55 protein-coding genes and 3 tRNA genes (1 of these 58 running past the window's edge) are annotated in these 56739 nt (G+C 57.7%); 20 read left to right on the top strand and 38 right to left on the bottom strand.

Going from position 1 to position 56739, the window contains the following annotated elements; all coding sequences use genetic code 11:
- The 13 genes from lpxC to AC2FJF_RS07780 form a co-directional block, all read right to left on the bottom strand.
- On the bottom strand, positions 1-398 hold the beginning of the coding sequence (gene lpxC / locus AC2FJF_RS07840; RefSeq protein ID WP_496724412.1) for a UDP-3-O-acyl-N-acetylglucosamine deacetylase. 523 nt of this gene lie to the left of the window's left edge; the window shows 398 of its 921 coding nt (coding positions 1-398); the start codon lies at positions 396-398; its stop codon lies off the left edge, out of view.
- Between the two features lie 213 nt (positions 399-611).
- Positions 612-2231: a cell division protein FtsZ gene (ftsZ, locus tag AC2FJF_RS07835; protein ID WP_496724410.1), complete on the bottom strand. Its 1620-nt coding sequence runs from the start codon at positions 2229-2231 to the stop codon at positions 612-614.
- Between the two features lie 349 nt (positions 2232-2580).
- Positions 2581-2994, bottom strand: coding sequence for a hypothetical protein (locus AC2FJF_RS07830; RefSeq protein ID WP_496724408.1), 414 nt, complete (start codon positions 2992-2994; stop codon positions 2581-2583).
- Positions 2981-4315 (bottom strand): cell division protein FtsA, encoded by a 1335-nt coding sequence (gene ftsA / locus AC2FJF_RS07825; RefSeq protein WP_496724406.1) that lies wholly within the window; start codon positions 4313-4315, stop codon positions 2981-2983. Before ftsA ends, AC2FJF_RS07830 begins: the two co-directional genes overlap by 14 nt.
- Positions 4316-4323: 8 nt before the next feature.
- A complete protein-coding gene (locus tag AC2FJF_RS07820) occupies positions 4324-5319 on the bottom strand; it encodes a cell division protein FtsQ/DivIB (protein WP_496724404.1) in 996 nt (331 codons plus the stop codon).
- A complete protein-coding gene (locus AC2FJF_RS07815) occupies positions 5307-6230 on the bottom strand; it encodes a D-alanine--D-alanine ligase (protein ID WP_496724402.1) in 924 nt (307 codons plus the stop codon). Before AC2FJF_RS07815 ends, AC2FJF_RS07820 begins: the two co-directional genes overlap by 13 nt.
- A 102-nt stretch (positions 6231-6332) precedes the next feature.
- The gene (gene murB, locus AC2FJF_RS07810; RefSeq protein WP_496724589.1) at positions 6333-7262 is read right to left on the bottom strand and encodes a UDP-N-acetylmuramate dehydrogenase; all 930 of its coding nucleotides are present in this window, start codon (positions 7260-7262) and stop codon (positions 6333-6335) included.
- Positions 7263-7630: 368 nt separating this feature from the next.
- Positions 7631-7879, bottom strand: a complete 249-nt coding sequence (locus tag AC2FJF_RS07805; protein WP_496724400.1) for a DUF2484 family protein — start codon at positions 7877-7879, stop codon at positions 7631-7633.
- Positions 7876-8124, bottom strand: a complete 249-nt coding sequence (locus AC2FJF_RS07800; protein WP_496724398.1) for a DUF2484 family protein — start codon at positions 8122-8124, stop codon at positions 7876-7878. The genes AC2FJF_RS07805 and AC2FJF_RS07800 overlap by 4 nt, the downstream gene beginning before the upstream one ends.
- A 76-nt stretch (positions 8125-8200) precedes the next feature.
- Positions 8201-9610 (bottom strand): UDP-N-acetylmuramate--L-alanine ligase, encoded by a 1410-nt coding sequence (murC, locus tag AC2FJF_RS07795; RefSeq protein ID WP_496724396.1) that lies wholly within the window; start codon positions 9608-9610, stop codon positions 8201-8203.
- A complete protein-coding gene (locus AC2FJF_RS07790) occupies positions 9607-10704 on the bottom strand; it encodes a UDP-N-acetylglucosamine--N-acetylmuramyl-(pentapeptide) pyrophosphoryl-undecaprenol N-acetylglucosamine transferase (RefSeq protein ID WP_496724394.1) in 1098 nt (365 codons plus the stop codon). The genes murC and AC2FJF_RS07790 overlap by 4 nt, the downstream gene beginning before the upstream one ends.
- Positions 10704-11867, bottom strand: a complete 1164-nt coding sequence (ftsW, locus tag AC2FJF_RS07785; protein WP_058279575.1) for a putative lipid II flippase FtsW — start codon at positions 11865-11867, stop codon at positions 10704-10706. The genes AC2FJF_RS07790 and ftsW overlap by 1 nt, the downstream gene beginning before the upstream one ends.
- A 169-nt stretch (positions 11868-12036) precedes the next feature.
- On the bottom strand, positions 12037-12330 hold the full coding sequence (locus AC2FJF_RS07780; RefSeq protein WP_496724392.1) for an antibiotic biosynthesis monooxygenase family protein: 294 nt from the start codon (positions 12328-12330) through the stop codon (positions 12037-12039).
- A gap of 218 nt (positions 12331-12548) precedes the next feature.
- On the opposite strand from AC2FJF_RS07780, the gene AC2FJF_RS07775 reads away from it, so the two are divergent.
- Positions 12549-13730: a BaiN/RdsA family NAD(P)/FAD-dependent oxidoreductase gene (locus AC2FJF_RS07775; protein WP_496724390.1), complete on the top strand. Its 1182-nt coding sequence runs from the start codon at positions 12549-12551 to the stop codon at positions 13728-13730.
- Here the strand turns inward: AC2FJF_RS07775 and AC2FJF_RS07770 are convergent.
- From AC2FJF_RS07770 to mraZ, 9 genes are all read right to left on the bottom strand, one after another.
- Positions 13727-14107: a glycine zipper family protein gene (locus AC2FJF_RS07770; RefSeq protein ID WP_058274332.1), complete on the bottom strand. Its 381-nt coding sequence runs from the start codon at positions 14105-14107 to the stop codon at positions 13727-13729. The genes AC2FJF_RS07775 and AC2FJF_RS07770 overlap by 4 nt on opposite strands.
- A 99-nt stretch (positions 14108-14206) precedes the next feature.
- Complete coding sequence (gene murD, locus AC2FJF_RS07765; protein ID WP_496724387.1) at positions 14207-15607, bottom strand: UDP-N-acetylmuramoyl-L-alanine--D-glutamate ligase; 1401 nt, start codon at positions 15605-15607, stop codon at positions 14207-14209.
- 149 nt (positions 15608-15756) lie between these two features.
- Positions 15757-16839, bottom strand: coding sequence for a phospho-N-acetylmuramoyl-pentapeptide-transferase (gene mraY / locus AC2FJF_RS07760; protein WP_108859445.1), 1083 nt, complete (start codon positions 16837-16839; stop codon positions 15757-15759).
- A gap of 39 nt (positions 16840-16878) precedes the next feature.
- Positions 16879-18270, bottom strand: coding sequence for a UDP-N-acetylmuramoyl-tripeptide--D-alanyl-D-alanine ligase (locus AC2FJF_RS07755; protein WP_496724385.1), 1392 nt, complete (start codon positions 18268-18270; stop codon positions 16879-16881).
- Positions 18267-19748, bottom strand: a complete 1482-nt coding sequence (locus AC2FJF_RS07750) for a UDP-N-acetylmuramoyl-L-alanyl-D-glutamate--2,6-diaminopimelate ligase (protein WP_496724383.1) — start codon at positions 19746-19748, stop codon at positions 18267-18269. The genes AC2FJF_RS07755 and AC2FJF_RS07750 overlap by 4 nt, the downstream gene beginning before the upstream one ends.
- A gap of 21 nt (positions 19749-19769) precedes the next feature.
- Complete coding sequence (locus tag AC2FJF_RS07745) at positions 19770-21557, bottom strand: peptidoglycan D,D-transpeptidase FtsI family protein (RefSeq protein WP_496724381.1); 1788 nt, start codon at positions 21555-21557, stop codon at positions 19770-19772.
- Entirely contained in the window at positions 21554-21922 is a 369-nt protein-coding gene (gene ftsL, locus AC2FJF_RS07740; RefSeq protein ID WP_496724379.1) for a cell division protein FtsL, read from the bottom strand. Before ftsL ends, AC2FJF_RS07745 begins: the two co-directional genes overlap by 4 nt.
- Positions 21919-22911: a 16S rRNA (cytosine(1402)-N(4))-methyltransferase RsmH gene (gene rsmH, locus AC2FJF_RS07735; RefSeq protein ID WP_496724587.1), complete on the bottom strand. Its 993-nt coding sequence runs from the start codon at positions 22909-22911 to the stop codon at positions 21919-21921. Before rsmH ends, ftsL begins: the two co-directional genes overlap by 4 nt.
- Before the next feature lie 4 nt (positions 22912-22915).
- Positions 22916-23419 (bottom strand): division/cell wall cluster transcriptional repressor MraZ, encoded by a 504-nt coding sequence (gene mraZ, locus AC2FJF_RS07730; protein ID WP_496724377.1) that lies wholly within the window; start codon positions 23417-23419, stop codon positions 22916-22918.
- Between the two features lie 908 nt (positions 23420-24327).
- On the opposite strand from mraZ, the gene AC2FJF_RS07725 reads away from it, so the two are divergent.
- Together AC2FJF_RS07725 and AC2FJF_RS07720 are read left to right on the top strand one after the other, a co-directional pair.
- Positions 24328-24552 carry a DUF1127 domain-containing protein gene (locus AC2FJF_RS07725; protein WP_108859440.1) on the top strand — a complete coding sequence of 75 codons (225 nt, stop codon included), beginning with the start codon at positions 24328-24330 and terminating at the stop codon, positions 24550-24552.
- 374 nt (positions 24553-24926) lie between these two features.
- Positions 24927-25217 carry a DUF1330 domain-containing protein gene (locus tag AC2FJF_RS07720; RefSeq protein WP_496724375.1) on the top strand — a complete coding sequence of 97 codons (291 nt, stop codon included), beginning with the start codon at positions 24927-24929 and terminating at the stop codon, positions 25215-25217.
- A 3-nt stretch (positions 25218-25220) separates the two neighbouring features.
- On the opposite strand, the gene AC2FJF_RS07715 is transcribed toward AC2FJF_RS07720, so the two are convergent.
- Entirely contained in the window at positions 25221-27653 is a 2433-nt protein-coding gene (locus AC2FJF_RS07715; RefSeq protein ID WP_496724373.1) for an ATP-dependent helicase, read from the bottom strand.
- Positions 27654-27834: 181 nt separating this feature from the next.
- Between AC2FJF_RS07715 and AC2FJF_RS07710 the strand changes: the two genes are divergently transcribed.
- The 4 genes from AC2FJF_RS07710 (at position 27835) to AC2FJF_RS07695 (ending at position 34838) form a co-directional block, all read left to right on the top strand.
- A complete protein-coding gene (locus AC2FJF_RS07710) occupies positions 27835-29619 on the top strand; it encodes a sensor domain-containing diguanylate cyclase (RefSeq protein WP_496724585.1) in 1785 nt (594 codons plus the stop codon).
- A gap of 39 nt (positions 29620-29658) precedes the next feature.
- Entirely contained in the window at positions 29659-30816 is a 1158-nt protein-coding gene (locus AC2FJF_RS07705) for an alpha-hydroxy acid oxidase (RefSeq protein WP_496724371.1), read from the top strand.
- A 124-nt stretch (positions 30817-30940) separates the two neighbouring features.
- Positions 30941-34378 (top strand): pyruvate carboxylase, encoded by a 3438-nt coding sequence (locus AC2FJF_RS07700; RefSeq protein ID WP_496724369.1) that lies wholly within the window; start codon positions 30941-30943, stop codon positions 34376-34378.
- A gap of 76 nt (positions 34379-34454) precedes the next feature.
- A complete protein-coding gene (locus AC2FJF_RS07695; RefSeq protein ID WP_496724367.1) occupies positions 34455-34838 on the top strand; it encodes an MAPEG family protein in 384 nt (127 codons plus the stop codon).
- A 15-nt stretch (positions 34839-34853) separates the two neighbouring features.
- Here AC2FJF_RS07695 and AC2FJF_RS07690 read toward each other — a convergent pair whose 3' ends face one another.
- Entirely contained in the window at positions 34854-35006 is a 153-nt protein-coding gene (locus tag AC2FJF_RS07690) for a hypothetical protein (RefSeq protein ID WP_282168837.1), read from the bottom strand.
- A gap of 149 nt (positions 35007-35155) precedes the next feature.
- Between AC2FJF_RS07690 and AC2FJF_RS07685 the strand changes: the two genes are divergently transcribed.
- The 4 genes from AC2FJF_RS07685 to AC2FJF_RS07670 all read left to right on the top strand — a co-directional run bounded on the left by AC2FJF_RS07685 (position 35156) and on the right by AC2FJF_RS07670 (position 36950).
- Positions 35156-35230: transfer RNA gene (locus AC2FJF_RS07685), tRNA-Gly, on the top strand.
- 35 nt (positions 35231-35265) lie between these two features.
- Positions 35266-35340 (top strand) — tRNA-Gly (locus AC2FJF_RS07680).
- An 85-nt stretch (positions 35341-35425) separates the two neighbouring features.
- On the top strand, positions 35426-36292 hold the full coding sequence (locus AC2FJF_RS07675; protein WP_496724365.1) for a GNAT family N-acetyltransferase: 867 nt from the start codon (positions 35426-35428) through the stop codon (positions 36290-36292).
- Between the two features lie 55 nt (positions 36293-36347).
- On the top strand, positions 36348-36950 hold the full coding sequence (locus tag AC2FJF_RS07670; protein WP_496724363.1) for a hypothetical protein: 603 nt from the start codon (positions 36348-36350) through the stop codon (positions 36948-36950).
- A gap of 1 nt (position 36951) precedes the next feature.
- On the opposite strand, the gene AC2FJF_RS07665 is transcribed toward AC2FJF_RS07670, so the two are convergent.
- Entirely contained in the window at positions 36952-37191 is a 240-nt protein-coding gene (locus AC2FJF_RS07665; protein ID WP_496724361.1) for an Lrp/AsnC family transcriptional regulator, read from the bottom strand.
- 153 nt (positions 37192-37344) lie between these two features.
- Here AC2FJF_RS07665 and hisB point away from each other — a divergent pair, with 153 nt between their 5' ends.
- The gene (hisB, locus tag AC2FJF_RS07660; protein ID WP_496724359.1) at positions 37345-37932 is read left to right on the top strand and encodes an imidazoleglycerol-phosphate dehydratase HisB; all 588 of its coding nucleotides are present in this window, start codon (positions 37345-37347) and stop codon (positions 37930-37932) included.
- Positions 37933-38571 carry an imidazole glycerol phosphate synthase subunit HisH gene (gene hisH, locus AC2FJF_RS07655; protein WP_496724357.1) on the top strand — a complete coding sequence of 213 codons (639 nt, stop codon included), beginning with the start codon at positions 37933-37935 and terminating at the stop codon, positions 38569-38571. It abuts the gene before it with no gap.
- A gap of 4 nt (positions 38572-38575) precedes the next feature.
- On the opposite strand, the gene AC2FJF_RS07650 is transcribed toward hisH, so the two are convergent.
- Positions 38576-38977 carry a DUF2147 domain-containing protein gene (locus AC2FJF_RS07650; RefSeq protein WP_058274317.1) on the bottom strand — a complete coding sequence of 134 codons (402 nt, stop codon included), beginning with the start codon at positions 38975-38977 and terminating at the stop codon, positions 38576-38578.
- A 134-nt stretch (positions 38978-39111) separates the two neighbouring features.
- On the opposite strand from AC2FJF_RS07650, the gene hisA reads away from it, so the two are divergent.
- A complete protein-coding gene (gene hisA, locus AC2FJF_RS07645) occupies positions 39112-39831 on the top strand; it encodes a 1-(5-phosphoribosyl)-5-[(5-phosphoribosylamino)methylideneamino]imidazole-4-carboxamide isomerase (RefSeq protein WP_496724355.1) in 720 nt (239 codons plus the stop codon).
- On the opposite strand, the gene AC2FJF_RS07640 is transcribed toward hisA, so the two are convergent.
- The gene (locus tag AC2FJF_RS07640; protein WP_496724353.1) at positions 39832-40278 is read right to left on the bottom strand and encodes a DUF302 domain-containing protein; all 447 of its coding nucleotides are present in this window, start codon (positions 40276-40278) and stop codon (positions 39832-39834) included.
- Positions 40279-40695: 417 nt separating this feature from the next.
- On the opposite strand from AC2FJF_RS07640, the gene AC2FJF_RS07635 reads away from it, so the two are divergent.
- The 4 genes from AC2FJF_RS07635 (at position 40696) to AC2FJF_RS07620 (ending at position 44615) form a co-directional block, all read left to right on the top strand.
- Positions 40696-42741 (top strand): spermidine synthase, encoded by a 2046-nt coding sequence (locus tag AC2FJF_RS07635; RefSeq protein WP_496724351.1) that lies wholly within the window; start codon positions 40696-40698, stop codon positions 42739-42741.
- Positions 42742-42891: 150 nt separating this feature from the next.
- On the top strand, positions 42892-43653 hold the full coding sequence (gene hisF / locus AC2FJF_RS07630; protein ID WP_170383233.1) for an imidazole glycerol phosphate synthase subunit HisF: 762 nt from the start codon (positions 42892-42894) through the stop codon (positions 43651-43653).
- On the top strand, positions 43650-43967 hold the full coding sequence (locus AC2FJF_RS07625; RefSeq protein ID WP_496724348.1) for a phosphoribosyl-ATP diphosphatase: 318 nt from the start codon (positions 43650-43652) through the stop codon (positions 43965-43967). Before hisF ends, AC2FJF_RS07625 begins: the two co-directional genes overlap by 4 nt.
- A 72-nt stretch (positions 43968-44039) precedes the next feature.
- Positions 44040-44615 (top strand): hypothetical protein, encoded by a 576-nt coding sequence (locus AC2FJF_RS07620; protein WP_496724347.1) that lies wholly within the window; start codon positions 44040-44042, stop codon positions 44613-44615.
- A 3-nt stretch (positions 44616-44618) separates the two neighbouring features.
- On the opposite strand, the gene AC2FJF_RS07615 is transcribed toward AC2FJF_RS07620, so the two are convergent.
- From AC2FJF_RS07615 to rlmB, 4 genes are all read right to left on the bottom strand, one after another.
- Positions 44619-45089, bottom strand: a complete 471-nt coding sequence (locus AC2FJF_RS07615) for a CoA-binding protein (protein ID WP_496724345.1) — start codon at positions 45087-45089, stop codon at positions 44619-44621.
- Between the two features lie 198 nt (positions 45090-45287).
- The gene (locus AC2FJF_RS07610) at positions 45288-45740 is read right to left on the bottom strand and encodes a YHS domain-containing (seleno)protein (RefSeq protein WP_496724343.1); all 453 of its coding nucleotides are present in this window, start codon (positions 45738-45740) and stop codon (positions 45288-45290) included.
- A 104-nt stretch (positions 45741-45844) separates the two neighbouring features.
- Complete coding sequence (locus AC2FJF_RS07605) at positions 45845-46159, bottom strand: hypothetical protein (RefSeq protein WP_200833257.1); 315 nt, start codon at positions 46157-46159, stop codon at positions 45845-45847.
- A complete protein-coding gene (gene rlmB, locus AC2FJF_RS07600) occupies positions 46143-46913 on the bottom strand; it encodes a 23S rRNA (guanosine(2251)-2'-O)-methyltransferase RlmB (RefSeq protein ID WP_109313128.1) in 771 nt (256 codons plus the stop codon). The genes AC2FJF_RS07605 and rlmB overlap by 17 nt, the downstream gene beginning before the upstream one ends.
- A gap of 116 nt (positions 46914-47029) precedes the next feature.
- Between rlmB and AC2FJF_RS07595 the strand changes: the two genes are divergently transcribed.
- Both AC2FJF_RS07595 and AC2FJF_RS07590 read left to right on the top strand, forming a co-directional pair.
- A tRNA-Tyr gene (locus AC2FJF_RS07595) sits at positions 47030-47113 on the top strand.
- Positions 47114-47340: 227 nt separating this feature from the next.
- A complete protein-coding gene (locus tag AC2FJF_RS07590; RefSeq protein ID WP_496724341.1) occupies positions 47341-48822 on the top strand; it encodes a hypothetical protein in 1482 nt (493 codons plus the stop codon).
- Between the two features lie 7 nt (positions 48823-48829).
- Here the strand turns inward: AC2FJF_RS07590 and AC2FJF_RS07585 are convergent, their stop codons facing one another.
- The 7 genes from AC2FJF_RS07585 to AC2FJF_RS07555 all read right to left on the bottom strand — a co-directional run bounded on the left by AC2FJF_RS07585 (position 48830) and on the right by AC2FJF_RS07555 (position 56723).
- Entirely contained in the window at positions 48830-49951 is a 1122-nt protein-coding gene (locus AC2FJF_RS07585) for an alanine racemase (RefSeq protein WP_496724339.1), read from the bottom strand.
- The gene (locus AC2FJF_RS07580; protein WP_496724337.1) at positions 49948-51195 is read right to left on the bottom strand and encodes a D-arabinono-1,4-lactone oxidase; all 1248 of its coding nucleotides are present in this window, start codon (positions 51193-51195) and stop codon (positions 49948-49950) included. Before AC2FJF_RS07580 ends, AC2FJF_RS07585 begins: the two co-directional genes overlap by 4 nt.
- An 86-nt stretch (positions 51196-51281) precedes the next feature.
- Entirely contained in the window at positions 51282-51803 is a 522-nt protein-coding gene (locus AC2FJF_RS07575; RefSeq protein WP_496724336.1) for a DUF2478 domain-containing protein, read from the bottom strand.
- 72 nt (positions 51804-51875) lie between these two features.
- Positions 51876-52541, bottom strand: a complete 666-nt coding sequence (locus tag AC2FJF_RS07570; protein ID WP_496724334.1) for an NnrU family protein — start codon at positions 52539-52541, stop codon at positions 51876-51878.
- 108 nt (positions 52542-52649) lie between these two features.
- Positions 52650-54710 carry an ABC transporter permease gene (locus tag AC2FJF_RS07565; protein WP_496724583.1) on the bottom strand — a complete coding sequence of 687 codons (2061 nt, stop codon included), beginning with the start codon at positions 54708-54710 and terminating at the stop codon, positions 52650-52652.
- Positions 54711-54712: 2 nt separating this feature from the next.
- On the bottom strand, positions 54713-55762 hold the full coding sequence (locus AC2FJF_RS07560; protein ID WP_496724332.1) for a quaternary amine ABC transporter ATP-binding protein: 1050 nt from the start codon (positions 55760-55762) through the stop codon (positions 54713-54715).
- 10 nt (positions 55763-55772) lie between these two features.
- A complete protein-coding gene (locus AC2FJF_RS07555) occupies positions 55773-56723 on the bottom strand; it encodes an ABC transporter substrate-binding protein (RefSeq protein ID WP_058275748.1) in 951 nt (316 codons plus the stop codon).
- Between the last annotated feature and the right edge of the window lie 16 nt (positions 56724-56739).

Below are 56739 nucleotides of genomic sequence, written 5' to 3'. Positions count from 1 at the left end.
TTAAGAACCTCATAGGCCAGAACCGGGCTGGCTTGGCGACGCACGCCCTTCGCCATGATACCGCGAACGAAATCAATCGAAGACCCATCCATGATCGGAACTTCGGGACCATCAATCTCGATCAGCGCGTTATGTATTCCGCAACCGGCCAACGCGGCCATGATGTGCTCGACCGTGGACACAGACACACCCGCGTCGTTGATCAGGCGGGTGCACAGCGGGGTGCGCTCGACCACATCATAGATCGCAGGGACAAGGGCATTGCCCAGCTCAATATCCGTCCGTTTGAACCAGATGCCGTGACCGGCGGCTGCCGGTTTCAGGACCATCGTCGCAGGCTTACCGCTATGCAGTCCGACGCCTGTAAACGTGACCGGAGATTTGAGCGTATGTTGCAAGGTGAACCTCGAAGAGTGGTGTCCGGCCTCGTTTGGCCGTGTTGGACACTCAGTTAAGGAAGGCGGCGTCAAGGCTCAACTCACTCTTTGCAACCGAATGAAACATGTATGTGACAGATCGGCAAATCCCTGCTTACACTTCCTTAAATATTTGTAAAACAAAAGAAAAGGGCCGCCCTTTGGCGACCCTCTGCATTCACTTTGTTACCGCGATCAGTTGGCCTGACGCCGCAAAAAGGCGGGAATTTCGATCCGGTCCTGTTCGGGGTCGACCTCATCCCTTGCAGGTGCCGTAGCGTCAGATTGGCGCATAACGGGCTGCTGGCGGGGTGGTTGCGCCGGAGTATCTGCTGCGTGGCCGGTCATCCGGTCGATCAGGCGGTTAAAGCCAAACCGGGGACGATCATGCGCTTCTTCCTGCGGCACAGCGGTCGGCTGCGGGGTCGCGGGGCGGACCATCGAAGGGCTCCGCTCGGACGGCGGAACGTTCTGGACCGCGGCCTGCAAGCGCTGCAATGCTTCGGGCGACGGTGTTCCCGCTGCCGGTTGAGGCTGCGGTGCGACATAGTTTTCGGACGCAGGCTCAACCGGTTCGGGGGTCGGCTCGAATTCGGCAACGCGCGGCTGATAGGCCGGCGGTGGCAAACCATCATCATCCTGTTCGACACGAGACTGGAATTGTGGCTGTGCAGGCTCTGTCGGTGCTTCAAACAGCGAGGGTTCGCGGTTCATCTCTTGCTGAGGTGCTTGCTCAGCGACTTCTGCAGCAACCGGGGCCTCTTCCTGCGCCGACTCTTCTGCTGAAACGGTGCGGGTCAGCGGTGCTGACATTGAACGGCGCGCGACAGGGGTATCTTCCTGCTTTTCACTGGCATCGATACCGGTTGCGACAACCGATACACGCATGCCGCCTTCCATAACTGTATCCAGGGTCGAACCGACGATGATGTTGGCCTCGGGATCTACTTCTTCGCGGATGCGGTTGGCGGCTTCGTCCAGTTCGAACAGGGTCAGGTCGTGCGAGCCGGTGATGTTGATCAGAACGCCCTTGGCACCCTTGAGGCTGATTTCGTCCAGCAGCGGGTTGGCGATCGCCTTCTCGGCGGCCTGAACCGCGCGATCTTCGCCGGTGGCCTCGCCGGTTCCCATCATCGCTTTGCCCATCTCGTCCATCACGGCGCGAACGTCAGCAAAGTCGAGGTTGATCAAGCCCGGACGGACCATCAGATCGGTCACGCCTTTAACGCCCTGATACAGAACATCGTCGGCCATCGAGAACGCCTCGGTGAACGTGGTCTTTTCGTTGGCCAGACGGAACAGGTTCTGGTTGGGAATGATGATCAGTGTGTCGACGACCTTTTGCAGCATCTCAACGCCGTCTTCGGCCTGACGCATCCGCTTGGCGCCTTCAAACTGGAAGGGCTTGGTCACAACACCAACGGTCAGAACGCCCAATTCCCGCGCGGCCTGCGCGATGATGGGAGCGGCGCCGGTGCCAGTACCGCCACCCATGCCGGCGGTGATAAAGCACATATGCGCGCCGGCCAGGTGATCAACGATCTGTTCAATGCTTTCTTCGGCTGCTGCCGCACCCACGGTCGGACGGGCCCCTGCCCCCAGACCTTCGGTGACTTTCACGCCCAGTTGAACCCGTGCCGAGGACTGGCTTTGTTGCAGTGCCTGCGCATCGGTGTTGGCGACCACAAAATCGACGCCATCCAGCTGTTTCTCAATCATGTTGTTGACAGCGTTGCCGCCTGCACCACCAACGCCAAATACTGTGATCCGAGGCTTCAGTTCGTCGTGCCCGGGCATCGAAAGATTCAATGTCATGCTCTGTCCGCCTGTTTTTTTGTTCCCGCCAAAGCGGTGTTTTTCTTACCTATCCACTAACAATCCTACCGTTTGAAACAGCAAACGTCACGCCAAAAATCGCGTAATTCCACAAAATATGGAGGAAATAAGGCGCTGACCGGCAGTATTTCGCAAATACCGCCAGATGTTGCGTAAAGATCTCAATGTAGCACAAAACAGGCGATTTGCACGCGGCACTCAACCGACGCATCACCAAAGGGACTCATAAACTGTCAAACTGCGGAAAACTGCTCAGGTCCTGCCGCGGGCCTCTGTCGGGCCTTATGGATATCTTGCGGGATAAACGAGTCAGCTGCAACCCATTTCTTTAGCTGATCGGGGTACTTGGACAATTCAAACCGTCCTCGGTGATGCTGCGCACCTCCTGGATTTCGCTGTCCGCAAAAGTGGCCAGTCTAACCACCAACTTGCCCTTATATTCGAAAGGCCACCAACACACCGGGATACCATCCTGGTCATCATCGTAGAGAAAGCAGATTTGACCATCAGGCGTGGTGATCTGACCATAAACGCAACCGCGCCCCACCATGCGCCAGACCGACAGCACGGGGCTGAGGAACTCTTCAGTTCCTACAAGCTCGCCCGTTGAAAAGTCGTGAAACGTGACTGTCTTGCCCTTTACTGCATCCAAAAACGCCTCAGGTGTGATCCGGGTTTGCGCCTGAGTGGTCAGCGGTGCCAGGGCCAGCAGCGCTGCGACCCCCAGCTTACCAATTGTCACGGAACCAACGCACGGCCCGCTTGAACGGGCGCGCGGCATAGGTGTCGACCGGGATTTCAAAGTCCCACCATTCGTCCTGCGGGTGCGCTGCAAACAGGCTGAGCCCCACTGCGGAGGAGAACCCCGGCCCGGTCGCCGATTGCGGTAGACCATGCACACGCAGCGGCCGGCCAAGGCGAACACGCTGCCCGAGGATGCGGGTGGCCAAACCATCCAGCCCCATGATTTGGCTGCCGCCGCCGGTCAGGACGATCTGCTGGCTCGGCATATGCTCGAACCCGGCGGCATCCAGACGAACACGCACCTCTTCCAGGATCTCTTCAACACGCGGACGCATTATCCCGATCAGTTCAGCTCGGCTAACAGTTCGGCGATCATGCTCCCAGTCGCCGGTATCGCCGCCGATATCAATCAGGTCGCGATCATCCGCTCCAGTGGCATGGACGCCGCCATTGAAGGTTTTTATCCGCTCGGCGACCGATGCGGGAATGCCCAACCCCATCGAAATGTCCGAGGTCACATGATCCCCACCCATGCGAACGCAGTCGGCGTAAATCATGTGCTTTTTCATAAAGATCGACACGCTGGTCGTACCGCCACCCATGTCGATACAGGCCGCGCCCAGTTCCTGCTCATCCTCGACCAAGGCGGAAACACCAGACACATAGGCCGAGTTTGCAATTCCGGCCAATTCCAGATCACAGCGTTTGATACAGCGCACAATGTTCTGGATCGCGGTCGCGTCGACCGTCAACATGTGCATGTCGACGGCTAGGCTCTGCCCCATTTGGCCGCGCGGGTCGATCAGTCCCGAGCGGTTGTCCAAAGCGAAGTTTACCGGTTGGGCATGCAGTACTTCGCGCCCGGCTCCGTAATCCGGCACATCACAGGCGTTCAGAACACGGCCAACCTCGGCCTCGGTCACGACCTGACCCTCAAGATCGACCTGTGCATCCAACCCGTAAGAGCGTGGATTCGCACCCGAGAAGCTGGCAATCACATGATCGACCCGGATATCGGCCATCTTTTGCGCCGCCTGCAGGGCGGTTCGGATGGCCCGTTCGGTTTCCTGCATGGCGGCGACTTCGCCAAATTGAACGCCCCGCGACCGTGTGGTCGCAGCACCGATCACCCGGAACCCGGTCTGCCCGGCCATCGACCCGATGGTGTTATCCTCGCTCAGGCGGCCGGTCCCGTCAAAGCGCAAAACAAGACAGGCAATCTTGGAACTGCCAACATCGAGAATGGCGACAACACCGCGTTGCATGGCTTGTCTGCGCATCTGCCGCATGGCGCGCTGGGACTGATAAAGATCGGTCATCATGGTCGTTACTGCTCGCTACCCACTGTCACTTTTGTATTCCACCAGTCTTCGCTGGCAGCTTTGGTCATTCTTATTGTCGGACGTTGCCCAAGGCGCATGTCGACCACCGCGACGTCGCGTTCCAAAAGGTCCTGCACCTCATTCACGGCCAGAACGCGTTCCAACGCGCGCACGGGACGTTCGGTCGGCAACATGATGCGCTGCCCGCGGTCCATAACCAAGTCCCAGCGACGCTCGCCAATCCGGACCAGCCCGCGCACACGGCCGCCGAGACTGCGGGCGGTTGTCAGTAATTCAAGGGCCTCACCTACGTGACCGTCTGCACCTTTGCCCGCGATCAGAGGTAAATTAGAGTGATCCTTGCGCGACGCGATGCGTTCCACATGCGCGCCGGTCTCGTCCAGCAATTCGATCCCATGGCGCGTACGCCAGACGATGACGGGCTGACGCTCGACCACATCCACCTGCAGAATACCGCCGGGGCGTACCCGCACGGTGGCGGACTTGACTGGATTCAATCCTGTGATCGTGTCGCGAATTTGCTCAACGTCCAGGTCCCATGAACTGACGGGGAAATCCAGCGGTACAACCTCACGGATATCCTCGGACAGGTTGGTCCCTGCCCCGTCAATCGCCATAAGGTTGACCATGAACTCTGGCCGTTGCTGGATCGAGGTCTTGATGTCGATGACATAGGCCATCACCGCATCGCGACGCTCCTGTGAGCCGAAATAGATGCCAACTGCGGCGCAAACGGCAAACACCGGCAGGCCAATCTTTAGGCTGCGCCGAACGCCCCGCGTCAGCATCCAGCGCTGCAGGCGGTAGCTGAGACGAGACGGGGCTGGGTCGAGGCGATCGCCCTTGCGGCCAAACATTCCGCGCAACCGCAATTTGGGTTCGGCTCCGGTATGTGCGCCGGATTCGAATTCGGCATCGGGACCGGTCAGTTGTTTGGGCCGGTGAACCACAGGCGCTCGGGTGGCTCTTAGCGGTCGCATGATGCGTCCTCCACCATCCAGGCGCAAAGCTGCCCGAAACTCATCCCCAGATGTGCGGCCTGTTCAGGCACCAGTGACGTCGGCGTCATGCCGGGCTGAGTGTTGGTCTCGAGCAGGAAAAGCCCATCGGCACCCATACTGTCATCCCAGCGGAAATCCGTACGGCTTACGCCTTTGCATCCCAGCGCGGAATGAGCGCGCAATGCGTAGTCCATGCACAGGTCAAAAATCTCGGTCGGTACGTCAGCGGGCAAAACATGCCACGATCCGCCGGGCTTATACTTGGCGTCATAATCATACCAACCGCCATCGGTCATGATCTCGGTAACCGTTACGGCCTTGTCGCTCATCACCGTTACAGTCAACTCGCGTCCGGCGATGTATTTCTCGACCATCACCTGATCGGGCATTTCATGCGACAGTTGCGGAGGGCCATTAGACCCTTCATGCACGATGTAGATTCCAACGCTGGAGCCTTCGTTGTTGGGCTTGGCCACGTAAGGAGGCTCCATCACATGAACCTTAACTACCTCAATCTTTGGTACGATCACGCTGGCAACAACGGGTAGGCCTTCGGCCTCAAACACTTCTTTGCTGCGCTGCTTGTCCATCGCCAGCGCCGAGGCCAGAACACCAGAGTGCGTGTACGGAATGCGCATCCATTCCAGCAGACCCTGAACGCAGCCATCCTCGCCCCAGCGGCCATGCAGGGCGTTAAACACAACGTCTGGTTTGATTTCCAAAAGGCGCGCATAGAGGTCAGGACCTGCGTCCAGCTCAACTACCTCAAAGCCTTCTCCCACAAGGGCGGCCGCGCATTCGCGCCCAGAGCTGAGAGACACCTCGCGTTCCTTCGAGGGTCCACCCATCAATACCGCCACTTTGGGGTTTGTCCTGCTCGACATACCCAACGTGCGCCTCAATGTCCCCGGACCTTATGTGGTGGTCCGTACTGCGTTTATCTCCTTGATCCGTCGCCTTAATTTGCCTGTTATGGTCTGACGGTCAGGGCTTTATTCTGTCAACGGATCACCGACCCGCATGATTTCCCACTCTAGCGTGATGCCGCTTGTTTCGTAAACCTTTTTTCGCACCTCTTCGCCCAGACCTTCGAGGTCCGCGGCAGAGGCATCACCGGTATTGATCAGGAAATTCGAGTGCTTTTCGCTCATCTGTGCGCCGCCGCGCGTCGCGCCGCGCATGCCCGCATCGTCAATGACCTTCCATGCCTTGAGGTCGTGCACATCATCCGCCCGCCCGGTCGAAGAAAACCCTGCCGGGTTGCGGAAGGTTGACCCGGCGCTGCGGTCTTTGGTCGGCTGTGTTTCGTCGCGTTTTTGCAACTGCGCGGACATCCGGGCGTGCAGCTCTTCCGGATCGCCGGATGGACCTTCGAAAGTGCTCGAGATCAGCACCGCGCCTTCGGGCAGATCGGACTGGCGGTAACGGAAATTCAGGTCTTCCGGAGTCAGTTCCACAAGCTCACCCTGCCGGGTAACAATGGTCGCCTTGCGCAGCACGTTCGCCGTGTAGCTGCCATAGCACCCTGCGTTCATCCGCACCGCGCCGCCAATCGAGCCGGGAATAGTGCGCAAAAAGGTCAGGTCCACGCCCGCATCCGCTGCCTTGCGCGCCACATGCGCATCCAACGCGGCAGCTCCGGCGGTGACGATGTTTCCCTCAACCGAGATAGCATTGAACCCGCGCCCCAATCGGATCACAACTGCGCGCAAGCCGCCATCGCGAACGATCAGGTTTGACCCGACGCCCATGGGAAAGACCGAGACGTCGCCGGACAGATCACGGAGAAAATCCTGCAAATCCTCGGTGTCAGCAGGTTGAAACAAATAGTCAGCCGGGCCGCCAACACGCAGCCAAGTCAAGTCATTAAGAGCCCGTTTTTTCGAGAGTTTGCCGCGTGGCTTGGGAAGCAATTGATCCATGGTGCTCTGGTAATCTGCTTGAACGGTTTTGTCACCCAATTGCTTAGAATTGTTCTTCCACCGCGCCAGAACGCGGTGCAGTCCCCCGGTGACAAACCCAACGCATAAGGCGGCAATCAACGGAATGGAGACCGCAAGCACGTAGATCACAATCCAAGCGTCTATCGTTGCGGTTTGTTTATCGATAGATACTGGCTCGAAATGTATACGGGTAACAAAGCCGTAAAGTCCCGACGCAATCAAAAACAAAATCAAAATGAGTGGGCCGCGAAGTTTGCCTGCTTTCGTACGTAGATGCGAATACATCGCGACCATAACAGAAACTAAGGTAAGCCCGCAGAGAAACGCGAATATTCTGGGGTCCAATTCTATTCTCCGACCATACGCCGCACCCACCGCCCCAGATAGATCACAGGCCAACGCAGTACCGACATACCCGCCGCCAGAACGATCAGCCCGATCCACGGGCCGTTCTGCAAAGTGACGTAACCCAGTATTGGAATCCCCACAGCGATCAGGACATAAGCACGGGTCCAATGGTTGTCCTTGCTGGGGATCATCGCCAGCACATTTGCGGCGATCCCCCACAGAGCGGCAAGGGCGATCGACCAGTTCACTCCTCGACCTCCTGCCCGGTCCAGCGGCGCCAGTAATAGCGAATGGGATTGCGGAACATGGATGCAAAGGCAGCAAAGGCCAGCAACGAGAAAAACCAGCCAAAGTCATGACCCAGCCAGACGATCAGCGCAGGAGCGGAAACGAACAGCACAATGCCCGGCGGAAATTGCAGGCGCATTGGCAGCATGGCGACGATCGTTGAGGCCAAAACCCACAAGCCAGCAAAAAGCACCGAATATACCAACTGCCCCTCCGAGGACGATCATTGCTGCAACTGCAAAACCACATTTTTAAGTTGCAGTGCTAGAGAGTCCATTCCATCAAACGGCTTGTTTTTGTCGCAGCCTTTCAGGCAACCCATTGGCCCAGGCGCTAATTGTACCGGCGCCAAGGCAAACAACCATGTCACCGGGACGGGCCTGTTCACGAACAAGGCGCTCCAGATCGTTTTCGTTCAGCAATGCACGCGCGTGGCGGTGACCGTGACGGATCAGGCCTTGCACCAGATCATCTCGGCTGGCTCCTTCGATCGGGTCCTCTCCGGCAGAGAAAACATCAGCGATGGCGACAACGTCCGCGTCATTGAAGCAAGTGCAGAAATCGTCAAACAGATTGGACAGGCGCGAGTACCGGTGCGGTTGGTGCACGGCGATCACGCGCCCATCGGTGGCCTGGCGCGCAGCTTTAAGAACGGCTGCAATCTCTACCGGATGGTGGCCGTAATCGTCGATAATGGTGACGCCATCGACCTCGCCGACCTTAGTGAAGCGGCGGTTGACGCCGCCAAAATTAGCCAGCGCATCACGGATTTCCGAGGCCTTCATACCCAGATGGCGGGCGACGGCCACTGCAGACAGCGCGTTTGAGACATTGTGGTCGCCGGGCATCGGCAATGTGCAGCCCTCGATCATCTTATCTTCGTACTGAAGGTGGATGTCGAAATGCGCCACGCCGCCCCTGTAGGTCAGGTTCAACGCACGAACATCAGCCTGCGCATTGAACCCATAGGTCCGGACCCGGCGGTCGGTGATACGTCCAACCAACGTCTGCACCTCTGCATGGTCCGTGCAGCACACAGCCAGACCGTAGAATGGCAGGTTCGAGACGAACTCGTAGAACCCGTCGCGCAGTTGGTCGAAGTCACCCCAATGCTCCATATGCTCGGGGTCGATATTCGTAACAATGGCAATGGTCGCGGGCAGTCGGTTGAACGAACCGTCGGATTCGTCGGCCTCGACCACCATCCATTCACCCTGCCCCATCCGTGCGTTCGAACCGTAGGCATGGATGATGCCGCCATTGATGACGGTCGGATCGAAATCGCCGGCCACCATCAGCTCGGCCATCATGGTGGTCGTGGTGGTCTTGCCGTGGGTTCCGGCAATGGCGATGTTGGATTTCAGGCGCATCAGCTCGGCCAGCATGTCGGCGCGACGAACAACCGGCAGGCCTTGCGCCCGGGCGCCGTCCAGCTCGGGGTTGCCAGGCTTGATCGCGGTCGACACCACAACAACGGCCGCGTTTTCAAGGTTTTCGGCACGCTGGCCGACAAATATCTCAGCCCCAAGGCTCGCCAGACGATCAGTGATCTTGGACGCCTTCAGGTCGGACCCCTGCACGCGGTAACCGAGGTTCAGCAAAACCTCGGCAATGCCCGACATCCCAATTCCGCCGATCCCCACAAAGTGAATCGACCCTACGTCTTGCGGCAGTTTGGTTGCAGGATTCATGTGGTCTCCTTCTGCGCCAGTTGTTCGACAAGGGCCGTCAGACGTTCAGTTGCGTCGGGGGCACCGGTCGAGAGGGCGGCATGGGCCATCTTTTGGGCGGCTTCGGGGTTGGTAAGAACGGCGGTGATTTGCTCTGTCAGCGCGGGAACGTCAAGCGCGTTTTCCGGGATCATAATCGCGCCGCCTGCCTGAACCAATCCTCGCGCGTTCGCAGTTTGATGGTCGCCTGCGGCTGCGGCGAACGGGATCAGGATCGATGGACGTCCGATGACCGAGATATCCGCCACGCTGGATGCGCCGGACCGGCTGATGACAAGTTGTGCATCCGACATGCGACGCGGAACGTCGTCAAAGAAAGGTTTGACCTCGGCCCGGATACCATGTTCGGCATAGAACGCCGTAACACGTTCCCCATCCTCGTCGCGGGCCTGATGTGCAACACGGATATGGCTGCGCAAGTCGTCAGGCAAGGCAGCAATCGCGCCAGGGACAATATCGCTGAGAATGCGCGCACCCTGACTGCCGCCCATAACCAGAATAGACATAGGATAGTCGCCCGGTGGGATGTAACCTGCGGCCTCGCGCTCAAGCACGGCGGCGCGGACCGGGTTTCCGGTGTGGATTCCATTGGCCCCTTCGGGCAGATCGGTCGGCCAGACACCACAGGCGACGTTGGCAACACGCGTGGCAAACAATTGGTTCACGCGCCCCAGAACCCCATTCTGTTCGTGGATCATGCGCGGAACTTTCAGCATCGTCGCGGCCCCCAAAGCCGGGATCGACGGGTATCCGCCAAAGCCCACGACAACGTCCGGTTTGTCCCGCATCATCTGGAACGCCATGCTGCTGACGCCGCCCGCAATCCTGGGGCCGACCAATGCCTTAGCGGCCAGTCCGCCGCGCGCGAAGGTGGCAGAGGCAACCTCGACAATCTCGACCGTTTGCGGAAAGGCGCCTGTGTAGCGCGCGCCACGCTCATCCGTGGACAGGCGCACGCGCCAGCCTTTATTCAGCATCGCTTCGGCCAACGCCTGCGCCGGGAACATATGGCCCCCGGTGCCGCCAGCCGCAATCAACAGGTAAGGTTTCCCCATTATCCTCTTCCGCGTAGAATATCGCCAAGTTCGCCCTGTGGGCGGCTTCTGGTGAAGGCCAGCAGCATTCCTACAGCGATGCCGCCCGCAATCAGCGACGACCCACCATAGCTGACAAAGGGCAGCGTCATGCCCTTGGCAGGCAGCAGACGCACGGCCACACCCATGTTGATCATGGCCTGAACGCCAAACATGCAGGCCAGACCGGTCCCGGCCAGACGGATGAACATATCGCGCTCGCGCATCAGCCGCAGAAGCGAGCGTACAACGATCAGTGAATAAAGCGCGATGATGATCAGCACCAGGATCAGCCCGTATTCTTCGGCCGCAACGGCGATGATGAAATCCGTATGGGCATCGGGCAAGGACCACTTCACCTGTCCCTCACCCACGCCGACACCGAACAGACCGCCTTCGCGGATGGCGTTGGTGGCATAGCCAAGCTGAGTGGTTGGGTCGACCTCCTGGTTCAGGAAGCCATCAATACGGCGGGCAAAGTGTTCCGAATTCGAATAGGCGAACATACCCCCCAGGACAACGACGCCCGCCATGCCAACCAGCAGCAGCATCGGCGCACCGGCCACAAAGTACATCACACCCCATCCAAACAGGATCAGGCAGGCCTGACCGAAGTCAGGTTGCAAAACCAGCATCGCCACAATTGCAATGCACAACGCAAATGACCACAACCGACCCGGAGGGCCGTTGATCTGTTGCGACGCTGCCAGCAGCCACGCGGCCACGACGACAAATCCGGGTTTCAGAAATTCCGACGGCTGCAAAGACGCAAAACCAAGTGAATACCAGCGCACCGCCCCTTTGCCGAAGTCTGTTCCAAAGACCGGTAGGAAAGCCAGCGCCACAAACGAGGCAAGGAATCCCAGCACCGCCAAACGGCGCACCAGCGTCGGCGACATCATCGACGTCAGCAGCATCGCAATCAGCGCCAGTCCGCCGAACAGCGCCTGCCGTTCGACATAGTGGAACGGATCAAATCCGTTGCGCCCTGCCAGTGGTGGTGATGAGGCCAGCCCCAGCAACAATCCGATGACAAACAGGATCAGAACGCAGGACATCGTCCAGCGATCAATCGTCCGCCACCATTTCGGAAGAATCGGTTCTCCGCGCTGGTCCTGGACCGCGCCATACACCATCTCAGTCATGAGATACCGCCACTATCTGCCTCGTTAACGTCCCGTTTTTCAGGATCTGAATGAGAGTCTACAGGCATTTTTGCGTTTGGGCTAGCGGAATGACACGACAACAGGGGAAATTGACACCTCCAAGCCGGAGATCCGACCCGGGCTTTCCTTTCCAGGATGTACGGATCACCTAGGTGACAAGATCGTAGTGCTTTATCGTTCTGGACTCGACCAACTCGGCCTCTGCCGGATCGATATGTGGACTTTGGTAATCGTCACCAACAAAAGCTACTAATGCGTCCAGGCTGCTCCAAATCATGACAAAACTGAACTCACGCGGTGTATCCGAACGCGGAGCACCCGGCAGGACCTGAACGACGCCTTCGGTGCTTTGCATCAATGGGATCGCAGTCTCGTGGAAGAACTTTGAAAATTCCGCCTCCTTGCCCGGACGAACTGTGACTTGGAAAATGCGCATGATCATTGAACCGCCCTCCTGTGCTGTACATCAAGATGAGTTTTCGTTTCGCGAGCATTCTAACACATGATATCGCGACCAATTTCGTAAGGGCACCAGCTGTCAATTTTTTCCCCTTTCCCAGAACCGTTAGAAGGACAAGGGTTCACCACCAGTCAGGCCTAGACGGCGCGTGTTTTCGTCTTCCTCTTGCCTTCCCTATTAATTCAAGCCATCCCGCGCGCATGACCTACGACACGATCATCCTTGGCGCCGGCGCAGCCGGCATGATGTGCGCCGCCCATTGCGGCGGGCGCGTTCTGGTGATCGACCACGCGAAGGCTCCGGGTGAGAAAATCCGCATCTCGGGCGGTGGGCGCTGCAACTTCACCAATATGTACGCAGGACCGGGAAACTTCCTGTCGCAGAATCCGCATTTCTGCAAATCCGCGTTGGCGCGGTACACGCAGTGGGATTTCGTTGATCTGGTCGGCCGACATGACATCGCATGGCATGAAAAAACACTGGGGCAGTTGTTCTGCGATGGATCATCAAAACAAATCATCCAGATGCTGCTGGACGAAATGGGGCGTGCTGGTGCCGAGCTGTGGGTTCGAACCGAAGTGAAAGATCTGCGCAAGACCGACAGCGGTTTTATTCTGGACGTAGAACGAGAAGGCCAGCGGCACGGTCTGAGCTGCACCAATCTGGTCCTCGCCACTGGCGGCAAGTCGATCCCCAAGATGGGCGCGACTGGGATGGCCTATGACATCGCGCGGCAATTCGGGCTGGGGATAACAGAAACGCGGGCGGCACTCGTTCCGTTCACGTTCTCGGACGGTCGGTTCAAAGACCTGTCTGGCGTATCCTTGCCTGCGCGGCTGTCGAATGACCGGGCCAGCTTTGACGAGGCCCTGTTGTTCACCCATCGCGGGCTTAGCGGACCATCGGTTCTGCAATTGTCTTCCTATTGGCGCGAAGGCGAGGCGATCCGCGTAAACCTGATCCCGGATCTGCCGCTGTTTGATTTGCTACGGGATCAGCGGCAAAGCGGTGGACGCAAGGCGCTGACCACGGAACTGGCGCGCCACCTGCCCGGGCGTCTAGTCGAGTACCTGAGCCATCATATCCCCATGCCAGGCAATCTGGCCGATCAGTCGGACACCGCGCTGTCCGAACTGATCGCAGCACTGTCCGACTGGCAGCTTACCCCCTCGGGCACCGAAGGGTATCGTACAGCCGAGGTGACGCTGGGCGGGATCGACACTGATAGCCTGTCGTCAAAAACGATGGAGGCCAGGGATGTCCCCGGCCTCTATGCGATTGGCGAAGCGGTGGATGTCACCGGATGGCTGGGCGGTTACAACTTCCAATGGGCGTGGTCCTCGGGCCACGCCGCAGGAATTGCAATCGCCGGGCAGAGTTAGCCGACGACGTTATAGCCACGTCCGCGCATGCAGTTGCGCACGATTACTTCTTTGTTCTGGTTTTTGTTGATCACGTCAGCGCCGGCGCCAACAAGCGCACCGGCAACTGCCGCACGGCCCAGATTGTCGCTGCTGTCCTGAACAATCCCGGTTACAGCCGCCGCACCTGCCGCGCCTATCGCTGCGTTTCCTGCGGTAGAGCCATCAACACTGGCTTGTGATGCCGCCAGTTGTTGGCACTGCTGAAGGTCTACGTTGTAGTTCGGGCCGATCGGGCCGTCGACGATTGGTTGATAATTGGCACCTGTGTTGGTGCAGGCACCGGCAACGAGAATGGCAGGCAGGATCAGAGAAAACTTACGAAATGGCATAGTCATAACCTCGTGTTGAATTTGCAGGCAAGCAAAACCAATAATGATGGCGCGTCAAGCTGATAGCATCGCAGCTTGGCCCAACCGGCGGTCTATTGCAAATGGCTATTCCGGAAGCCGTTGCCTGACTTCCGCTACAAAGTCCTCTCCGCGCTGCTCGAAATTGTCGTATTGGTCGAAACTGGCCGCGGCTGGCGCAAGCAGGACTGTCTCGCCGGGTTGGGCATCCTTCATGGCTTGCTCAACAGCCTCGGACATGGTGGTGCAAACCAGCGCATCGGCCTTAAGTTGCATGGCGAAATTCGCGGCCTCGCGACCAATGACATATGCTTTGACCACCTGGTCAGCGGCTGCGTTCAGAGCGGCGACACCGCCTTCCTTCTCAAGCCCCCCACAGACCCAGCGGACCTTCCTGAAGGCGCTCAACGCCTTGAGAGCGCTGTCCACATTGGTGGCTTTTGAGTCATTCACATAAGTAATACTGCCTACCTCGGCGATGATCTGACTGCGATGCGGCAGGCCCGGATAGCTGTGCAGCGCGTCTTCGATCACGCGCGGTGCCAGCCCAAGCGCGCGACAGGCGGCATAAGCCGAACAGGCGTTTTGGTGGTTATGTGCGCCGGGAAGGCCCGTGATTCCGCGCAGGTCAATCGAGCCCGCTTGCCGTCCCTTGCGGTATTCCGACAAGAACCCTCTACGGGCAAACACCTGCCACCCGGGTCCCGTCAGTTTGCGCGCAACCGACACGCGGATGACGCGATCATCCGCACGGCCTTCGGCCAGTTGACCGGCTAGAAACGCGCCCTCTTTCTCGTCAATGCCAATCACGGCGCGATCCGGGCCGCCTTCGGCAAACAACCGACGCTTGGCGGCAAAATAGCCCCCCATCCCACCGTGGCGGTCAAGATGGTCGGGCGACAGGTTGGTGAAAACGGCCACGTCCGGGGTCAGGGCGCGGGCCAGTTCTGTTTGATAGCTGGACAGTTCCAGCACAACGACCGAACCGTCGCCGCCCGGATCAATATCCAGCACCCCACGTCCAATATTACCCGCCAGCTGCGCCTCGCGCCCGGCTTCGGTCAGGATATGGTGGATCAAAGCCGCGGTGGTCGATTTTCCGTTCGACCCGGTCACTGCGATCACACGCGGCGGAGTGTCATAGTTGTTCCATTCAGGTCCTGCAAAGGATCGGAAAAACAAACCGATGTCGTTGTCGACCGGGACACCGGCCTCAAGCGCCGCAGCAACAACCGGGTTCGGTTCTGGGTAAAGATGAGGAATACCGGGAGAGACAATAAGCGCCGCGATGTCTTCAAAAGCGCCATGACGGCGCAGATCGACGCAGACGAACCCCTCGGCCTCGGCCTTTTCCTGGGCGGCAGGATTGTCATCCCAACACACAGGCTCAGCTTTGCCTGCCTGCAGGGCACGCGCCGTGGCCAGCCCCGACCGGCCTAGCCCCAGAACCGCAACTTTCTGCCCTGAAAACCCTTTGACCGGGATCATACTGCCCACCTTTTTTGACGTAAATTTAGCCGCCACACTGCACCGAAGAAATCACTGATGGCAAGGGTGGCAAAAGGCTCGCGCGTCAGCGCGAGCCGGGCCCAACAGGTGGCAGGCGGACCGCAGGTCCGCTGAACCTGGCGGGAGCTTTACCGGATCTTCAGCGTTGCCAGACCGATCATCGCCAGGATCAGCGAGATGATCCAGAACCGGATCACGATCGTCGGCTCAGCCCATCCCTTTTTCTCATAGTGATGATGGATCGGCGCCATCAGGAACACGCGCCGCCCGGTGCGTTTGAAGTACAGCACCTGGATGATCACGCTCAACGCTTCGACCACGAACAAACCGCCGACGACTGCCAGCACCAGCTCATGTTTGGTGGCCACCGCAATGGCACCCAAAGCACCGCCTAACGCAAGCGACCCGGTGTCGCCCATGAACACCGCAGCCGGAGGTGCGTTGTACCAAAGGAACCCAAGGCCTGCGCCAAACAAAGCCGAGGTAAAAATGAAAATCTCACCGGTTCCCGGCACGTAATGAACGTCCAGATATTCGGTAAAGTCGACCCGTCCCACGGCGTAGGCAATCACGCCTAGCGTCGAGGCCGCGATCATCGCCGGCATGATGGCCAGACCATCCAGACCATCGGTCAGGTTCACCGCATTGGCCGCGCCAACGATCACGATGATCGAGAAGGGAATGTAGAATATGCCTAGATTGATCAGTGTATCCTTGAAAATCGGCAAAGCCAGCTGGTTTTGCAGCGCCTCGGGATGATGCAGCGTAGCCCAGGCCGAGGCCAAAACTGCGATTATCACCCCTAGCGCCATACGCATTTTGCCCGAAACGCCCTTAGTGTTCTGCTTCGATACCTTTGCATAGTCATCTGCAAACCCGATCGCCGCATAGGCCAGCGTTACAAATAAGACCATCCAGACGTAAGGGTTGTCCCACCGAGCCCAGACCAGGGTCGATGTCACCAGCGCGCCTACGATCAAAAGCCCGCCCATTGTCGGTGTGCCCGCCTTCGAAAAATGCCCCTCTGGGCCGTCATCCCGAATAGGTTGGCCTTTGCCCTGTTTTTTGCGCAGCACATTGATCAGCGGCTTCCCGAAAAGAAAACCAAAGATCAACGCAGTCAAAAAGGCGCCGCCAGCGCGGAACGTGATGTATCGGAAGAGGTTAAAAAAATCCCCTCCGTCCGACAGGGCGGTCAACCAATAGAGCATTACAAAACCTTTCTCACACTGAGGTCGCGGGCGCGGTCATCAATCAAGCGCGCCCCCTTGCCCCATTTTACGCAAACCGTCAACAATCTGTGCCAATGCCATGCTCAGCGATCCCTTGGCCAACACAGTGTCACCGGTCTGAACAAGCTCTGACATATGCACGGCCATCTCGGTGCTGGTCTCGAACCAAAGCCCGCGTTTGTCCGCCGAAAGTGCATCGTGCAGCGCCTTCATCAGCGGACCAACGCAATGCACTTTGTCCACGCGTTGCATGGCCGAAACATCCGCCATCGCCGCATGCATGGCAATTTCCTCCGGCCCCAACTCCTTCATATCCCCAAGAAAAGCGATACGACGCTGACCTTGCGCGGCGGCCAGAACGTCCAGTGCGGCCTCCATCGACGTCGGGTTAGCGTTATAGCTGTCATCCAGCAATTCGATCCGACCGCCATCGGTCAAAGCGATCTGTTCGCGCACCCCGCGCCCCTTGACCGGCGACCATCCGCCGAGACCTGCAATGGCTTGATCCAGATCGACGCCCATTTCGACACATGCAGCCAATGCCCCCAGTGCGTTCATGGCGAAATGCGTGCCGGCTGACTGCACGTCAAACGCAATCGGGCGCCCTGCGACTGTTGCCTTTGCATGAACCGAGTCAGCCTCTTGGATTACATCGGTCAATGTGTAGTCGGAGCCATTGCGGCCGAAATCCACTGTTTTCGCGCCTAAATCTCGCGCACAGTCGCGCAGGATGTCCACATGCTCGATATCTGCGTTCAGGATGGCCGCACCGTCCTCCGTCACACCGTCAAAAATTGCGGCCTTCTCATGTGCAATACCGGCCACCGATTCAAACGCTTCGAGGTGTACTGCCGCCACAGTCGTGACCAGCGCCACATGCGGGCGGGCCTGACGCGCGAGCGGAGAAATCTCTCCGGGGTGATTCATTCCGATCTCGATCACAGCAAATTCTGTGTCGCGCGGCATCCGCGCCAATGTCAGGGGAACCCCCCAATGATTGTTGTAGCTGGCAACGCTGGCATGGGTTTTCCCCTGCGTTTCCAATATGGTGGCCAGCATTTCCTTGGTTGACGTCTTGCCAACGCTGCCTGTGACGCCCAGCACACGCGCTTCGGTTCGGGCACGACCCGCCCGACCCAGCGTTTCCAGCCCGGTCTGGACATCTTCGACGACCAACAAGGGCGCGTCTTCAGCCACGCCTTCGGGAATGCGGGATACCAAAGCCGCACCTGCGCCTTTCTCCAAAGCTTGCGCTACAAAATCATGCCCGTCCCGCGCAGCCTTTAGCGCAACGAAAAGATCGCCGGGCTGGATGGTGCGCGTGTCGATCGACACACCATTGACCGCCCAATCCGAAGTGACGCGTCCACCGGTTGCCTCGGCGGCCTCGGCTGCAGTCCACAATGTCATGCCACCCTCCCGTCCAGTGCGGCCACGCTGATGCTGGCCTGTTCGACATCATCAAATGGCAGAACCTGATCGCCAACGATCTGGCCGGTTTCATGCCCTTTGCCCGCAATCAAAAGCGCATCCCCGGGTTGCAGCGCGTCTATCCCGCGCAAGATGGCCTCGGCCCGATCGCCGACCTCGGTGGCCTCTGGTGCCCCGTCCATCACGGCGGCGCGTATGGTGGCCGGATCTTCGCTGCGCGGGTTGTCGTCGGTGACGAAAACAACATCAGCGTGGTTGGCGGCGGCTTGCCCCATCAGCGGGCGCTTGGTCGCGTCGCGATCACCACCCGCGCCGACAATAGCTATCAGGCGGCCCATCACATGCGGGCGCAGTGCCCTGAGTGCGGTCGCCACTGCGTCAGGTGTATGAGCGTAATCCACAAACACCGCTGCCCCATTCTCTCGCGTCGCGGCCAGCTGCATGCGTCCACGAACCGTCGTGAGATGCGGCAGGGTTTCGAAAACGTGTTCAGGCTCTTCCCCTCCAGCAATAACCAAACCGCAGGCCAACAAGATATTTTCGGCCTGAAACCCGCCGATCAGATTCAAACGGGTTTGGAAGATCTTGCCCTGCCAAGAAAACCGCAGGTCCTGACCTGTTGCGTCAAACCGCTGATTCATCAGGCACAGGTCTGCTTCCCCAAGCCCAACGGTCAGCACGTTCTGCCCCCGGTCTTCGGCAATCTGAAGGACCTGAGCCCCTTTGGGATCGCTCATGTTGACGACAACAGTGCCGTCTTGCGGCAGAACCCGGTCAAACAGGCCTGCTTTGGCTTGGAAATACGCCTCGAACGTTTCGTGGTAGTCCAGATGGTCTTGAGTGAAGTTAGAAAACCCGGCAGCAGCCAACTGTACCCCGTCCAAGCGGCGCTGTTCCAACCCGTGCGAGGATGCCTCCATCGCCGCATGAGTCACACCGTTCTCCGCAGCCTCGGACAGGCACCGATGTAAAGTGATTGGTTCGGGCGTTGTATGGGCTAGTGGTGCGGTCCACGCCCCCTCGACCCCTGTGGTCCCGAGGTTCACCGCGGCGTGACCAAGTTCAGTCCAGATCTGGCGAACAAATGTCGCGACCGAGGTTTTGCCATTGGTGCCAGTAACCGCAACGATGGTCTTAGGCTGCGCTCCGAACCACAGCGCAGCGCACCCGGCCAGCGCCTGACGCGGGTCCTCGAGCACGATCAGCGCCGCATCTGATGCGGCCAATTCCTCGGCTGCGATCTCTGCCCCTTCAGCATCCGTCAGGATGGCCGCGGCCCCCATACGCAAAGCGTATTGAACGAACTCACCGCCATGAACACGTGTACCGGGAAGTGCCGCAAAGAGGAAACCGTCTTTGACTTCGCGGCTGTCGACCGCCAGCCCTGTGACATCAGGATTGGTGCCACCTCGGGCGGTCAGGGCCAGTTGGCTCAGTTTCTTTGTCCTTGCGCCCATGACCCACCTCGTTTGGACAGCCTAATTTGAGGTCAGCGTTATAGCAGCGCCGGCCTCAGGCTCAACCCGAGGACGCAGGCCCAGCAACGGTGCGATGCGCCCGATCAATTCTGCGGCCACAGGAACCGCTGTCCAGCCTGCCGTACGGCGCTTTTCGCCATAAGCAAGGATGGATGGTTCGTCCAACGTTACGATCAGGACGTATTTTGGGTCATAGGCGGGAAAGAACGTCGCAAAGGTCGCAATCACCTTGTCGTCGTAATAACCACCACGCGGCTTGGGCTTATCCGCGGTGCCGGTCTTACCGGCCACATCATAGCCTGCCACATCGCCAAAACTGGCGGTGCCATCTGTTACCACCCGGCGCAACATGTTCTGCGCCTGTTTCGCGGCGTTGTCGGACATTACCCGAGGACCGTATTGCGGCCCATTTTTGCGCAGGATGGTCGGGCTGACGTAATGCCCGCCATTGGCAATCGCCGCGTAGCCCGCAGCCAGATGCATCGGGCTGGTCGACAGGCCATGACCATACGAGATTGTAACCGTGCTCAGTTCGCCCCATTTCTTGGGCTTCAGCGGCTCACCACCCTTGGCTTCGACGATTTCGAACGGGGTCGGATCGAACATACCAAGCGATTCCAGGAAATTCTGCTGGCGCTGCGCGCCGATCTGCAACGCCAGCCGCCCGGTGCCTCGGTTCGAGCTGTGGACGATCACATCCGCGACGCTGATCTTGCCATAGTTCTTGCCGTTGAATTCACCAATCGGGAAACGGCCGATCTTCATTGGCCCAGAGGTATCGATTATCGTGTTCGAATTCACCAAACCCAACTGAACCGCCTGCGCGGCGGTGAAAATCTTAAACACGGACCCCAGTTCGTAAACGCCCTGTACATAGCGATTAAACAGCGGACTGTCGGAGGGGTCGAACCCCGAGGTCGGCGGGCGCGGACGATCATTGGGATCGAAGGACGGCAATGAGGCCGCCGAGATCACCTCGCCCGTATGCGCGTTCATCAGAACCGCCGACGCCCCCTTGGCGTTCATGATCTTCATGCCGCCATATAGCACCTGCTCAACCGCGGCCTGAACGGTCAGGTCCAGCGAGAGCTGTAGCGGCTTAGTCCCATTCGCGGGATCACGCAGGTAGTCGTCGAATTGCTTTTCAACACCGGCCACACCGATCACTTCGGCCGCGCTGACGCCTTCGCGCCCAAAACTTGATCCGCCCAAGATATGCGCCGCCAGACGGCCATTCGGGTACAACCGCATCTCACGCGGGCCGAACAGAATGCCCGGGTCACCGATATCGTGCACGGCTTGTTTCTGCTCGGGCGAGATACGCTTTTTGATCCACAGGAACTTGCGGTTGCCGGTGAAGTCCTTGACCAGGCGTTCTTTTTCCAGATCGGGGAAGATCGCGACAAGCTGATCAGCGGCAGCAATCGGGTCGATCATCAGCGGCGGCTGCGCATATACCGAATAAGTATCCAGATTGGTCGCCAGAATGCGCCCTTCCCGGTCGACGATGTTGGCCCGCTGCATCGCAATGGCTGCACCCGGGGCCGAGGCCACAGGTTCTTGCGCTTCGGACGTGGCCAACATGCCCATCCGGACGCCTACGACCGAAAAGGCGCAGAAAAAGAACAGACCCAGCACCAGCAAGCGACCTTCAGCACGAGTGCGGCTGCGGTCTTTCATATCTTCGTGACGCTTGCGGATATTTTCGCGCTCGATGGCTTTGGGATTCTCGCCCCGCGAACGCGCGTCAAGGATTCGAGCCAGAGGGCGCAGCGGCGTGCGGGTCATGGGATCTGCACCTCACCCAGCGCCTGAATGTTCGTGATGGCCTGCAGCTCGATCGGATCGACGATCGGCAGGTCAGGATCTTCCGCATAGGCAATCTGATCGGCGCGACCGAACTGCTCGGCCCGCAGGGGCAAAAGGCCCAGCCGTTCAAAGTTCAGATCAGCAAGCTCACGCAACCTGTCGGGGCGGTTCAGATAGGCCCATTCGGCGTTCAAAACCGCCAGCTTCACCTGCGCCATACCAATTTCGCGCTGCAGCTTCTGCGTTTCCTTCACCACCTGCTGCGTGCGATAGTTTTCCTGATACGCCCACAGCGCCAGTCCAAACACGGACAGAGCAGTCAACACATAAAAAACACTCTTCATTTTGCTCTTCCCCCTAGTTGCGGCATACCAACGGCGCGGGCATCAATTTCCCCCGACGGCGCATCCGTTCGAATTGCAACGCGCAGCTTTGCCGAGCGTGAACGCGGATTTTCCTGCAGCTCCTGATCATCCGGCCCCACGGCTTTACGAGTCTTGAGCGTGAACTGCGGCAGCTCCTGCTCAATCTCGGGCGCATACCGATTGGCCCGGCCCGTCTTGCCCGCACGGGAGTGAAAGAACCGTTTGACCATCCGGTCTTCGATCGAATGGAACGTGACCACAGCTAACTGGCCACCCGGCTTCAATGCCCGTTCAGCAGCCATCAGTCCTTGATACAGCTCTTCATATTCAGCATTCACTGCGATCCGCAGGCCCTGAAAACTGCGCGTTGCAGGGTGGGACTGCCCCGGCTTGGGTCGCGGCAAACAGGATTCGATGATCTGGACGAGGCGCAGAGTTGTTGTAATCGGCTCTTCCGCACGCGCTTTGGCGATGGCCTTGGCAATGCGGCGGCTCGCGCGCTCTTCGCCGTAATGATACAGGATATCGGCCAGTTGTTCCTCGGTCGCATTGTTGACCAAATCAGCCGCGCTTTCGCCTTCCTGGCTCATTCGCATGTCGAGCGGGCCGTCTTTCATGAAAGAAAAGCCGCGTTCCGCCAGGTCCAGCTGCATCGACGACACGCCCAGATCCAGAACGACACCATCCAGATCCTGCGCGTATTCGTCCATGCGTGAGAATACACCCGGCTGCATCACAAGCCGGTTGCCATAATCTCCGACCCAATCCGCCGCCATTTCAAACGCCAACGGATCACGGTCCACGCCGATGACTTTCTCTGCGCCGGCGTCCAGCAGGCCCTTTGTATATCCGCCTGCGCCAAACGTTCCATCCAGCCAGACGCCCGACACGGGAGCCACAGCTGCCAGCAACGGACGCAACAGAACTGGGATATGAGGTTTATCGGAAGGGGTTTCAGCGCCGGCCATGCCGTTACGCATCCCCGGTGCCGTCAAGGAACTCCAAAGGATCGAAATCCTCGGGCTGTTCGTCCAACCACTCTTCGGCCGCAGCGAGTTCTTCGGATTCATAAGTTTCCGGCTTCCAAATCTGGAACGTGTCACCCGCGGCGATAAAGAATGCCTCACCTTCAAGGCCAATCTTGTTACGCAGCTTTGCCGGCAGCACCAGTCGGCCGGTTTCATCCACTGTGGTCGGAAAGGACTGACCATGGAACATGCGCTGCAACATCTTCCGCTGCATCGATCCGCGCGGCAGCGCGTCGATCTTGGCATCGACCTCTTCGATCGCCTGCATGGTATAGCATTCCAGGAATTTGCGGCGGTGGTCGCCGTAGACAATTACAAGCTCAGGAGTGTCGCCGGGCTGCCAGTTCGGGTCCGAGGCCTCAAGCACACGGCGAAACGAGGCCGGGATCGATACCCTGCCCTTCGTGTCCACCTTATGGTGGCTTTCACCTCTAAACCTGCGCGCCAAGACGACTGTCCCTTCCGCTTGCGCCCCACTTAAAATTCACTCCCCCAGATGAAAAACGGCGGGTTGATCTGCTGCCACTGATCAACCCGCCGCATTGACCCGCTGTGCGGGATGTCCAGCTGCGCGCGCCACCTGGGGGGATGTCTGCTCGCCCGCGCGCCGGATCTCTTGATTGATGAAAGCGAGATGCCTGTATGAAACCTGATTTTTGTTGTTTCGGGGTCGTTTGGTGCCCCATGTGCCTCGTCCTCATCGGATGAATTAGGGATGACATGGGAATTCATGGAAATCAACAAAAAATTTGCAGACCTTATGTTCAGACTCGCAGTTTAGCCAACGCGATTGAGAAAGAAAACCACCCTGTGGACACCAATTGTAGATAATTGCGGCAATGGTCGCACTAAATAAGCCAATTTTGAACCCACTCCAACTATTCCCATAATTTCCCAGATATTTCTTCAAGGGGTGAAGGTTTATGATGAGCGTAGCGAAAATGGGCCACTTGATTAGCGAATCACTCCAGCTTTAAACCTCAACCACATGTGGATTCTTCGCCGCTCCAGCTGACGCCCATGAATTCCCACGAACCGAAATCAATATGTCAGCCGCCGCGCGCCTGGCCCATCCAATACACAAAGCGCACAAGAATTGACAAACTCCGCTCAAAAGACGCGCAAACACGAAAATCCAGAAAATCTTGTTGAAACCTTCCTTTGGGGAAGCATCAGCTGAAGGCCTTATTTTACTGGCCCTTCCCAACCCCCATCGACAACCAGTTGATATCTATGCACTTGCTGCATAGCAGCATTGACGTTGTCGGGTATTGTGCAATTGCAGCATATGCTTATTTTCAGTCTCAAGCAAGCGCCGGACAACACCGGCAACAACGAATACATCGAGTAAAGCAAATGGCTGCAGCAACACATAACACCGCGCTCAAAGGCGCACCGGCAACTAGCCTGGCTTCGCTATTCGAGGCGGCAAAGACCCGGTTCATCCAATATCGCGTCTATCGCCAGACAGTTCACGAACTGTCTGATCTGTCGAACCGCGAACTGGCTGATCTGGGGCTTCACCGCTCGATGATCCGCCGCCTGGCTCAGCAAGCGGCCGAAGAACACGTCGCACGTTAAGCGACACAGAAACACCGAGATCAGGTCCTTCCTCCTCCCTTTTGGACCTGTATTTCAGCGGCGGCATCTCTCCTCCTCCCTGATGTCGCCGCCCCTAATACCGGCCCTGATCGCCGGAAGCAGACACACCGGGTACTCCTCCTCCCTTTCCCGGTGTTGAAAGCGCGCGGCGACGTCTCTCCTCCTCCCTGACGTCGCCGCGTCTTCCTCATACCGGGATCAAACCCGGGTTCGGATACATCGGGGCTCTCCTCCTCCCTGCCCTGATGTTGAAAAGAACGGCGGTTCCCTCTCCTCCTCCCTGGGAACCGCCGTTTTTGTTTTTCGTACCGAGATGTAAACTGAAGCCCTGACCAGAATTTCAGGAGTTTCCGATGGCCGCTTATTTCATCGCCCAGATTTCCATTCACGACGCTGACGGGTACCAGAAATACCTTGAAGGCTTCATGCCGATATTTGACCGGCACGGAGGTCGCCTGCTGACGATATCCTCCAAGCCCGTGGAACTAATCGAGGGCGTATGGCCCGAAGACGGAATTGTGTTGATGGAGTTCCCATCTCTTGCTGCGGCCAAGGCGTGGAAAGACGACCCAGACTATATCAAGCTGGCGGAAATTCGGCACAAAACCGCGACGGCGAACATGGTACTGGTTGAAGGGCTATAGCGTTTAGAACGGCACATCATCCTTGGCGGACAGAAAGCGGGAAACCACTTTTTTCAATCCAGCTTTTTCGAAATCGACCTCAACCTTGTCACCTTCGATACCGATCACCGCGCCGTAGCCGAATTTCTGATGAAACACGCGCTCGCCAAGGGTGAAACTGGCAACAGCAGTCGCGTCGATCACCGTATTGCGGCTTTCGCGGGGTTGGGACGTTCCATACTGTCCCTGCCGGGCCTGCAATCGCCGCCAACCGGGGGAGTTATAGACATTGGCCTCGGCCGCACGGGTTTCGATACCGGCAGTCGGCTGACCACCCCCGTACAGCCCCGGCGGCGTCAGAACTTCGACATGATCTTCAGGCAACTCGTCAATGAAGCGCGACGGCATCGCATTTTGCCATTGGCCAAACACCCGACGATTGGCCGCAAAGGAAATCGTACAGATCTCTTCCGCGCGGGTGATGCCCACATAGGCCAGTCGCCGTTCTTCTTCGAGGCCCTTGATCCCGGACTCGTCCATTGATCTCTGTGATGGGAACAACCCGTCTTCCCACCCCGGCAGGAACACGGCCGGGAACTCCAGCCCCTTTGCCGCGTGCAGGGTCATGATCGAGACTTTTGCCCCGTCCGATTCCTTCTCGTTGTCCATTACCAGGCTGACATGTTCCAAAAACCCTTGCAGATTCTCGAAATTATCCAGTTGGTTGACCAATTCCTTGAGGTTTTCCAACCGCCCGGCTGATTCAACGTCTTTTTCCTTCCTCGGCGCATCCGGGCGACTAGGGTCAACAGGCTGTAGGTACATCTCTGGATAGCCCGACTCATCTATTATGACTTGCGCCAATTCGATGTGTGACAACTCCGGTTCACCGTAGCGAATTGTTGCAACTTCGTCTTCAAGCACGGAGTCATCATCAATTTCAATCAAGGGGCCACGTGTAAGACCATTCCAACGCGCAAGGTCCGCGATCAATTGTCGAAGGGACTTTGCGCCTTTTCCTTTCAAAAGCCCTTTTTCAATCGCCAACTTAGCGCCCTCAAGTAATGAGACGCTGTTTTCCCGTGCGGTTTCTTGAATTTCCTGCCATGCCTTACTTCCAAGACCGCGCTTAGGCTTGTTATAAATCCGCTCAAACGCCAGATCATCGCCGGGGCTGACCACCAGCCGGAAATAGGCCATCGCGTCACGAATCTCCATCCGCTCATAGAATCGCGGGCCACCTATGACCTTGTAGGGCAGACCGATGGTCAGAAAACGGTCCTCAAACGCGCGCATCTGATGGCTGGCCCGCACGAGAATCGCAATTTCATCCAGATTAAAGGGCCGCGCTCCACGCGTTCCCCCCTGCATCGCGTCGATCTCTTCACCGATCCAGCGCGCCTCTTCCTCGCCATCCCAATGACCGATCAGGCGGACCTTTTCACCGTCCTGCGCATCGGTCCACAATTCCTTGCCCAGCCGACTTTCATTGCCACGGATGACATTGGACGCTGCTGCCAAGATATGGGGGGTCGAGCGATAGTTCTGCTCTAACCGAACGACATAAGCCCCTGGAAAATCCTTTTCAAACCGCAGGATGTTGCCCACTTCGGCCCCGCGCCAGCCATAAATTGACTGATCGTCATCTCCCACACAACAAATGTTCTTGTGCGCCCCAGCCAGCAACCTCAACCACAGATATTGGGCAACGTTGGTATCCTGGTATTCGTCCACAAGGATGTAGCGGAACCAACGTTGATATCGCTCCAACACATCCGGATGGGTCTGGAAGATCGTGACCATGTGCAACAGCAGGTCGCCAAAATCCACCGCGTTCAGCTCGCGCAGCCGGGTTTGGTACTGAGCGTAGATCTCAATTCCCTTGTGGTTATAGGCGCCGGCATCGGCAGCAGGCACCTTGTCGGGCGTAAGCGCCCGGTTCTTCCAGTCATCAATGATTCCGGCCAACATGCGCGCAGGCCAGCGTTTGTCATCGATATTGGCCGCCTGAATCAGCTGTTTGAGCAGCCGCAACTGATCATCCGTATCCAGAATGGTGAAATTCGATTTCAGATCGACCAGTTCCGCGTGCCGTCGCAGCAGCTTGACGCAGATCGAGTGGAATGTGCCCAGCCACGGCATCCCCTCGGCTGGTTGTCCCAACAGACGGCCCACGCGGTTCTTCATCTCGCGCGCAGCCTTGTTGGTAAAGGTAACGGACAAAATCTCATTCGGGCGCGCCCGCCCGGTGCTGAGCAGATGCGCGATTCGGGCTGTCAGTGCCTTGGTCTTCCCAGTGCCTGCACCGGCCAGCATCAGGACAGGACCGTCCAACCTCTCGACCGCGTCGCGCTGCGCCGGGTTCAGCTCATCCAGATAAGGCATGGGGCGCGCGGCCATGGCGCGCGCGGACAGGGATGCGCCCTCAAAGGCGTCTATTTCGTCGAAACTGCTCATCTTTCCAAACTACGCTGGATGTTGGCCGAGGGAAAGGGTTTGTTCACGCCTTGTTCGCACAGATTTTGTTACACCTTTGCGATCAATTCTAATCAAGCGACTTGGACTGAGAACGGGTTCATTAACCATCTGTAAAACACCCGCCGCGATGATCACTAAATTGCTGTGGGAGCGCGAAGGTATGACTCAGGATAATCGGGGGGCCGTAAATCACCGGCTGAAATGGATCGGTATCAGCATGTTGCTGATTTCTCTGGCAATTGGATGCGGCTGGGGAATCTACAAATTGCCCGCGCCGCTGGTCGACAGGATGCTTAAGGTCGACATTCTTAAGCAGGCTGAGCTGTGGAAGCGCCGTGTCGTCTTGCATCTAGAGGACCCCGAGACCGCGCTTAAGACGGGCGTGATTGACGCGCATGACGCCGAATTTCTGGCCGCGATGCCCGAAGCTTCTGATGTTTACCGCTTCAAATTGCTCGACTCGAATGGGCGTGTCACCTGGTCGACTCGTCCGACAGAGGAGGGCAGTGTTGAAACCCGTGATTTCTTTCGCAGCGACGTTGCCAGAGGAATGCTTCACTACATTCAGGAAGTTGTTCCCCTGTCCGAGATCGACGGGCTTGATCTGCATACCGACAATATCCTGAACGCAGCGCAGCACCATGTTGCCGAAGTCTTTATGCCGGTGGCCAAGAATGGGCGTTTCATCGGCGCAATTGAATTCTTTACTGATATATCCGACTTGCGCACCACGTTCATCACGCGGCTTAGGATTTCTTTGACCGTTCTAAGTGGCATCGCCCTGCTTGCGCTTGTTGCCGTGTCCTTTGCCAGCTACCGGGCGAACCGCTTGCAATTGCGGGCCCTGCAAAAACAATCCGCCAAAGAGCGTGATCTAATGGAAGATCAGCTACGCCTGGCCCGCGAAGTCCGATTGCTGGGCGAATTGAACGAGTGGTTGCAATCCAGCCGGTCCTTGGACGAGCTGTTCGATATGGTCTCGCGCTTCATGACCCATATCCTACCCGAAGCTGAGGGCAGCGTTTACGTATATTCCAACTCGCGCGACGTCCTGGATGGCTGTGCCAGTTGGAATGGCGGGACCCATAAGGCGCACATCCATCCCGAAGGGTGTTGGGGGCTTCGGCGTGGCCGAACCTATGAATACGGCGCGTCTGAGATCGACTTTGTCTGTGAACACGCCGAACCACATGACGGACGGCCCTATTTCTGCTTTCCAATTCTGGCGCATGGGGAGACGGTCGGCCTTCTGCACCTCCGCGCCCTTGAAGGGACAGATGAGGCGTTTCACACGAGTAAAAAGCTGGCACAGCTCAGCGCTGAACAGATCAGCATGGCGATAGCCAACGTACGGATGCGCGATCAGTTGCACGACCAGTCCGTCCGGGACCCGTTGACCGGGCTGTTCAACCGGCGGCATATGCTTGAAACCCTGCGCAAATCCATCAACCGTAGTCAGCAAACCGGCGCACCGCTCAGCCTGATTGCCGTGGATGTCGATCATTTCAAGAAATTCAACGACACCCATGGGCATGATGCCGGTGACATGGTGTTGCGTGCAGTTGGTGCCGCTTTGGAACAGGGCTGCGACCGGGATGAAGTTGCCTGCCGCATTGGTGGCGAAGAATTCATGCTGATCCTGCCCGACAATACGTCGGACGACGCGATCACGCGGGCTGAGCAATTGCGGCAAGCGGTCGAGGCCGTCTCGGTGCGCTACGGTGAGAAATCCCTGCCCCGTATCACGATCTCGGTTGGGGTTTCGCATTATCCGGCGCATGGCACTATGCCGCAGGATCTGATGCGCGCCGCCGATGATGCGCTGTATACGGCAAAGGATAAAGGTCGCAATCAAGTTCAGGTCGCCGGCAGCGAGTATGACACACGGCAGATTTCAAAGCTCAAAAAGCCAATAAAAGCCGTTAGCGGGCAATCAACGGCTTAAAATCCTTGCCGAATCGCGCCTTAGGTCGGATCAATCCCCATGGACCTTCATAGTCGCTTTCCCGGCATCGCCGATCTGAAACACCGCGCCCAGCGCAGGATACCTCACTTTGTCTGGGAGTATCTGGACAGCGGAACCGGGGTTGAAGCCACGCTGCGCCGCAATCGCGATGGATTGGACCGCGTCGGTTTCCTGCCGTCTATCCTGCACGGACCATTGGAATTTGACACTTCGACCGAGTTCCTGGGTCAGACCTACCCATTACCGTTCGGCGTTGCCCCGATCGGTATGGCAGGCCTGATTTGGCCTGATGCCGAAGCTCATCTTGCCCGCGCTGCCGCAAGCGCCGGTCTGCCCTTTACCCTATCCAACGTTGCCTGCCAAAGCCCCGAGGACGTCGCGCCGCATCTGGGTGACAACGCGTGGTTTCAGCTTTATCCGCCAAAGGATCCGGACATTCGCAAGGACTTGCTGGATCGGGTTCGGAACGCTGGTTTTACGACGCTGGTGATGACGGCAGATGTCCCGGTTGCATCCCGGCGCGAGCGCCAAACACGTTCGGGTCTGACCAATCCACCGCGGTTGACGCCACGCCTTCTGGCCCAGATCGCGATGCGGCCGGAATGGGCGCTTGGAATAGCGCGCAGCGGGCCCCCGCGGATGCGGACACTGGACAAGTATACGGACGACTCCAGCAACCTGCCGCCGACGGCCCATGTTGGGTATCTGCTGCGGACGTCCCCGGATATGGACTATGTTCACTGGCTGCGCAATGCCTGGGATGGCCCGCTGATCGTGAAAGGCGTCCAGCGTCCTGAAGATGCCGAACCGTTGCAGCAAGCGGGAGTGGACGCTCTCTGGCTTTCGAATCACGGCGGTCGGCAATTTGATGGTGCCCCGGCCAGCATCGAAGCCCTGCCCGCCATCCGTGCGGCTACGGACTTGCCCCTGATCTTCGACAGTGGGGTCGAAGGTGGTTTGGACATATTGCGTGCTAAGGCCCTTGGCGCCGATTTCGTGATGATGGGGCGCGGCTTCATGTATGCCCTCGCCGCCCTGGGTGCCAAAGGCCCTCCCCACCTCATCGACATTTTGCGGCAGGACATGCACGCAAACATGGGCCAATTGGGCGCCGAGTCGCTGAATCACCTTCCGCCCACTACACCGCTTGTTCATGCCGCGATGCAGCGCTATTAGAGAGATAGCGCTAACAGGGGGCGTTTGCGAGCGTTAACATGCCGGTTCTACCCAGAACGACTGATATACGTACGCGTATTGTCCGCCTATCAACACGGCCAAACAAGTAGGACCGGGACCCGACATGACTGATTTCAACAAGATCCTGATCGCCAACCGCGGCGAAATTGCCATCCGCGTGATGCGCGCCGCCAATGAGATGGGCAAACGCACCGTTGCCGTCTTTGCCGAAGAGGACAAGCTGGGCTTGCATCGCTTCAAGGCGGATGAGGCCTATCGCATCGGCGAAGGCATGGGGCCTGTTGCCGCCTACCTGAGCATCGATGAGATCATCCGCGTCGCTAAAGAGTGCGGAGCAGATGCGATCCACCCCGGCTATGGCTTGCTGTCCGAGAACCCGGACTTTGTTGATGCCTGCGTTCAGAACGGCATCACCTTCATCGGTCCCAAAGCCGAAACCATGCGTGCACTGGGCGACAAGGCCAGCGCACGCCGCGTGGCCATCGCGGCAGGTGTGCCGGTGATTCCGGCGACCGAGGTGCTGGGCGATGACATGGATGCGATCCGCGCCGAGGCGAAGGAAATCGGCTATCCTCTGATGCTCAAAGCCTCCTGGGGCGGCGGCGGACGCGGCATGCGCCCGATCCTGTCACAAGATGAACTGGAAGAGAAAGTTCTGGAAGGCCGTCGCGAGGCCGAAGCCGCGTTCGGCAATGGCGAGGGCTATCTGGAAAAAATGATTATCCGCGCCCGCCATGTCGAGGTGCAGATCTTAGGCGACAAGCATGGTGAGATCTATCACTTGTACGAACGCGACTGCTCGGTCCAGCGCCGGAACCAAAAAGTTGTCGAACGCGCCCCTGCCCCTTACTTAAGCGAAGAACAACGCGCCGAGATTTGTGAGCTGGGCCGCAAAATCTGCGCGCATGTAAATTATGAATGCGCAGGCACAGTTGAATTCCTGATGGATATGGAAACCGGCAAGTTCTACTTCATCGAAGTGAATCCGCGCGTGCAAGTCGAACACACGGTTACTGAAGAAGTCACCGGTATCGACATCGTTCAGGCTCAGATCCTGATCGCCGAGGGCAAAACCCTAGCCGAAGCCACGGGTGCCGCCAGCCAGGCAGACGTGCATCTGACCGGCCACGCGCTGCAGACCCGGATCACTACCGAAGATCCGCAAAACAACTTTATCCCCGACTATGGCCGCATCACTGCGTATCGCTCGGCTACCGGCATGGGCATCCGTCTGGACGGTGGTACGGCTTATGCAGGCGGGGTGATCACGCGGTACTATGACTCGCTGCTGACCAAGGTGACCGCCAAGGCTCCGACGCCCGAGGCGGCGATTGCCCGGATGGACCGCGCCCTGCGCGAGTTCCGCATTCGCGGCGTCAGCACCAATATCGACTTTGTCATCAACCTGCTGAAGCACCCGACTTTCCTGTCGAACGAGTATACGACCAAATTCATCGATACGACGCCGGACTTGTTCTCCTTTAAGCGCCGCCGCGACCGGGGTACCAAGGTTCTGACCTATATCGCCGACATCACAGTGAATGGTCACCCAGAGACCAAGGACCGCCCCGAACCTCGCGCCGATCTGAAAGACGCAAAGCCCCCGGCACCGAAGTCGGAACCGCAGATGGGCGCACGCAACCTGCTGGAGCAAAAAGGCCCGCAAGCCGTTGCTGATTGGATGAAGGCGCAGCGCCAGCTTCTGATCACCGACACAACCATGCGCGACGGCCACCAGTCTTTGCTGGCGACCCGGATGCGGTCGATCGACATGATCAAGGTCGCGCCAACCTATGCAGCTAACCTGCCGCAGTTGTTCTCGGTCGAATGCTGGGGCGGTGCAACTTTCGACGTGGCCTATCGGTTCCTGCAAGAATGCCCTTGGCAGCGTCTGCGCGACCTCCGCGAAGCGATGCCGAACCTGATGACCCAGATGCTGTTGCGCGGTGCGAACGGGGTCGGCTACACCAATTACCCTGACAACGTTGTGCAAGAGTTCGTACGTCAGGCATCGCAGAACATCGATGTGTTCCGTGTGTTCGACTCGTTGAACTGGGTTGAGAATATGCGCGTCGCGATGGACGCCGTGGTTGAGAACGGTAAAATCTGTGAGGGCACCGTCTGTTACACCGGTGACATTCTGGACCCGGATCGCGCCAAGTATGACCTGAAATACTATGTCGGCATGGCGAAAGAACTGCGCGATGCGGGTGCTCATATACTTGGCCTCAAGGACATGGCGGGGCTATTGAAACCAGCCTCGGCGCGCATCTTGATCCGTGCACTGAAGGAGGAGGTGGGGCTACCGATCCACTTCCACACACACGACACAGCCGGCATCGCCAGCGCGACCATCCTGGCCGCATCCGAGGCAGGTGTGGACGCGGTGGATTGCGCGATGGACAGCTTTAGTGGCAACACATCGCAGGCGACTTTGGGCACAGTGGTCGAAGCGCTGCGCCATACTGAGCGCGATACCGGCTTGGACATCAAGGCGATCCGTGAAATCAGCGACTATTTCGAGGCGGTTCGCGGCCAATATGCAGCCTTCGAATCCAGTCTGCAGGCTCCGGCTTCTGAGGTTTACTTGCACGAGATGCCCGGCGGTCAGTTCACCAACCTCAAGGCGCAGGCGCGTTCGCTGGGGCTGGAAGAACGTTGGCACGAGGTCGCTCAGATGTATGCTGACGTGAACCGGATGTTCGGTGACATCGTGAAGGTGACACCGTCATCCAAGGTGGTCGGTGACATGGCGCTGATGATGGTCAGCCAGAACATGACCCGTGAACAGGTCGAAGACCCGAATACGGATGTTGCCTTCCCTGACTCGGTGGTCGACATGATGCGCGGCAATCTGGGTCAACCTCCGGGCGGTTTCCCCGACACTATCGTCAAGAAGGTGCTCAAGGATGAAGCCCCCAACACCGATCGCCCCGGCAAAGACGTCCCAGCAGTCGACTTGGAGGCGACCCGGGCGGACTTGTCCAAACAGCTTGAGGGCAAGGAAGTCGATGATGAGGATCTGAACGGCTATCTGATGTATCCCAAAGTGTTCCTTGACTACATGGGGCGTCACCGGGCTTACGGACCTGTACGCACACTTCCCACGCGCACCTTCTTCTATGGCATGGAACCGGGCGAAGAGATCACGGCTGAGATAGACCCCGGCAAAACGCTGGAAATCCGCTGTCAGGCCATCGGTGAGACCGATGAAAAGGGCGAGGTCAAAGTGTTCTTTGAGCTCAACGGCCAACCGCGCGTGATCCGGGTTCCAAACCGTCTGGTGACCTCAACCACGCAGTCCCGTCCCAAAGCCGAGGCGGGCAACCCCAACCACATCGGCGCGCCGATGCCCGGCGTGGTGGCCACCGTTGCCGTGACCGCGGGCCAGGAGGTCAAGGAAGGCGACATGCTGCTGACCATCGAAGCGATGAAGATGGAAACCGGCATCCACGCCGAGCGCGATGCGACGGTCAAGGCCGTGCACGTTCAGCCGGGCAGCCAGATTGACGCAAAGGACCTACTGGTCGAACTGGAATAAACGACCTAACCTTTTCGGGAACAAGGGCCGTTCGGGGAACCGGGCGGCCCTTTTTTGATCCTGAAAGGAGCAGACCATGCTGTCCATCACCCCAGTCTATGCCGCATTGCTGGCACTTCTCTATGTCGCGCTCAGTGTGCGGGTCATCCTGCAGCGCCGCGGCGACAAGATTTCTTACGGCGATGGTGGCAACACCGACATGCTCAAAGTGATGCGCACGCATTCCAACTTTGCCGAATATGCACCGTTTGCCCTGTTACTAATCGCCATGGTCGAGCTGCAGGGCGCCGGTGGCTGGCTGGTCAATCTATTGGGCCTTGGCATTCTGGCCGGGCGCGTGCTGCATGCCTATGGGTTCGGCCGCAAACCGCAGATTGTCATTCTGCGCCAGATCGGCATGTTGCTGACCTTTGCCGTGATTGTGGTTGCGGCGATAGCCAGCCTTTTGATGGCGCTGTGAACGGGATGGCGGAGATTACCCCGCCAAAACCTGCGTTTCGATTCGAGGGGATTCCGTAAAAATTGATTCGACATCGCCCATTCGATTCTCGCCTTTGCCAGACACCGCTGTGGCCAGCAAAATCATCGCCGCCAGGGCCGCCATCTTCAGATCCTTAGAATACGTCATTTTCGTCACCTCCACCGTTCTTGTTCTTGGATGCTCTGGTTCTTGAACGGTTAAGGGGCGCGTTTCCGTCGCAAAGAATTTTCCTCTTTTTTGTTTTTTCCGCTTGAAGCCATGCGTGGGAATTAATACACCCCTCCTCACTCAACGGCGCGGGCGTAGCTCAGGGGTAGAGCATAACCTTGCCAAGGTTAGGGTCGGGCGTTCGAATCGCCTCGCCCGCTCCATTGAGAGACCGAAAGGTCGAAAATATGTATCTGATGCGGGCGTAGCTCAGGGGTAGAGCATAACCTTGCCAAGGTTAGGGTCGGGCGTTCGAATCGCCTCGCCCGCTCCAGATACAACCCTCTCTGAACATGCTGGTTCTTTGTCTGGTGTTGCGGCATTCTCGAATGGCACGCAATCACAACAGAGGTGCGCTGATGCCAGAATACGTTATTCGCGCTTTGACTGAAGACGAAGTTCAAACGGCCGTCGATTGGGCCGGCCAGGAAGGCTGGAACCCGGGGCTACACGACGCGGTCTGCTTTCGGGGTTCCGACCCCGAAGGGTTTAAGGGCGGGTTCCTGGATGGGCAGATGATCGCATCGGCCTCTGCTGTGAATTATGACGATAACTACTCGTTTTTAGGCTTTTATATCGTCCGGCCCGAGTATCGCGGATCGGGATATGGGCTGCAGGTTGCCGAGGCGGTCAAGGCGCATTGCCAGCACCGGAACATGGGCATGGACGGTGTTGTCGAACAGCAGGACAATTATCGAAAATTCGGGTTCGAGCTGGCCTATGACAATTATCGCTTCTCGGGCACAGTTGGTGAAATTCTAGACCAGTTAGGCCGGTCCCTTCACGATCAGATCACGCCCCTCAGCGCCCTGACGGATGAGCTGAAATCGTACGACCGGGGCTTGTTCCCTGCCCCGCGCGACACGTTCCTTCACGCCTGGCTCAGTGCGCCCAGCCACGTCTCTCGCGTGTTCGAAGAAGATGGTCAGATCAAGGGCTATGCAACCCTGCGGCGGTGTTTGAGCGGGTACAAGGTCGGCCCCCTGTTTGCGAACAATCCTGAGAGCGCAGAGGCCCTTTTGGTGTCGCTGCTGGCCACACTTCCCTCCGATCAGATGGATGCGGAGGTCTTCATCGACATGCCCAACCCCAACGCGCATGCTATGGCAATGGCGCAACAGTTGGGTTTGACCAAAGTCTTCGAAACAGGTCGCATGTATTCCAGCCACGCACCAAATATTGATCTGGACCGGATTTACGGCATCACAACATTCGAACTGGGGTAAATTTACCCCACACTCGACATTCCAAAAGCGCATTTACAAAAAGGAAATCTATAGAATGCCCAGCGAAACCCAAAAGCGGTTGCTGCTTGAGATGTTTGAGAATCTGCCGGGCGTGGTTTTCATGCTTTTGTTTCGGGCCACGGATGATATGCGGTTGGCCGGGTGGATCGGCACGGTTCTGGCCGCCTCGGTTTGCGTTACCTATGTCAGGAAAACGCTGCGTCCACAGCCCATTTTACTTGGTATCAATCTCTTCATGGTGGCTATCACGCCACTGATCGAATGCCTGATCTTGCTTGGCTATCGCGACACGGCGACGATTTTGACCGGGAACATCGCGACACTCGTTCTTATGAGTGTATTCTTAACGGGTGTCGTTTTGACCTTGTTCAGAACGAACGGGTTCTTGAACTATCAGACCAACGGCGCGAAACAGAGAAACACACACTCTGCCGTTTTGCTGATTGTCTGCGCAATCGGTGTGGTTTGGTCGCAATTGGCCGGAGAAAACTATCTGGTCTCGCTTGGCATTCCGCTGATGGTATTGTTCGGTGTGCATCAGTTGCTCCGGGCAGGAACAACTGATCAGCAGGCGCGCAATGGCGCGATTTTGGCATGTACCGCGCCGCAAGGTTCGGTGTCCAACGCTTCGGTCTGACTCAGAACGCCTTGAAGGTCATGGTGGTCAAAGACCGCTCAATATTTGGGATCACCAACAGGTTTTCATTGATGAAATGACCGACATCGTCGGATTCGGGGATGTAGAGCTTAAGTAGCAGGTCATATTCGCCGCTGGTGGAGTAAAGCTCGGAGTGAATCTCGCGCAGCGCGATCTCTTCGGCGACCTTATAGGTGGTGCCGGGTGTGCAGCGGATCTGAATGAAAACGCAGGTGGACATGATTTGGACCTGTTGGTTGAGTTTCCGGCAGGCTGGCATGGCACGTCACCGGGCGCAATCCCCTGCAACAGATTGCAGTGAATGCAACGCTTGGTCTGGATAAGCCGACCAATCCCCGTCTATAAGCGCGCCTGTAGCAAAAGGAATTCGCCCATGCGCAGCGCAAAGATCAGCCGTCAAACCGCCGAGACCGAGATTTCGGTCGAGGTCAATCTTGACGGAACCGGCACCTATGACAACCAAACCGGTGTCGGGTTCTTCGATCACATGCTGGACCAACTTGCGCGCCATTCGCTGATCGACATTACGATCCGCGCCAAGGGCGATTACCACATCGACGACCACCACACGGTTGAGGATACCGGCATCGCGCTGGGTCAGGCGCTGACGCAGGCGTTGGGCGACAAGAAGGGCATCCGTCGTTACGGCGAGTGCCACCTGCCCATGGATGACGCGCAAGTACGCTGCGCTCTGGACCTGTCCGCGCGCCCGTTTCTGATCTGGAACGTGAACCTGCCGACCCCCAAGATCGGCACGTTCGACACCGAACTGGTGCGCGAGTTCTTTCAGGCGCTCAGCACCCATGGCGGCATCACGCTGCACATCGACCAGTTACACGGGTTCAATAGCCACCACATTGCCGAGGCCGCGTTTAAGGCCGTCGCGCGTGCATTGCGTTTGGCGGTCGAAACCGATCCACGCAAGGCGGACGCGATTCCGTCCACGAAGGGCGCGTTGTAGATGCTGACGGCCATTATCGACTACGAAAGTGGCAATCTGCACTCGGCGGAAAAGGCGTTTCAGCGCATGGCGCGCGAGATGGACGCGGGTGAGGTTGTCGTAACCTCGGACGCGGAGGTGGTTGCCCGTGCGGACCGGCTGGTTCTACCCGGTGACGGCGCTTTTCCCGCCTGCGCGAATGAGCTGCGCGGGCACAAAGGCATCTACGACGCGATGGTCGAGGCCGTCGAACAGAAAGGCCGCCCCTTTCTGGGCATCTGCGTCGGCATGCAATTGATGGCCTCCAAGGGTCACGAATATCGCGAGACCGACGGTCTTGGCTGGGTTGCAGGTGATGTGGTGCGGATCGAGCCGTCAGATAGTGCGCTGAAAGTACCGCATATGGGCTGGAACGATCTGGTTCTGGAAAGCGAGCACCCGGTCTTTGCCGGGGTGCAATCAGGCGATCACGCCTATTTCGTGCACTCCTACCATTTCCGTGTCACCGATCCGGCGCAGCGTCTGGCCTTTGTGGATTATGGGCAGGAGGTCACGGCCGTGATCGGCCGCGACACAATGGTTGGGATGCAGTTTCACCCTGAGAAAAGTCAGGATGTGGGCCTGCGGATGATCGGGAACTTCCTGACCTGGACGCCCTGAGCGGTTACTGAACCCGCGTCCAGTCCTGCCCGCGACACACGAGACCGCCTACAGCACAGCCTTTGACGGTCAGCTTGTTCTGGCTGTCCAGCGTCATTTTCGAGCTGTAGGTCTTGTCCCGGTCCGGGGCCCAGATCTTGCCGCCGCTATAGCTGCCGCCGCCATCGGGCACCATATCCCAGATGATCTGCTTGCCGAGGTTTTCATACGCCAGCTGCTCATTACCGTCTTTGTCAAAGGCGGTGTCGATGGTGCCACAAATCGCGCTGCCGCATTCCGAAATCGAAACGTGAAGATAGCCGCCAGTATCACCTGGTTGGGTTTTCCAAAGTCCGTCAACCGGATCGGCTGCAAAAGCAGCGCTGGCCAATACCGCAAACCCGGCTGCAAGTGTGAATGTTTTCATGATTTCCTCCCTTATTTCTGCTCAGTCTGGCCCGGCTGGGCAATTCCGGCAAGATTGACTTGGCGTCGCGTTGCATCCCCTGCCCCGCATGTGCGATATCCCGCGCGAACAAATCAGATATAGGGCCGCCTGACATGATCCTCTACCCCGCCATCGACCTCAAAGACGGACAGGCCGTGCGCCTGTTGCGTGGTGAAATGGATAAGGCAACCGTGTTCAACGACGACCCTGCAGCGCAGGCACGGGCTTTTGTCGAGGCAGGCTGTGAATGGCTGCACCTCGTCGATCTGAACGGCGCTTTCGCAGGTGAACCGGTCAACGCCGCCCCGGTTGAAGCGATCCTGAGAGAATGCAACGTGCCCGCGCAGTTGGGCGGTGGCATTCGCGACATGTCCACGATCGAGACATGGATCGACAAAGGTCTGGCGCGCGTGATTCTGGGCACCGTGGCGGTCGAAAACCCCGATCTGGTGCGTGAAGCTGCCAAGGAGTTTCCGGGCAAAGTTGCTGTCGGCATCGATGCGCGCGACGGCATGGTGGCCACTAAGGGCTGGGCCGAAGAGACCAACGTGAAGATCACCGATCTGGCCCGCAGTTTCGAGGACGCAGGCGTTGCGGCCATCATCTATACAGACATTAATCGCGACGGGGCGATGCAGGGGCCGAACATCCGGGCTACGGCAGATTTGGCCCGCGCGGTTTCAATCCCGGTCATCGCCTCGGGTGGGGTCAGTTCGCTGGATGATCTGATCGCCCTGCGTGATTGTGGCGTGGCATTGGACGGCGCGATCTCGGGCCGGGCGCTTTACGATGGCGCGATTGACCTTTCCGAGGCCATTCGCGCCTTAAGCTGATCACTCGGCCGCAACCGAAGTCAGCTTGGCAAGCGCACCGCGCATCTTTTCGATGACAGGTGATTTCTCGACTTCGTCTAGCTCATCCATCGTCTCTTTCGGGTCCTCATAGGCCAGCCAGACCTGCCCGGTCTCGTCTTCGTATGCCTGCACTTTGAGCGGCAGGAAAAGCCCGGCACGTGGATCAATCTGCATCGCGGGTGTACCCAGTGCCGGGTTGCCAAAGATCAGAACCTGATTGGCGGGAATGGTTAAGCCAACCTTTTCCGCACCCGCTGCGTGATCGACGCGGGCAAAGACGGTCGCGCCCGCGTTACCAACGGCAGCTTCCAGGGCGTCCATCGCCTCTTGCACCGATTTGTTCGAATTTACCTTGATGATGTCGTCAGCCATGGCAGACATCGCCCCTCCAAAAGTCAAAATTGTTGCCAGTATCAGATTTCGCATATCGGGTTTCCTTTTGTAAATTTCATCCAAATTGTCTCAGCTTTTCGCGAACTTGCAATCACATCTCCGGCATCGGCGTGGCCTTGCCGCGCACCCGAATCTCACAGCTTAGCAACCTGCGCAGACCGTCCCGCATTTGAGAACAATAGCCCATTCTGACAGATATTTTACCAAGCTTGGCCCAAACTTGGTCTTATTTCGCCTGTAGCAGTTTGAAAAATAACTCGAGCAGGGATTGCCACCGTGAGTATTACGAGCACAGAATATTCGAACAATTCTTGGTTCAGAATTGCGATCATATTCAGTTTTTGCGTCACAATTTTTGTCAGCGCATCTCTTCTGTTTTTTGTCCAGCCCCTGTTTGCCAAGCTGGTCCTACCGCAAATCGGTGGCGCTCCTGCGGTTTGGACGACCGCGATGCTGTTCTTCCAGATGGTTTTAATCTTGGGCTACATTTACGCCCATGTGCTGACGAAATGGATACCTCTGCGCTGGCAGCTTGTGACTCATCTGGTACTTTGGACGGCTGCGCTGACGTACCTGCCCCTTTCAATAAACGAGAGCTGGAGCTATGACGCATCCAGCTCGACCGCACTGCAAACCCTTAAATTGTTTGCCCTGGGTGTCGGTCTGCCATTTGCGGTTCTTTCTGCGAATGCGCCATTGCTTCAGGCGTGGTACTCACGGTCCGGCGGGCCTTCGGCAGACGACCCTTATTTCCTGTACAGCGCCAGTAATGTGGGATCACTGCTGGCTCTTCTGGCTTTTCCTTTGCTGGCAGACCCTCTTCTGGGTGCCAGTGCGACCAGCAAAATTTGGTCCGTCGGATTTGTCATTTTCGGTGGGTTGATGGCGGTAAGTGGCCTTATTGCGCTGCGCGGATCGAGCAGCGACCTTGCGCCGATCGCAGCTGATGTCGCGAAGAGCACCCCAAAGATGAAGCAGATTGCAACCTGGATTGTGATCGCTTTCGTACCCTCATCCCTGATGCTTTCCTTTACCACGAAAGCCAGTACGGATCTGGGTTCAATCCCGCTTATCTGGGTTGTGCCCCTTGCGACCTACCTTCTTTCCTTCATATTCGCCTTTGCGAAACTGAATTGGCTTAGTGTCAAATCCTTACACATCCCGATGATTTTGGCACTGGCGATTGGTGTCGTCCTACTTTCCAACCTGATCGACCATCACACAAACCCCATCGTCTTTTTGTTGTACGTTCCCATTCTATTTGTAATCGCCTTGTATGCACATAGGTTGCTTTATGAAATGAGACCGCCGGCAGAGCAATTGACAGTGTTCTACATCGCACTGTCGATAGGCGGGGCTTTTGGCGGATTGTTCAATTCCATTATTGCACCTTTTGCATTTGCCCTAGAAGTCGAGGCGCAAATGACGCTTATTTTGGCTGGCGGGTTGCTCTTGATCGGGAAAGGCGCAGTTACGCCCAGGAATCTGGCATTTGGCCTGATTATCAGCTACCCGATCCTTTTGTGCTTCGGCATGATCGATGGAATAAACCCTCTTGGAGATGGAGCCTTGCGCGCGGTTGTCGCAACCGCGATGCTGTTGGGTGCACTGATCCTGTTCCGTAATCAACCTGCGCGTATCATAGCGATTATCGCGGCACTTATGCTGCCGGTACTTTGGCCACAAAAAGACTCGTTACTTCAGGATCGAAGCTTCTTTGGAACGCACAGGGTTTTCTCAATTGCGGGCCTCAGAATGTATCAAAACGGGACCACACTGCACGGTTTGCAGTTAGAATCAGAAATTGGTCAAAAACCTACGCCGAAGTCTTACTACTATCCCAAAGGGCCAATGGCTCAGGTCATAACGTCTGAATTCGGACAAGAAGCCGACAGCATCGGTATTGTCGGCCTCGGAGTTGGTGCTCTGTCCTGCTACAAGCTTCCATCTCAGAAATGGGCATTCTTTGAAATCGACGCCATGGTTGACCAAGTGGCGCGCAACCCATCCCTTTTCACCTACATCTCGGAATGCGCACCAGATTCGCCAACGCATCTTGGTGACGCACGCATTGTCCTGGCGCACACAGATTATTCCTTCGATATTCTCGTCCTGGACGCATACAGTTCTGATGCTATTCCTGTGCATCTGATCACTGAAGAAGCAGTGCGGATGTATACAGAGCGACTGGCTGATGACGGGATATTGGTCTTTCACATCAGCAACCGGTACTACGATCTGGTCGACCCACTTGCGCGCATTGCAGACAAGCTTGGTCTCCACGCGGCCAAACAGTTCCATCGGATTGAACCAGGCGCAAACGAACTAGGCGCATCGGATTCCCAAGTGGTGATTGTCAGCCCAGATCAGGGACGAGTCGACGGTTTTGTCCAAAATGGAAAATGGCAGCCCGTGGTTTCTGATGGGGGAGAGCCGTGGACGGACGATAAGGCAAACTTGCTGTCCGCGCTCATATTGCTCAAAGACAAGCAGTAAACGCACTAATGTGAGACAACATTTTCTTCCAACCGGCAGAAATTCCGCTTCAAAGGTTCAATTGACCCCGCCGTTTTCCGCAAGGTGCCTTTACGACACTGGAAAAGGCGGGGTTTTGCCGATACAGGTGCGCCAACAAAGGACGCCGGTATGCTGAAAACTCGTATCATTCCCTGTCTGGATGTCGCCGATGGCCGTGTTGTCAAAGGTGTCAATTTCGTTGGTCTGCGTGACGCGGGCGATCCTGTAGAGTCGGCCAAAGCCTATGACGCAGCAGGCGCGGATGAGATCTGTTTTCTGGACATTCACGCCACCCACGAAAACCGCGGCACCATGTTCGATGTGGTTCAACGCACAGCTGAACAGTGTTTTGTTCCGCTGACCGTCGGTGGAGGCGTCCGTACAAAAGACGACGTTCGCGCGCTGCTGCTGGCTGGCGCCGACAAGGTCAGCTTCAACTCGGCCGCTGTCGCCAATCCGGATGTCATCGCCGAAGCTGCGGATCAATTCGGTAGCCAGTGTATTGTCTGCGCCATCGACGCCAAAACCGTCAGCCCGGGCAAATGGGAGATTTTCACCCATGGGGGTCGCAAACCGACCGGCATCGACGCAGTTGAGTTCGCCAAAACCGTTGTCGCCAAAGGGGCCGGCGAGATTCTGTTGACCTCGATGGACCGCGACGGCACTAAAGCCGGGTTCAATCTGCCCCTGACCCGCGCGATCTCAGACGCGGTTGACGTGCCGGTGATTGCCTCGGGCGGCGTAGGCAACCTGGATCATCTGGTCGAAGGTGTGACAGAGGGCGGGGCCAGTGCCGTACTGGCGGCCTCCATCTTCCACTTTGGCGAATACACCATCCGCGAGGCCAAGGAACACATGGCTGCGGCTGGCATCCCCATGAGGCTGACATGAACATCCTGCACGATCTGGCCGCGACGATTGAGGCCCGCAAGGGGGCCGAGCCGGACTCCAGCTGGACCGCAAAGCTACTGGCTAAGGGGCCTGAGAAATGTGCCGAGAAATTCGGGGAAGAGGCTGTTGAGGCCATCATCGAAGCCGTCAAGGGTGACAAAGACAAGCTGACCGCTGAGGCTGCGGATGTCCTCTATCACCTGCTGGTCATGCTGGCCGCGCGGGACGTGGCGCTGGATGACGTATTGACCGAGTTGGCCCGCCGCCAGGGCACAAGCGGCATCACCGAAAAGGCATCGCGCCCAAAGACCTAAGCGCGGGTTCCGTCCTGCCGCCCTGCCCTGTATAGTCAGGGATCAGTGTGGGACCGACCGAGGAACGCGGGAATGACCAAGGCTCTGGCCAGTGTAATGGCTTTGCTTTCGCTTGTGATGATTACCGCGTGTTCGGCCCCGCCGCGCACGACCGGTGATGAAGTTCAAAGACTGGCAACGGAAATCCGCAGCCTTGGTCCCGACATCGACCCAGAAGAAGCCGATCGCGCGGCCCGCATCGCCTATTCCTATACCGCGCAGCTGGTTCAGGAGTACGAAATCACCGACCCTCCGCTGATCCACAATGCCAAGGTCAACAAGGGTCTACGCCCGCGTGGGCTGTGCTGGCATTGGGCCGAGGATATCGAACGTCGGCTGAAGCAAGAGAACTTCCAGACCTTGGAATTGCACCGTGCGATAGCAAATGCGGACAACCAGTTCAGAATCGACCACAGCACGGCCATCATCAGCCGCAAGGGTGAGACGATGTATGACGGCGTGGTCCTGGACCCATGGCGGTACGGCGGTGTTCTGTTCTGGTCGCCCTTGGTGGAAGACACCAAGTATGAATGGGTGCCGCGCAGCGTTGTTCTGGAAAAGCGCCGCCAGGAACAATACGGGGACTTGCTGCCCTATGTCGGCGGCTAGCATTCACAACCGGGAAGAAATCACTCCGGTCGCGAATCCACCCATGCGCAGCTCGCCAAACAGACGCTGATATTCGATCTTCGGGCAACGATTCATTACAACGTCTATGCCCCGCGCCTTTGCTTTGGCCGCGGCTTCGGGATGTTCAACGCCGATCTGCATCCAGATCGTGCGCAGGTCGGGAAAAGAAGACAAGGCTTCGTCGACTATTGGCGGAACGGCTTCAGACCGGCGAAAGATGTCAATCATATCCACCGGCTGAGTAATGTCAGACAGTGACGCGCGGACGGTCTGGCCAAAAAGTAACTTCCCGGCATGGCCCGGGTTCACCGGGATCACTGTGTATCCCTTAAGTGAAAGATACCGGGCGACATAATAGCTGGGCCGCACCGGGTTCATCGAAACGCCCACCACGGCAATCACCTTGGTTCGACGCAGGATGTCTTTCAGGAATGGGTCTGTGTAATTTGCCATGCGGCCACCCTAGACTTGGCGCAGCAAAGAAAAAAGCGCTCAGGTCAAACCTGAGCGCCAGTTGTTGGAACGAGGGACAGTGAAATGACCCGCGGCAGTTCCGTTCCGCGGTCACTGTGACATTTAGGCATAAGTTCAGAGAAAAAAAGAGGGGCGTCGCATTTTTGTGATGACAGGCCGAAGAAAGCGGAAATTCGCCTAGTCTTGATAAAGCACCACAGGCCAGTTTTTCTCGGCCATGTGAATGTATTCTGCACGATCTCCGCGCCAGAGCTGCTCAATCTCAGGCGAGTGGGTCAGATACAGCCGGCCTTCCACCATGTCCCAAAGCATCGGATCGGTGCTTTTTAAAATACCTTGCGCCATAGCATAGGCGCAGTAGCCCCCGAACTGAGGGGAAAAGGCGCGGGGATTGCTTTCAAACAGATCGCGATTCTCGGCCGAGGCGAAATGCCATTCAGCCCCTTTCCAGATCACAGAATACTCTGGCAAACCCCGTACCGGCGTTTCCTCAAGAAAATATGAGACAGGGTCGTAGCCGGCCATGACGGCACCGTCCGCCTCATAGAAGACGGGCATGTCCTGTGCATGAGCGGCAGGAAGAAGGGCAACGGCGGCTATCGCGCCAAGTATGAATCGTTTGATTGGCATCACATGCTCAGGATTACAAATTCAGGGTATCAAAATGCAATCTTTTGTCGCGCGAAACACCCCTATTAACGCGGTTGTGAACACCCGTGTCGCTTTATCCCGCGTCAGTCAAAGATATCCTCGACCACATCCCAGGCCTCATCAATGACGCGCGCAAAAATCCCCTTTTTCTTCTTTTTCTTTTTGGACTTGTATGCGGTGGCGGTTTTGTAGCTGTCGCGCTTTGGCTTGTCATTGCTCAGCTTGCGCTTGGGAACCATCTTGAGGTCATGCAAAGGGGCACCGCAGCTAGAGCAGCTGAGTTCGTGGCGTTGCTTCCCCTTCAGAACCAACGCAGCGCGCGTTCCGCAATAACAGCAGGTGGCGATTTTGGTCGGGCTGGTAATGGCTCTCTCCTGTCTATCAATGCCTTGAAGCATATAAGGCAATTGCGGCAGCATTTGAGACGTTCAGAGAACCAAACCCACCGGATGCGTCGATTTTCACCAGTTGATTGACAGTTTCCTTGGTCTTTTGCCGCAGACCCGGCCCTTCGGCCCCAAGAACCAGCGCAACAGGTTGATCCAGTTTGCCGCCCAGCGCGGTTTCGATGGTGTCCTCCGCCTCGCCATCCAGGCCCAACACCAAGAATCCCATATTCTGCAATTCAACGATCGCATCCGCCAGATTGCGCACACGCAGATAGGGCTGACGCTCCAGCGCTCCGCTGGCGGTTTTGGCCAGCGCGCCCGTCTCTGGGGCCGAGTGGTGCCGCGTACCGATCACGGCACTGGCCCCAAGCACTTCGGCCGAGCGAAGAATCGCCCCAACATTGTGCGGGTCGGTGACACGGTCCAACAGAATGACCCTGGGATGTTCACGCCCAATGCAGTTTTCAGCCAGCCCGCCCCAATCCAGCGGCTTGACCTCAAGAGCGGCCCCCTGATGAACCGACCCCGGATCAATAGGAGCGGTAAATTTGCGCGGATCGACCATTTCGGCCTCGATCCCTGCAAATTCAATCGCTTCTGCCAGTTTATCCTGGGCATTCCGCGTCACAACAAGGCGCAGTTTCTGCCTGTTGGGGTTCATCAAAGCATCCCGAACGGCATGCAAACCGAACAGCCATACGGTTTCAGACGCCGCAGCTTTGCGCGCCTGTTCCTTTTCAACGACCCACTTGGGTTTCTTCATTTCTTGGGCCTCCGGGCCGGGAATTCGGTTTCCTGCGTCAAAGCCAAATTTTCCTGTTGACGCTTCTTCAAGGCGCTAGTAATCACGCCTCCACGTCAGGTGCAACGCCTGACAGTGGGCGACAGGCCGCAAGGTGTGGCAGGGGACTGTAACTCCCTCGCGGAGACGCACGCCTGGTTCGATTCCAGGGTCGCCCACCACTTTCCAATCACATGCAGATCCCTCAATCCAAGCACTTTCGATTGCTATGGCCTTCGATTGCGGGGCTCTGTTGCAAATTGTTGACATCGGCGGGGCGCTGCGCGACGGATCGGCGGTCTTGCCACTGGAAGTGCAAATCGCCTCCGGTTAATCTGATCGCAAACAACGAACAACAGGATACCCAGCGAAGTCAGGGCTTTGCGGATCAGTCCGATGTGGAGAGCAAATGCTACAGGCAATACGTGAAGCGCAGGATATTGGCATTCCGTTCGATGATGTTTTTCCCCATCAATACGCGGTCAGATCGGACAGTGTAGCAGCGCCAGAAGGTTGGAATACAGCTGAGTTTGCCCCGTTCAAAATTCATCACAGTCCTCGGCTAAACGTTGCGCAACCCGATTGCGCCGACGCCGACCTACAGCTGTTGATTCTAGGGATCGCGGTCGACACCGGAACGGTCATAGAGGACGGTACACATGTCGATCTTGGTGCCAGTTCGACATGGCGCGACCTGGATGACTGGCTTGAAAATCTGGCAGGGCGCTTTGTCATATTCAGCAGGCTCGGGCGCGAACAAAGGCTATATTTCGATCCCACACTGGAATTGTCCTGTTTCTATGACCCCAAGACGGGCCTCATAGGCTCATCACCTTTCATGGCGCTGGACCGGCCCATCGCACCCGGACGCTATATCCGGGCCGAGGATGTCATGTCGGGGGCAACTAACTTTTCTTTAGGCTTCACTGCAGACCGCGACCTTCGGCTGGCCCGACCAAATCATTCGCTGACCCTCGACCGGTATCAGCAATATCGCCATTGGCCCCGATCGGACGGGCCATTTACTGCGGATGCGGACATTGACGCCGTTGCATCTGATATTGTGACACGTCTTGGGACTACGGTCGGCGCGCTTGCGCGATCTTTCCGGTCCGCCATTCCGATTACAGGTGGGTATGACAGCCGGGCACTGGTCGCGTCAGCCAAGGACCACCTTGGACATGTCAGTGCGTTTTATACGCACCGGATTAACTATCTGTCATCGCTGGATTGTCTGCTTGCCCAGAAAATTGGACAGAAGCTTGGTTTTGAGCCCGAACGGATTGATGGCATGAAGCTGGCTGAAGAACACGGCCCGTCGGATGAACTGAGCCTCGAGGAAAAGCTGTTCGGGCTTCGTACGGGCGGACATACGTCGACTATGGGGTATCGTGAACTGGCGGCACACGAATTCCTGCCTGATGCCGAGATTTCTATGCGTGGAAATGTCATGGACATGAACCGTGCAAATCAGTGGAAAGGGCAGGATGCGTTTCGATTTCCACATCTGGTGCGGCGCCTGCGCTTAAGGGCGCCTGAAGGCATTCCACCCGCTGTCTATTGGCAACGTGAGGTGATGACTTGGCTTGACACACTGCCACCGGAAACGCACCGCTACGCGTTTGACCTATCATTTCTTGAGAACATCCTTCCAAACACAATGGGTGCCGGGCTGAACGGGATGCCGCGTCACTTTACGCTCAATCCGTTCAATGACAGATATCTGATCTCGCGCAGTATGGGCATTACTCCTGCCCTGCGCCGGAACGGAGAGCTAAACGCGGCGATCCTGCGTCAGTCGGTGCCCGAACTGGCCGAGCTTCCTTACAACCAAGAGATCAAGCGCGACCCCGAGGCGCGCCGTGCCGCCGAAGCCCTGTTTGCAGATTAACCGACGCCTAGTTGGGCAGGCATGGCCATTCACCAACCACCTGCCCGCCTCGGATGGCAAGCATGGTGCCGAACTGATTCAGTACAGCCTCGCTTTGAGCAGGGCGCAGCAAGGCGATGTCGCCCGGCGACACGTCTGCCGTTCGCGGGCCAGTCCACACTTCCTGATTGCTTGAACGGCCAAAGACCGCTGAGTAGCCAAACCCTGCTGGGAATACCGGCTGGGCAAGGAAGTGGCCGCCAAAGATCGCTATATCCGTTTTTTGTCGCGGCAAAAACTCCAGACCCGGCAATGCGTTACCCGGCATTGCTTTAAGAACTGGTGTCGCAATGAACGCGGCTGGTGCAAACGCCTGCGTCGTGGCGTGGTCAAAATCGCCGGGCTTTACCAGGACCGAGCCGAATGCGACCTCATTCGCGGACCCCTCGGCAAGGTAGGATTGAAAGGTCAGGCTGCCACCTGTGTTCAGACACAACTCATCTTCGTCATGCGGCAAAGCGGCGACGGCTGTGTTGAACGCATCTGCGCTGGCCCGCGCCGCGCGGTTGCGCAAAACGCCCGGCATTTTCGCCAAATGCGCCTCGTACCCCATCACCCCGGCAATCTGCCCGTAAGGGTGCGCCATTATTTGTTGGGCAAGTTCTGCGACATTCTGAGAATTTAGCCCGCCACGGTGCAGGCCGATATCCAGTTCCAAAGACAAACGCAGTGACGTCTGGCGATTTGAAGCCAACGCCAGATATTCCCCAAGCCGAGCTGGAGTGTCGATCAACCATTGAACGCGCCTTGCCGCATCGGGATTGGTGGACAGAAGCCTTGCAGCAGAACTGACAGGCAAGGGCTTTCCAATCAGATGGTCCGTATCGGGCTCGGCCGTCAAAAGCGCCTGCAACATCGGTTCGGAAAACGTCATCAGGCCAGAGGTCGATATGCGCTCGCGAATGAAATCCAACAAAGGCAGACAGGGCAGAGACTTGGCGACCAGCCTGCGGGCCAGTCCAACATCAGCAACCCTGTCGGCGACAACACAATTGGCGTCCAACAAGTCTAAGTCCACTACGACGACGGGCTTGTCGACCCCGTGTGATCGCAGAACATCTGACAGAGCTTTCAGGGCTGCTGCATTCATGGTCGAAACAACCGAACAAGCGTGGGCGTCATAAATTTACCCTGTGGATCGAGCTGTTCGCGCAAGGCACAAAACTGGTCAAAATCCGGATACATTAAGGACAGGTCTTTGTAAGCCAGGTTGTGTATCTTGCCCCAATGAGGGCGGCCCCCTGCTTCGACAAATAGCGGCTCAATGGCTTCGAAATACCGCTTATGATCCTCGTCTGCGTCGGTGTGAATAGCGATGGAAATGCGCGGCCCACCCTGGAACGGAGACAGACAGGCCGTGTCTCCAGCAGTCTGGCGCACTTCGATCGGAAAATAGATGTCCTTATGGTCGCGATGTAGGCGCGTCAGAACCTCTTGCAGAACATCCCCAGCCACATCTGGCGGCAGATGGTATTCCATTTCCTTGAAACGAATATGCCGGTCGCTACACAAAACCCGCCAGCTTTCGCCGATATAATCCTCGTCCGACTGCGCAAGCGTCAGTAGCTTGAGCATCGCACTGCGCAACCCTTCGCTGATCCGCCCCGCGCTGCGCGCAAGTTTCAGTACCTTTACAGCGATCATATCCAAATCGCGCGGTGCTTTGCTTTCGGCTGCATCTGTGATGGCATGACGAAGTTCGACAGTCTTTCCGGTAAACGGGATGCAGAAGAATTCGAAATTCCGGTTCTCTGCCCATTTCTGGTGCATCGTGGCCAGACTATCCTTGACCGAGGCAAGCTGGACCTGCCGACGTAAGTTGTACTTTGGCACGACCGAAATCTGCGCTTCGGTCAGAACGCCTAGCATCCCCAAACTGACCTGTACCATCTCAAGCGGGATATCATCCGTGGTCAGGACATCTCCTCTTGCTCCGATCATCCGGGCTGCAGTGATTTCTGCCGCAAGGCACGGCAAGTCCCGCCCGGTCCCATGCGTCGCAGTCGACGCCGCACCCGCCAGCGATTGGGTGTTGATGTCCCCAAGGTTTCGAAATGCCAGTCCTTTGTCCGCCAGCGCCGGTGACAGATCCCGCAACCGCGCATTGGCGTTGACCCACACCCGATCCTGCCGGGCATCGCCAAGCGTTGGCAGATCCAAATCAGACAAGTCCACGATCCGGTCACCACCGGCTACGATTGGCGTAAAGGAATGCCCCGCACCCAAGACCCGCAGGCTTTGGGGTCGCGCGATCTCATTTTGCAGTTCAGCAATCGACGTCGGGCGCGCTATTGGCGTATCCGTGCGCTGGTTTCCGGCCCAGTTGGTCCACATGCACTGTCTCCTCCGAGGGAGAGGATTGCAGCACATGCGACACGAAACAAGTCAGGAAAACAGAAGCTTACCCAACGGGAGCTTTGTCAGGCCGCGGCCTCACGTTGCGCAGTAACACGGTCGAACCATGCAATGATGCTTTCAAGATCAGCTGCGATCTGTTCGGCAGCACCACCTGTGAACGCGTCGAATTTTTCTTTGTTTAAACCGTTCACACCAACAAGAACGGGAACATCCAACGCCAAAGCTTCGGCAATTACGGGGCGGAAACCGCGCCCATCCGCCTCATGTTTGCCGAACTTGTTGATCATCAGCAATTGCGGCGCGTCGGCCAGCGAAGAGGTCACATATCCGACGGCCTGTTCCAGCGCGGCAGGATCCAGACGACAACCACGTGACTGCTCACCAAGGGATTGCGAGATACGGATCGTCTCACCCTCGGGCAGAACGCGAACATCCATGTCACATTTGCTGCTATCCGCGCATTCGGTGTTGGTTTGAACCACACCCGCAAGGCTCGCGCCTTTGGCGAGCAGGTGTTCGGCAACCGCACTTAACAGGCGGTCGGTTGCGCCGCGGTCGGTGGTAGTAACATAGGCCAGATGCATCCAAGGACCCCTTAGTACAGATTTGTAACGTTCCAGATAGCACGCAAGGTCCTGCGCGACCACTCTCTTGGATCACGGTAATGGCGATAATCCGATCACAGGCGCGTGCAAATGAAGCAATGCCATGAAGATCGCAATTGCAACCAGCCAGACCCAAGGGCGCGGCCACGGTTGTGGTACGCGCAGCGACAGGCGGGCCGTGTTGCGGGACAACCGGGTCCATTCCATACCCAAGTCGCGTTGTTTGCGGCGGTCGATCAGTGCCATGCCGAATGTCGAAAAGCCTGCAAAAAGCCCGAACAGGATCACGTGTGACAGGCTGCCATTGGCCAGCAGATGAGCCCCCGCCCACAGCATCAAAGCCGCAAGAACAGGGTGGCGAGTGGACCGCAAGATGCCCGGTTTTTCGGGATCGAATGTACAATGCCCCATCCCGCCAAATGAGAACGGGTTTTGGATCGATATGCCCGCGACAGCCAGCCAGCACACGATTGGCATCACCAAGAGTGGCGCCCAGCGAAAGATGACAAGCGGCGGGATGACCTCAACATATGGCGCTTGCGCTGCGGCGACGATCAGCCATGCCAGCACCAGAAGGGAAAGTGCGGAATATGCCGCAAAATAACCCTTGCGCCCTAGTGTTTCGATCAGTCGACTGCGAACACCCGGCCTCACCGGGATGGCGTGGCTGAGAAGAAAGGTGATCAGTGCTGCAAGAAAGAAGGCCCAACTGGTCATAGTATTCTCCGAACGTGTTACGCGCGGTCTACGCCCCGAACGCTGTCCGGTCTTTGTCCAAGATCAAACGCGGGGTAGAAGGGGCGGACGCGCCGCCCCTGCCCCAATTTACAGCCCCAGCGCTTTGCGCCGTTCTTCGGCAAAGCCCTGTACGATACGGTCGGCAACAAGCGCCAGAATCGCCATAGCAGCACCGGCCGAGATGCCCAGACCCACATCCGCTTGCCCCAGTGCAAGATAGATCGACTGCCCCAGACCGGTGGTCCCGATCAGTGCCGCGATCACCAGCATTGCAAAGGCATAAAGGATGGTCTGGTTCAACCCCAGCAGGATCGTCGGCGCAGCATACGGCGCGCGCACGTCGCGCATGATCTGCCACTCGGTCGCACCGCTCGAGATTGCGGCCTCCATCATCTCTTCTGGAGTGTTGACCAGCCCGTGACGCGTGTAGCGGATCATCGGGACGATGGCGTAAGCACAGATGGCCAGAAAGGCCGAGAACTCGCCAATCTGGAACACCATCAGCACGGGGATCAGGAACACGAATAGCGGGATCGTCTGCAGCATGTCGCAAATTGGACGAACAACCTTCCAGACCGGCGCCCATACCGCGCTGGCCAGTCCGATCAAGCCGCCTACCACGGCGCAGGAAAACACCGCAGCACCGCTGAGGTAAAGCGACAGCAAGGCGCGCTCCCAAAGACCGGAGACAAGGATGGTACACAGCAACCCCACCGAAAGCGCCGCCAGACGCCAGCCGCCCGCGACATAGCTGAGCGCGGCAGCGCCAGTAAGAACGAAAGGCCATGGCAGGTTTGCAATACCAGTTTCCAACATTCCGATCAGGATCAGCACGATCAAACCGCCTGTCAGGTGACCGCGCCATGCCATCAGTGCGGCGATGACACCCCCAACGATAAACAGGCGTTCGCTCATTTCAGGCGTCCATTGGAACCCCCATGTGAAGGGCAAAACCGCCTGATCAAGACCGATCCGCAGTGGCAACAGAACATAGAACAATGAGTTGTTCTTGAGCGCATCCAGCCAAGGACCATTTGCCTGCGTGAACGCGGTCAGACCGCTATCGACAGCCTCGGCCATAGGATCCAGCAAGGTCAGTTCGGACGGGTTCGGCAGCCATGCCCAGAAGGCGACGGTGAAAAGGGCCGTAAAGCCCAAGACCGCCCAGACAACGCGTGGATCATAGCGCTTACGCTCGGTCGCCAGCGTGCCGCTCATCCGGTCGATCACCACAGCAAAGACCACGATGACGAGACCGGCCATCAGCGACTCACCAAACTGAGCCTTGCGCATGGTCAGAAGAACTTCCCAGCCGATGTCGTTGAACCCGCCGATAACGGCAGCGATGATGACCATTGAAAGGGCAGCCATCAGGCATTGGTTTACGCCCACCATGATCTGCGTCGCCGCTGCGGGGATTTCGACCTGAAACAACTGCTGAAACCGCGTGCCGCCGGACATGATGGCGGCCTCTTTGATCTCGGGCTCGACCCGTTCCAGACCCAGCATCACGTTGCGCGCCATGGGCGGGGCCGCATAAATGGCCGACGCGATCAAACCCACAACCGGGCCAAAGCCAAACAGCAGGAGTAGCGGGGTCAGGTAGGCAAAAGTCGGGACCGTCTGCATCACGTCCAACACCGCCTGGACAAAGGACCTGACGCGGGGCATTTCGTTGGCAAGGATGCCAATGGCACCGCCGACGATCAGCGCAACGGGAACCGAGACGGCGACCAATGCCAGGGTATTCATACTCTCGGCCCAATAGCCGGAGGCGAACACGAAACACAGGCCAAAAAACCCCAACGCCGCCATCGACAGGCCGCCCAGATACCAACCCAGTGCCGTTACCAGACCGATGAGGATCGGCCATGGAGTATTGCCTAATACAAAATTGGCACCGTTCATGGGATAGGCCATCAAATCGGAAAACAACCGCATCGCTGGTTTGATGCCGTTCAGAAACCAGTCGAGGAATGCACCGACCCATTCCGTCGCGGGAACAACCCATTCCGCAGGCCACTGCACCAGCCACGGCGCATCTGCCTCATAACGCAAACACAGGTAACCGACGAAAACTGTTATCAAGGCCGCTATGGCCCCATCTGTAACACGCAATCTACCAAGTATCGGGACGTCGAGCCGCATACTCATGTTTCATCCACCTGGAGCGCGGCGGCAAGATCAGAAGGATGAACCGTGCCAACGATATTGCCGTTTTCATCTCGCACAGGAACGGGCTCATAAAGCTCCATGCAATGCGCCAACGCGGCGTCCAGGGTCATCGAGGTTGTCAGGCCAGGATCATCCGGGCCACGTTCAGATTCGTCCCGCATGACCGAGGCGACTTTGGCGTGCTGACCCTTGGCCACGTCTTTCGAGAATTCGCGCACGTAATCATCCACGGGGCGCAATACGATATCCGTCGGCGTTCCGATCTGGACGATCTTGCCATCGCGCATGATGGCGATGCGGTCGGCCAGTTTCAGTGCTTCTTGGATATCGTGAGTAATAAACACGATGGATTTCTTCAGCGTCGCCTGAATGCGCAGGAATTCGTCCTGCAGCTGTCGGCGGATCAGTGGATCAAGGGCCGAGAACGGCTCGTCCAGAAACCAGATGTCCGGGTTCACCGCCAAAGACCGTGCAATTCCCACGCGCTGACGCTGACCACCGGAAAGCTGACGCGGGTAGCTGTCCTCGCGGCCCTCCAGCCCGACCAAAGTGATGACCTCTTGTGCGCGAGCCATTCGTTCCTTTTTGCCGACGCCCGATACGCGCAGTGGATAGGCCACGTTGTCCGCAACGGTCATGTGTGGAAACAGGCCAAAATGCTGGAACACCATGCCCAACTTCTTGCGCCGCAATTCGGTCAGCGCTTTCTTCGACGCACCGATGACGTTTTCGCCGTCGACACGGATTTCGCCCCCCGTGCCCGGCAACAATTGCGAGATACAGCGGATCAGTGTGGACTTGCCCGACCCAGACAGGCCCATGATGACGAACAGCTCGCCCTCTTTGACTTCAAAATTTGCGTCCTGAACGGCCGGGATGAACCCGTGTTCGCGCAGATCGGCGGCGGCTTGGTCTGCATCATTCCCTGACCGAGACAGCGCGTCGGTCAGGGCTTTGTCTGCGCCTTGACCAAAAACCTGCCAGAGATTCTGGCAGGTAATGGCTGGCGTATTCGCGTCAGTCACTTATGCGAACTCACTGCGTTGCCGCGTCAACAACCGGACGCCATTTGTCTTCGTTCGCAGCCATCCATTCGGCGACAACTTCTTCGACTTTACCGCCGTCAACGTCGATCGCGCCCATCATCGGCTGCTGGTCCTCGACCGCCAATTGATAGTTGGACAGGATTTCATAGGCCGCGGGCCATTTTTCTTCCATCCCGTTCCAGCTGGCTTTGAAGATGCGCGAGGGCGAGAAATCGCAGTCGTTCACGGCGTTCGGGTTCGGTCCCCATGCCGGATCGTTAAAGCAGGCTTCTTCACCGGCAGGCAATTCAACGAACTGAACGTCATAGGCCGACATCGCCCAATGCGGCTGCCAAAAAGTGATCAGCAGCGGCGACTTGCGCTCGGTCGAGGCACGCAATTCTGCGATCAGAGCACCTTCGGAACCGGCAGGCACAGCTTTGAACGGCAGCTCAAGACCGGTCATACGGTCGGCGCCGGGCGTACCCCAATCAGCAGGATAGTCGACCAGGCGACCACCGGGCAGAGTTTCAGCGGTTGCGAAAACCTGCGCGCAATCCTTCAGCGCTTCCCACGCCGGCAGACCGGGGCACAGATCGGCCACGTGCGCCGGATAAGCGATGCCTTCCTTGGCATCCAGGCCCAGATCGCCGATCTCGACGACGGTGCCTTCGTCGATTTTCTTGGCGTATTCGTCCGAGACGTTTGACGACCAGATTTCCAGCGTCGCAGTGATGTCGCCATCCGCGATTGCCTGGAACTGGTTCATCATACCAGCGGTCACATATTCGACGTTGTAACCCGCGGCTTTCAGCATCTCGCCCGCCACTTGGGTCGTTACGTGCTGACCGGTCCATTCGTTGATCGCCAGTTTGATCGGCTCGTCCACGGCACCCATATCGGCGGCGTAAGCGGAACCGGCTACCATCATAGCCAACAGGCTGACACTAAGTTTTTTCATCGACATTCTCCCTGTC

The sequence above is a fragment of the Ruegeria sp. CDSB013 genome, from assembly GCF_059611165.1.
The sequence above is the reverse complement of the archived record's forward strand: the minus strand, read 5'-3'. Positions and strand labels throughout refer to the sequence as shown.

Bases quoted from the DNA above. Each gene is read 5' to 3' on its own strand.
- ftsZ (WP_496724410.1), bottom strand. From the start codon at position 2,231: ATGACATTGAATCTTTCGATGCCCGGGCACGACGAACTGAAGCCTCGG.
- ftsA (WP_496724406.1), bottom strand. From the start codon at position 4,315: ATGACCGATCTTTATCAGTCCCAGCGCGCCATGCGGCAGATGCGCAGA.
- AC2FJF_RS07820 (WP_496724404.1), bottom strand. From the start codon at position 5,319: ATGCGACCGCTAAGAGCCACCCGAGCGCCTGTGGTTCACCGGCCCAAA.
- murB (WP_496724589.1), bottom strand. From the start codon at position 7,262: ATGGATCAATTGCTTCCCAAGCCACGCGGCAAACTCTCGAAAAAACGG.
- murC (WP_496724396.1), bottom strand. From the start codon at position 9,610: ATGAATCCTGCAACCAAACTGCCGCAAGACGTAGGGTCGATTCACTTT.
- AC2FJF_RS07790 (WP_496724394.1), bottom strand. From the start codon at position 10,704: ATGGGGAAACCTTACCTGTTGATTGCGGCTGGCGGCACCGGGGGCCAT.
- ftsW (WP_058279575.1), bottom strand. From the start codon at position 11,867: ATGACTGAGATGGTGTATGGCGCGGTCCAGGACCAGCGCGGAGAACCG.
- AC2FJF_RS07780 (WP_496724392.1), bottom strand. From the start codon at position 12,330: ATGATCATGCGCATTTTCCAAGTCACAGTTCGTCCGGGCAAGGAGGCG.
- AC2FJF_RS07775 (WP_496724390.1), top strand. From the start codon at position 12,549: ATGACCTACGACACGATCATCCTTGGCGCCGGCGCAGCCGGCATGATG.
- AC2FJF_RS07770 (WP_058274332.1), bottom strand. From the start codon at position 14,107: ATGACTATGCCATTTCGTAAGTTTTCTCTGATCCTGCCTGCCATTCTC.
- murD (WP_496724387.1), bottom strand. From the start codon at position 15,607: ATGATCCCGGTCAAAGGGTTTTCAGGGCAGAAAGTTGCGGTTCTGGGG.
- mraY (WP_108859445.1), bottom strand. From the start codon at position 16,839: ATGCTCTATTGGTTGACCGCCCTGTCGGACGGAGGGGATTTTTTTAAC.
- AC2FJF_RS07755 (WP_496724385.1), bottom strand. From the start codon at position 18,270: ATGACATTGTGGACTGCAGCCGAGGCCGCCGAGGCAACCGGTGGACGC.
- AC2FJF_RS07750 (WP_496724383.1), bottom strand. From the start codon at position 19,748: ATGGGCGCAAGGACAAAGAAACTGAGCCAACTGGCCCTGACCGCCCGA.
- AC2FJF_RS07745 (WP_496724381.1), bottom strand. From the start codon at position 21,557: ATGACCCGCACGCCGCTGCGCCCTCTGGCTCGAATCCTTGACGCGCGT.
- ftsL (WP_496724379.1), bottom strand. From the start codon at position 21,922: ATGAAGAGTGTTTTTTATGTGTTGACTGCTCTGTCCGTGTTTGGACTG.
- rsmH (WP_496724587.1), bottom strand. From the start codon at position 22,911: ATGGCCGGCGCTGAAACCCCTTCCGATAAACCTCATATCCCAGTTCTG.
- AC2FJF_RS07725 (WP_108859440.1), top strand. From the start codon at position 24,328: ATGGCTGCAGCAACACATAACACCGCGCTCAAAGGCGCACCGGCAACT.
- AC2FJF_RS07720 (WP_496724375.1), top strand. From the start codon at position 24,927: ATGGCCGCTTATTTCATCGCCCAGATTTCCATTCACGACGCTGACGGG.
- AC2FJF_RS07715 (WP_496724373.1), bottom strand. From the start codon at position 27,653: ATGAGCAGTTTCGACGAAATAGACGCCTTTGAGGGCGCATCCCTGTCC.
- AC2FJF_RS07710 (WP_496724585.1), top strand. From the start codon at position 27,835: ATGACTCAGGATAATCGGGGGGCCGTAAATCACCGGCTGAAATGGATC.
- AC2FJF_RS07705 (WP_496724371.1), top strand. From the start codon at position 29,659: ATGGACCTTCATAGTCGCTTTCCCGGCATCGCCGATCTGAAACACCGC.
- AC2FJF_RS07700 (WP_496724369.1), top strand. From the start codon at position 30,941: ATGACTGATTTCAACAAGATCCTGATCGCCAACCGCGGCGAAATTGCC.
- AC2FJF_RS07695 (WP_496724367.1), top strand. From the start codon at position 34,455: ATGCTGTCCATCACCCCAGTCTATGCCGCATTGCTGGCACTTCTCTAT.
- AC2FJF_RS07690 (WP_282168837.1), bottom strand. From the start codon at position 35,006: ATGACGTATTCTAAGGATCTGAAGATGGCGGCCCTGGCGGCGATGATT.
- AC2FJF_RS07675 (WP_496724365.1), top strand. From the start codon at position 35,426: ATGCCAGAATACGTTATTCGCGCTTTGACTGAAGACGAAGTTCAAACG.
- AC2FJF_RS07670 (WP_496724363.1), top strand. From the start codon at position 36,348: ATGCCCAGCGAAACCCAAAAGCGGTTGCTGCTTGAGATGTTTGAGAAT.
- AC2FJF_RS07665 (WP_496724361.1), bottom strand. From the start codon at position 37,191: ATGTCCACCTGCGTTTTCATTCAGATCCGCTGCACACCCGGCACCACC.
- hisB (WP_496724359.1), top strand. From the start codon at position 37,345: ATGCGCAGCGCAAAGATCAGCCGTCAAACCGCCGAGACCGAGATTTCG.
- hisH (WP_496724357.1), top strand. From the start codon at position 37,933: ATGCTGACGGCCATTATCGACTACGAAAGTGGCAATCTGCACTCGGCG.
- AC2FJF_RS07650 (WP_058274317.1), bottom strand. From the start codon at position 38,977: ATGAAAACATTCACACTTGCAGCCGGGTTTGCGGTATTGGCCAGCGCT.
- hisA (WP_496724355.1), top strand. From the start codon at position 39,112: ATGATCCTCTACCCCGCCATCGACCTCAAAGACGGACAGGCCGTGCGC.
- AC2FJF_RS07640 (WP_496724353.1), bottom strand. From the start codon at position 40,278: ATGCGAAATCTGATACTGGCAACAATTTTGACTTTTGGAGGGGCGATG.
- AC2FJF_RS07635 (WP_496724351.1), top strand. From the start codon at position 40,696: ATGCTGTTCTTCCAGATGGTTTTAATCTTGGGCTACATTTACGCCCAT.
- hisF (WP_170383233.1), top strand. From the start codon at position 42,892: ATGCTGAAAACTCGTATCATTCCCTGTCTGGATGTCGCCGATGGCCGT.
- AC2FJF_RS07625 (WP_496724348.1), top strand. From the start codon at position 43,650: ATGAACATCCTGCACGATCTGGCCGCGACGATTGAGGCCCGCAAGGGG.
- AC2FJF_RS07620 (WP_496724347.1), top strand. From the start codon at position 44,040: ATGACCAAGGCTCTGGCCAGTGTAATGGCTTTGCTTTCGCTTGTGATG.
- AC2FJF_RS07615 (WP_496724345.1), bottom strand. From the start codon at position 45,089: ATGGCAAATTACACAGACCCATTCCTGAAAGACATCCTGCGTCGAACC.
- AC2FJF_RS07610 (WP_496724343.1), bottom strand. From the start codon at position 45,740: ATGCCAATCAAACGATTCATACTTGGCGCGATAGCCGCCGTTGCCCTT.
- AC2FJF_RS07605 (WP_200833257.1), bottom strand. From the start codon at position 46,159: ATGCTTCAAGGCATTGATAGACAGGAGAGAGCCATTACCAGCCCGACC.
- rlmB (WP_109313128.1), bottom strand. From the start codon at position 46,913: ATGAAGAAACCCAAGTGGGTCGTTGAAAAGGAACAGGCGCGCAAAGCT.
- AC2FJF_RS07590 (WP_496724341.1), top strand. From the start codon at position 47,341: ATGCTACAGGCAATACGTGAAGCGCAGGATATTGGCATTCCGTTCGAT.
- AC2FJF_RS07585 (WP_496724339.1), bottom strand. From the start codon at position 49,951: ATGAATGCAGCAGCCCTGAAAGCTCTGTCAGATGTTCTGCGATCACAC.
- AC2FJF_RS07580 (WP_496724337.1), bottom strand. From the start codon at position 51,195: ATGTGGACCAACTGGGCCGGAAACCAGCGCACGGATACGCCAATAGCG.
- AC2FJF_RS07575 (WP_496724336.1), bottom strand. From the start codon at position 51,803: ATGCATCTGGCCTATGTTACTACCACCGACCGCGGCGCAACCGACCGC.
- AC2FJF_RS07570 (WP_496724334.1), bottom strand. From the start codon at position 52,541: ATGACCAGTTGGGCCTTCTTTCTTGCAGCACTGATCACCTTTCTTCTC.
- AC2FJF_RS07565 (WP_496724583.1), bottom strand. From the start codon at position 54,710: ATGCGGCTCGACGTCCCGATACTTGGTAGATTGCGTGTTACAGATGGG.
- AC2FJF_RS07555 (WP_058275748.1), bottom strand. From the start codon at position 56,723: ATGAAAAAACTTAGTGTCAGCCTGTTGGCTATGATGGTAGCCGGTTCC.